This window comes from Actinokineospora sp. UV203, assembly GCF_056323665.1.
The window spans coordinates 1,142,483-1,200,153 of the sequence record NZ_CM150484.1 but is presented as its reverse complement, the minus strand read 5'-3'; the positions used below and the strand labels follow the sequence as shown (position 1 = coordinate 1,200,153).

The following is a 57,671-nucleotide window of genomic DNA, read 5'->3' as shown; positions in this document are numbered from 1 at the left end:
GCGGAGAGAAGGAGACACAGTGTCCACACGATTGGACCCGGCGTACCGCGCCGCGGCTCTGCGCGGCATCGAGGAGACCGAGTTCGACGTGCTCGTCATCGGCGGCGGTGTGGTGGGCGCCGGGGCGGCCCTCGACGCCGCGTCGCGCGGCCTGCGCGTCGCGCTGGTCGAGGCCAGGGACTGGGCGGCGGGCACGTCGAGCCGGTCGAGCAAGCTGATCCACGGTGGCCTGCGCTATCTGGAACAGCGGGACTTCAGCCTGGTCCGGGAGGCGCTCAAGGAACGGCGCCTGCTGCTTCACCGGCTGGCGCCACACCTTGTCCGCCCGGTGCCGTTCCTGTTCCCGCTGACGCGCGGGGCCTGGGAACGGGCCTACGTCGGGGCTGGTGTGCTGCTCTACGACACGATGGGCGGGGCGCGGGCGCTGCCGTGGCACAAGCACCTCTCGCGCAAGCAGGCACTCCGGCTGGCGCCGTCGCTGAAGCCGGAGGCGCTCAGCGGCGCCATCCGCTACTACGACGCCCAGGTCGACGACGCGCGCCACACCATGATGATCGCCCGCACGGCCGCGCGGCACGGAGCGACCGTTCTCAGCCGTGCCAAGGTGATCGGCCTGCTGCGCGACGGTCCGCGGGTCGTCGGCGCCCGGGTGCGCGACGTCGAGTCCGGGCGGGAGCACGAGATCCGCGCCCGCCGGGTGATCAGCGCCACCGGCGTGTGGACCGACGAACTGCACGCCATGACCGGTGTGCCCGCACCCTTCCAGGTGCGCATGTCCAAGGGCGTCCACCTGCTGGTGCCCCGGGACCGCATCGACCTCGACACCGGGCTGATCGCCCCCACGGAGAAGAGCGTCCTGTTCGTCATCCCGTGGGGCAGGCACTGGATCATCGGCACCACCGACACCGAATGGGAGCTCGACCGCGACCATCCGGCCGCCAGCCGGTCCGATGTGGACTACCTGCTGGAGCACGTGAACTCGGTGCTGCGGACACCGCTGACGGTCGAGGACGTCGACGGGGTGTACGCCGGGCTCCGGCCGCTGCTGGCGGGCGAGTCCAAGGAAACGGCGAAGCTGTCGCGCGAACACGCCGTCGCCGAACCCGTTCCGGGGCTGTTCGTGATCGCGGGCGGCAAGTACACCACTTACCGGGTGATGGCGGCCGACGTGGTGAACGCGGCCGTGTGCGGCATGGGCCGAGCCGTGCCGCCATCGCTGACCGAGCGGCTGCCGGTCGTCGGCGCCATCGGCTACCACGAGATGTGGGAGGACCGCGACGGTATCGCCCGGCGCACCGGGCTCTCCGTGTCCACTGTGGAGCATCTGTTGGGCAGGTACGGATCGGCGATCGACGACCTGATAGAGCTGATCAGGCGCGACCCGACGCTGGCCGAGCCGATCCACGGCGCCGAGGAATACCTGCGGGCCGAGGCCGTGTACGCGGTCACCCACGAGGGAGCACTGCACCTCGACGACATCCTCACCCGGCGGACCCGCATCTCGATCGAGACGCCGGACCGCGGTCTCGCCGCCGCCGCGGAGATCGCTCGGCTCGTCGCCGCGGACCTCGGGTGGGACTCGCCGACCGAACGCGAGGAGGTCCGCCTCTACCACGAAAGGGTGTGCGCTGAGCGCGCCGCGCAGGACTCCGTCGACGACCTGTCCGCCAACGCGGCCCGGATCGCCGCGCCGGAGCCTGCCTGCTGATCAGCGCGCTCGTGCCGCTGATCATGGACGAAGCCGCACCTCCGGATAGGGGTGCGGCTTCGTCCATCAGGCTCTCTGGCCCTCAGAGAGACACAAGGATGTCGTCGACCCGCTCCTTGGCGTCGCCGAACAGCATCGCCGAGTTCTCGCGGAAGAACAGCGGGTTCTGCACGCCGGCGTAGCCCGAGGCCATGGACCGCTTGAACACGATCACGTTGTCGGCTTCCCAGACCTTGAGCACGGGCATGCCCGCGATCGGGCTGGTCGGATCCTCCGCCGCGGACGGGTTGACCGTGTCGTTGGCGCCGATCACGAGGACGACGGCGGTGGCGTCGAAGTCGTCGTTGATCTCGTCCATCTCCAGGACGATGTCGTAGGGCACCTTGGCCTCAGCCAAAAGCACGTTCATGTGCCCGGGCAGCCTGCCCGCGACGGGGTGGATGCCGAACCGGACGTCGACGCCTTTCTCCCGCAGCTTGCGGGTCAGCTCCGCCACGCCGTACTGCGCCTGCGCCACGGCCATGCCGTAGCCGGGCGTGATGATCACGGTGTCGGCCGACGAGAGAATCTCGGCCACCCCCTGCGCGGTGATCTCGCGGTACTCGCCGTAGTCCTTGTCCTGGGCCGGACCCGCCTCGATTCCGAAGCCGCCCGCGATCACCGAGATGAACGACCGGTTCATGGCGCGGCACATGATGTAGGACAGGTACGCACCCGAGGAGCCGACGAGGGCGCCGGTGATGATCAGCAGGTCGTTCTCGAGCAGGAAGCCCGACGCGGCCGCGGCCCAGCCGGAGTAGCTGTTCAGCATCGACACCACGACCGGCATGTCGCCGCCGCCGATGGAGGCCACCAGGTGCCAGCCGAGCAACAGGGCGACCACGGTGACCGCGACCAGCAGCCACAGCCGCGGGTCGATCACGAACCAGGTGGTCAGGGCGGCGAACACGACCAGGGCGCCCAGGTTGAGGAAGTTCTTGCCGGGCAGCATCAGCGGGTTGGACTTGATCCGGGCGGACAGCTTGAGGTACGCCACGATCGAGCCGGTGAGGGTCACGGCGCCGATGAAGACACCGATGAAGACCTCGGCGTGGTGAATGCCCAGGGTGTCCGCGGCCGCCAGCGCCGCGGCCTCGGGGCCGTCAAGGTGGTGCTCGACGTGCAGGTAGCCGTTCCAGCCGACCAGCACCGCGGCCAGACCCACGAAGCTGTGCAGCAGGGCGATCAGCTCGGGCATCCCGGTCATCTCGACCTTGCGGGCCCGGTACAGCCCGATGGCCGCGCCGATCACCGTCGCGCCGATCAGCAGGGCGAGGCCGATGCCCTCGATGTCACGGTCGGCGGCCAGCGCGATCGTGGCCGCGAGCGCGACCACCATGCCCGCCATGCCGAACGAGTTGCCCGCCTTGGCGGTCTCGTGCTTGGACAGCCCGGCCAGGGCCAGGATGAAGAGCAGGGCGGCGACGATGTACGCGGCCTGCGCGGAGATCTCGATGGTCATCTGTCAGCCCCTCAGCTTCGCGAGAACATGGCGAGCATGCGACGAGTGACCGCGAAGCCACCGAAGACGTTGATGCTGGCGAACAGGATCGCCACGGCCGAGAGCACGGTGATCGCCGTGTCACCCTGCCCGATCTGCAGGAGGGCGCCGACCACGATGATTCCGGAGATCGCGTTGGTCACCGACATCAGCGGTGTGTGCAGCGCGTGGTGCACGTGCCCGATCACGTAGTAGCCGATCACGATCGCCAGCGCGAACACGGTGAGGTGGCCCTGCAGCGCCTGCGGCGAGAGAGCCGCGAGCAGGAACAGCAGGGCGGCGCCGATGCCGACGACCACGAAGCGGCGGCTCGCGGGCGCGGGCTGCTTGACGTGCGGCGCCTTCGCCGGGGCCGCGGGCGCGGCGGCCGGGGGAGCGGCGGACACCTGGACGGGCGGGGGCGGCCAGGCCAGCTCCCCGGACTTGACCACGGTCATCGAGCGCTGCACGACGTCGTCGAAGTCCAGGACGAGCTCGCCGTCCTGGCCGGGCGTCATCAGCTTCATCAGGTTGACCAGGTTGGTGCCGTAGAGCTGCGACGCCTGCGCGGGCAGCCGCCCCGCCAGGTCGGTGTAGCCGATGATCGTCACGCCGTTGTCGGTGACGGTGGCCTCCCCGGCCACGACACCCTCGACGTTGCCCCCGTTCGCGGCCGCCATGTCGACGATCACGCTGCCGGACTTCATCGAGGCCACCATCTCGGCGGTGATCAGCGTCGGCGCGGGCCGTCCCGGGATCAGCGCCGTGGTGATGATGATGTCGACGTCCTCGCACTGCGCCGCGTACAGCGCGGCGGCCCTGGTGTTGTAGTCGTCCGACATCTCCTTGGCGTACCCCGTCGCGGAGACCTCGACGTCGGGCGCCTCGACCGCGAGGTACTCGCCGCCCAGCGACTTGACCTGGTCGGCGACCTCGGGGCGCGGGTCGGTGGCGCGCACGATCGCGCCCAGGGAGCCCGCGGCGCCGATCGCGGCCAGTCCCGCGACACCGGCGCCGGCGACCAGCACCTTCGCCGGCGGGACCTTGCCCGCCGCGGTCACCTGGCCGGTGAAGAACCGGCCGAACACGTGCGCGGCCTCCACGACGGCCCGATAGCCGGCGATGTTCGCCATCGAGGACAGCACGTCGAGCGACTGCGCCCGCGAGATCCGGGGCACCGCGTCCATCGACAGCGCCGTGATCGGCCGCTTGGCCAGGTCCTCGACCAGGTCCGGGTTGAGTCCCGGGCTGAGCAGGCTGACCAGGGTCGCACCCGGCGTCAGACCGTCCAGCTGCTCGGTCGACGGCGCGTTCACACCGAAGATGACGTCCGCGGCGAGCGCGGTGCCGATCACCGCGCCCTGCTCGACGTACGCGTCATCGGAGAAGCTCGACGCGACACCGGCACCGGGTTCGATGACCACCTCGTACCCGAGCTTGCGCAGCTGCGTCACCGTCGCCGGTGTGGCCGCCACCCGCGTCTCACCGGGCCGAGCCTCTTTGAGAACACCTATCTTCATGCGTGAGTTCCTTCGACTTTGTCGTCAACGTCCACCGAGCGCATGGTTGGCAAGGGCAGCAGCGTACGGCGTACCGACTCGTCAAACGAGGATTCGGCCTGGTGATATTCATCGCTACTCACCAGTAGGTTGCTGGTGGTCGAGAGCATCATCGTGCCGGGCACCTCACCTGGGCAGCCCGCCCAACCTTGCTCGTCGGGGCGCTGAGTGCTCGGCCATCCGCGTCCGGGTGTGTGCGCCGGTCAGGGATCGAGTCGGTAGAAGCGCCAGAAGTCGTGTTCGATCGGGAGCACCGTCACGGCGCTGAAACCCGCCTCGCGCGCGTAGCGGCGCACCATCTCGGGTCGGATGACCGCACCGGTGCCCGCGGCGTCCGATTCGACCATGGCGACCGCGAGGCAGTGCACGGCGCTCCAGCCGTAGTTGAACCGGTCGAGATCCCCGCCGGGCGCGGTGAACTCCTCGGCGACCCGCTCGTCGCCGACCAGGACCGCGCCGCCGGGTGCGAGCATGCCCCTCGCGGCGGTCAGCACCTCGACGGGGTGCGCCATGTCGTGCAAGGTCTCGAACAGCGTCACCAGGTCGTAGCGTCCGGCCAACGCGGGATCAGCGGCGTCCCGCCGGAAGAAGGTGACCCGATCGGCGACACCCGCGTCGGCGGCGACGTGGCGCGCTGATTCGATCGACGCCTCATCGATGTCGATCCCGTCCACCCAGGCCCTCGGGTATCCGTTCGCGATGGCGACCGTCGACCAGCCGCTGCCGCAGCCGAGGTCGGCCACCCTGGCGGGTGGTTCGACCCCGTTGAGCCGGTCATGGATGTCGGGCATGGCCGGAATCCACTCCCGCGCGAGCTGATTGCGGAACATCGGCCGGTTGACCCGCTCGATGCCCTCGCGGGCATCGGCGCCGTAGGCCTTGAACGGGACCCCGCCCCCATTCAGGAAGGCGGCCATGACCTGGGGCAGGGTCTGGGCGATGCTCACCGACAGCTGCGCGAGCGGCGCCACGAAGTACAGGCTGTCCGGGTCGCACAGCACCTCGACCGCCGCGGCCGGGAGTCGGAATCGGCGGGCGTCGGGATCGGTGCTGTCCCGCACGAGGTCCAGCACGCCCGCGACCGCCTGCTGCTCCAGCCATTCGCGGGCATACCGCGGCGCGATGCCGGCCGCCGCCGCCAGCTCGGCGGGAGTCGCCGAGTCGAGTTCGGCGAGTGCGGTGTAGAGCCCGAGCCGGTCGCCGAGATAGATGTGCTGCAGTTCCTGGGCGCTCACGGTGGCCTTGAAGACCGCCTCGGCGAGCGCGTCACGGCGCTCGGTGTCCGAGCCCGTGGGAAAGGTCGCGGTCATGCTTACCGCCTCCTTGAATCCACCGGGGGCGGCCCGGCCGTCCGGCGAGCCGCGGTTCGGTAACCGTAGGCTCAGCGGGCCTGGCCTGCCATCCGTGGGCGCGCGGTCAGGTCGTGAGCCAGTCGGCCTCCAAAAGGTCGATCTCCTCCTGGGACAGGGCCACCAGCAGATCCGACGGTGTGTGGCCGCCCGCGTCCGGTGTGTCGCCCAGCCCGGCCAGGATGTCGAGTGCCCGGAACCAGGTTTGCGCCAGATCGCGGACATCCGCCTCGGTCAGCAGTCGTCGCGGCCAGGTCCAGGTGGCGACCAGCCGCGGCCCGTCCGGGTGGTCCTCGGTGTGCGCGTTGACTTCCAGGGTGTGGGTCGCGGGCATCTCAGCGTCGGCTCCGCTGCCGAGCGGTTCGGCTTCGGGTGCCGCGGACCAGTCTGCGGATTCGGGCGTGACGGGGAACCGGCCGAGGTAGTTGAACCCGAGCTGCGGTTCGGGCAGTTCGCCGAGCACCGGGGCAGTGTCGGGGTTGAGGTGGCGCAGCAGCCCGTAGCCGATGCCGTTGTCGGGAAGCGTGCGCAGCTGCTCCTTGATCTGCTTGAGCACCCGACCAAGTTCCTTGCCGCCGCGCCACAGGTCGGCCCAGTCCCGCACGCCGGGATCGAGCCGGGCCGGGTACAGGCTGGTGAACCAGCCGACCGTGCGCGAAAGGTCGGCCCCGGCAACGGATTCCTCACGACCGTGGCCCTCGAGGTCGACGAGCGTGGCGCCGTCGCCGCCGTGTGAGCGCCTGCGCCGCCAGTCCGCGACGGCGATGGCCAGTCCGGCGAGCAGCACGTCGTTGACCCCCGCGTGGTAGACGGCGGGGACCGTGGTGAGCAGGGGCGCGGTGCGCTCAGTCGGGAGCGTGACGGTGAGTTCCCGCACGGTGGAGATCACGTCCACGGCCACGTCGAGCTCGTGCGTGCCGAGCCGCGGATCCGGGCCGTCGAGTGTCCGCCTCCACAGGGGAAGCTCGCTCACCCGCTCCGCCGCGGCTATGGCGAGTAGGCGCGACCAGGTTTTCAGCGAGGTGCCGACCGGCTCCGGCGCGGGCGTGCGCCCCGCCGAGACAGCTTCCCACGCGGCCGCCAGGTCGGGTACCAGGATGCGCCAGGAAACCCCATCGACCACCAGGTGGTGCACGGTGATCAGCAGTCGTCCGGCCCGGTTCGCCCCGGCGTCGAACCACACGACCCGCACCAGTTCACCGGCCGTCGGGTCGAGCAGCGTGGGCTCCTGCTTGATGTGCTCGGTGATGACCGCGCGCAGACCGGCGTCATCGAGGTCCGCGACGTCGACCCGCCGCACCCGGTCCCGCGCCCGCACCGCACCGGGGGCGGGCACATCGAGCGTCCAGTCGGCATCGATCAGCTTGGCGCGCAACGCGTCGTGCTGGTCGAGGACGACCTGGACCGCCGCGACGAGGTGCTCCTCGCCGAGCGCGGCAGGCACCCGGAGCAGCATCGACTGGTTGAACCGGTCGATCGGGCCGCCGCGATCCCGAAGCCAACGCATGACCGGGGTGGGGGACACCAGCCCGACCCCGTCGTCGATCACCGCGGCGGAGGCATCGGCCCGGCGGGCGACCGAGGCGAGCAACTCGGGCGTCTTGTGCTCGAACACCTCGCGCGGGGTGAGCACCAAGCCCGCTTTGCGGGCGCGACTCACCAACTGGATGGAGACGATGCTGTCGCCGCCGAGATCGAAGAAGCTGTCGTCGACACCGACCCTGGGCAGGCCGAGCACCTCGGCGAACAGCGCGCACAGGGTCCGCTCCACCGGTGTCCTCGGCTCCCGGTGACTGGCCACAGTGGACAGATCCGGTGCGGGCAGGGCGGCGCGGTCCAGCTTGCCGTTGGGCGTCTTCGGCAGCTCGGCGAGCGTGACGAACGCGGCGGGAACCATGTAATCGGGCAGCGCTCCGGCGGCGTGCCCGCGCAGTTCGCCCACGTCGAGCGCGCCATCCCCGCCCGGAACCACGTAGGCGACGAGCTGCCGGACACCGGGTCGGTCCTCGCGGACGAGAGCGGCCACCTGGGCCACCCGTGCGTGCCGCGCCAGCACCGACTCGACCTCGCCGAGCTCGATGCGGAAGCCGCGGATCTTCACCTGGTGGTCGGCCCGGCCGTCGAAGACCAGGTCGCCGTCGGGGCCCGCGTGGACCAGGTCACCGGTCCGGTACATCCGGGCGCCCGCGGGCCCGAACGGGTTGGCGATGAACCGCTCGGCGCTCAGGCCCGGCCTGCCGAGGTAGCCGCGGGCCAGTCCGGCGCCCGCGATGTAGAGCTCACCCCGCACGCCCGGCGGGACCGGCAGCAGGTTGGCGTCGAGCACGTAGACCTGGGTGTTGGTGATCGGCTTGCCGATCGGCGGGGTGAGCGCGCCGGTCAGTGGGGCACTCATGGTGGCGCACACTGTCGACTCGGTCGGCCCGTACGCGTTGATCACCCGCCTGCCGCGTGACCACCTGGCGATGAGCTCGGTCGCGCTCGCCTCGCCCGCCACCACCAGCGTGCCGCCATCGAGCAGGTCGTTGTCGGCGGGCATCGCGGCCAGCGCCACCGGCGGGATGGTCGCGTGCGTGACCTGGTGCCCGCGCAGCACGGCCGCGAGCGGCTCACCGGGCAGCAACTCATCCGCGGACGCCACCACGAGGGCGGCGCCGGACAGCAGCGACATGCACAGCTCCCAGAACGCCGCGTCGAAGCTGGCCGAGGAGAATTGCAGCACCCGACTGCCGGGGCCGACCTCGAACCGCTCGACCTGGGTGGCCAGCAGGCTGGCGACACCCTCGTGCGACACCACGACGCCCTTGGGCCTGCCGGTCGAGCCGGAGGTGTAGATCAGGTAGGCGGGATGGCGGGGAAGGATCCGCGGCACGTCGACGGGCCGCCCGGCCTCGATCAGTTCGACGGTGGCCGCGTCGTCGAGCAGCAGGGTCTCGGTGTCGTCCGGCAGGCGGTCCGCGACGTCCGTGCGGGTGAGCACCAGGCTGGGCCGGGCGTCGTCGAGCATGTAGGCGATGCGGTCGCGCGGGTAGTCGGTGTCGACCGGGAGGTAGGCGGCCCCCGCCTTGAGCACCGCGAGCAGTGCGACCACCATCTCGATCGAGCGTGGGACCGCGACCGCGACGAACTGTTCCCGGCCGATGCCGCGCGCCACGAGCAGCCCCGCCAGCCTGCCTGCCCGCTCGTCGAGTTCAGCGTAGGACAGCACCTGGTCGGCGAACAGCAGCGCCGGTGCCGCGCCGTCGCGCCGGACCTGCGCGGCGAACAGCTCGGGCACGGTCGCGACGGCCACGTCGGCGGCGGTGTCGTTCCAGTGCTCCACCACCAGCCTGCGTTCGGCGGGCTCCAGCAGGTCGAGCGTGCCGACCAGCCGGTCCTGTTCCGCCACAACGGAATCGAGCAGTTTCACCAGGCTGTTCATGATCGCCTCGACCGCCGCCGCGTCGAAAACGTCGGCTCGGTAGTCCAGCCGCAGCCGCAGCCGCTCGCCCGGTGTCACCACGACCGCGATCGGGTAGTGGCTGGTGTCTCGGTCCACCACGCCCGAGATCCGCAGCCCGTCGTCCGCCACTTCGTCTGTCTCGAAGGGATAGTTCTCCACCATCGTGGTGGTGTCGAACAGTTCGCCCACGCCTGCCAGGCGCTGGATGTCGGTCAGGCCGAGGAACTGGTGCGGCATGAGGGTCGCCTGCTGGTCCTGGATCCGCACCAGCAGCTCGATCAGCGACTCGCGGGGGTCGAGGGTGACCCGGACCGGCAGGGTGTTGATGAACAGGCCCACCATGTTCTCGATGTCGGGCAGCTCGGGCGGCCTGCCGGACACGGTGGTGCCGAAGACGACATCGTCGCGGCCGGTGAGCCTGCCGAGCAGCAGACCCCAGATCCCCTGCAGGACCGTGTTGGTCGTCAAGCCGTGCCCGCGGGCCTGCTCGCGCAACCCGGCGGTCAGTTCGGCGGAGAGCTCGGTGGTCAGCTGTTCGGGCAGGACCGAGATTCGGCCGGGATCGGCGGGCGCGAGCCGGGTCGGCTCCTGCAGCCCGGCGAACGCCTGCCGCCACGCGTCCTCGGCCGCCTGGCGGTCCTGCTCGGCGAGCCAGGCAAGGTAATCCCGGTATGGGCGGGCAGGAGGGAGAGCAGCACCCTCGGGTGCGTAGAGAGCGAGCAGGTCCCTGGTGATCAGCGGGGTCGACCAGCCGTCCATCAGGATGTGGTGGCTGGTGATCAGCAGCTGGTGCCGCTCGGGCGCGAGGCGGATCAGTGTGCAGCGCACCAGCGGCGGTCGCGCCGGGTCGAAGCCGCCGCGCTGGTCCTCGGCCAGCAGCGCCGCGAGCGCGTCAGACCGGGCGGAGTCGTCCACAATGGACAGATCGACCTCGCGCCAGGGCAGGTCGACCTCGCGCGGGATGAACTGGACCGGCGAGGCGACGTCGGTGTGCCAGAAACCGGCCCGCAGGTTCGGGTGGCGTGCGAGCAGGTCCCGGCCCGCCGCCCGCAGGACGGGCGCGTCCAGCGGGCCGTCGAGGTCGACGATGGTCTGCCCGACATAGACGTCGAGCCCTCCTTCGTCATACAGCGTGTGGAACAGCAGGCCCTCCTGCAGCGGGGACAGCGGCAGGATGTCCTCGAGCGCGGGCAGCCGCGCTTCGAGCTGCTCGATCTCATTCTGGGACAGCGAGACCAGCGGAAGGTCCGACGGTGTGCGCCCGCCCGGACCGGCGTGTCGCACGAGCGCGTCCAGCGCGGTGAACCACGACTCGGCCAGGTCGGCGACGTCGGCTTCGGAGAGCGCCTCGCCCGCCCACGACCAGGTGGCGCTCAGCCGCGGCCCGTCCGCGTGGTCGCGGGTGAGCGCGTTGACCTCCAGCGCATAGGGCAGCGGGAGGTTCGCCGCCATGCCGCTGTCGAGGACGTCCTGCCCGCCGACCATCGTCCAGTCCGCGTCGGCGGCGATCGGGAACCGGCCGAGGTAGTTGAAACACACCTGAGGCGTGGCCGGTGCGGCCAGCTCGGCCCCCGTCACCGGGTTCAGATAGCGCAGCAGCCCGAAGCCGATTCCCTTGTCCGGCAGGGCATTGAGCTGTTCCTTGACCCGTTTGATCGCCTCGGCCGCGACCGCGCCCGCGCCGACCTCGGCCAAGTCCGCCGCACCGGCGTCCAGCCGGACCGGGAACACGCTGGTGAACCAGCCGATTGTGCGCGAAAGGTCCGCACCGGCGACGATCTCCTCGCGGCCGTGGCCTTCGAGGTCGATCAGGACCTCGCCGCTGTCGACGCCTCGGTGCCTGCGGCGCCAGTCCGCGACCGCGAGGGCGAACGCCGCGAGCAGCACGTCGTTGACACCCGCGTGGAACGCCGCGGGCAGAGTGGTCAGCAGCGGCGCGGTCTTCTCGGCGGGCAGCTCGACAGTCAGCGCCCGCAGGGTTCCCGCGACGTCGCGCGCCGGTTCCATCGGCCGTTCGGTCAGAACCGGATCGGGTCCCGCGAGGATGTCGGTCCAGATCGGCAGCTCCGCGACCCGGGCGGGCGAGGTCGCCTGCTCGGTCAAGCCCTCGGCCCAGCGGCGCAGCGAGGTGGGCACCGGCTCCAGCTCAGGCGGGCGGCCGGCGGCGACCGCCTGCCAGGCGGCGGTCAGGTCCGCGAGCAGGATTCGCCAGGACACGCCGTCGACGACGATGTGGTGGATCACCAGCAGCAGCCTGCCCGACCGGGTCGGCCCGGCGTCGAACCACACCGCTCGCACCATCGCGCCCGCCGCCGGGTCCAGGCTTCGCTCGGCCGGCCTTGTGTGCTCGGCGACAGCCGCGTCGAGCCGCTCGTCGTCCAGCCCGGTCACGTCGACTCGGAGCACGCGGTCCGCGGCGTCGCGCGGCCCGGCGGGCGGGATCTCGGCGGAGAGCGTGCCCTCGCCGGGCGCGTGCACCATCCGCATGCGCAACGCGTCGTGCTTGTCGAGCAGTGCCTGGGTGGCGGCGACGAGGTGGTCGAGGCCGAGTTCGGCGGGGACCCGCACCAGGATCGACTGGTTGTATTCCTTGCTGGAGGCCGTCCACTCGCGCAGCCAGTGCATGATCGGGGTCGGCGCGACGGTCCCGATGCCCGCGCCCGCACTCTCCGCGACCGGCCGGCCCATCGTCGTGGCGACCACGGCGAGCGCCTCGACGGTCTTGCGCTGGAACACGTCCCGCGAGCTGAACCGCACCCCGGCCCGACGGGCTCGGCTCACCAGCTGGATCGCCACGATGCTGTCGCCGCCGAGATCGAAGAAGTTGTCGTCCACGCCCACCCGGGGCAGGCCGAGCACCTCGGCGAACAGGGCGCAGAGGGTCTTCTCCCGCGCCGTTCGCGGCTGCGCCGAGCTCGCCGAGTCCGCGATATCGGGCGCGGGCAGGGCCTTGCGGTCGAGCTTTCCGTTGGGGTTCAGTGGAAGCGTGTCGAGAGCGACGACCGCGGCAGGCACCATGTAGTCGGGCAGCTGCCCGCTGACGTGCTTGCGCAGCACCGACATGTCCGGCAGGTCCCGGCCGGTCTCGGCGGTCACGTACGCCACGAGTTGCTTGGTTCCCGGACGGTCCTCGCGCACGATCACGGCGGTGTGGGCGACGTCGGGATGGGCGGCGAGCACGTTCTCGATCTCGCCGAGCTCGATGCGGTACCCGCGGATCTTCACCTGGTCGTCGACCCGGCCGACGAAGTCGATGGTGCCTTCCTCGGTCCAGCTCACCAGGTCGCCGGTCCGGTACATCCGTGACCCGGGCGGGCCGAACGGGTCGGCGACGAAGCGCTCGGCGCTCAGCGCGGGCCTGTTCAGGTAGCCGCGCGCGAGGCCGGCGCCAGCGACGTACAGCTCGCCGGTGGCACCAGGCGGGACCACCCGCAGCTGGGCGTCGAGCACGTAGAGCCGCGCGTTGCGGATCGGCCGCCCGATCAGCGGCCGGTCGCTGTCGGCGATCCGCCAGAACAGCGCGTCGACAGTGCACTCTGTCGGGCCGTAGGTGTTGAAGCCGGTCAGGTCGTCCCGGTGGGCCAGTTCGGTCCACAGTGCCTGGGGGACCGCCTCCCCGCCGAGATTGATCGCGCACGGCACGTGCCTGCCCGGGTCGACCAGGCCGACCGCGGCGAGCTGCTGAAAGTACGTCGGCGTGAGGTCCAGGTAGTCGATGCGCTCGCGGGCCACGTAGTCGGCGACGGCGTCCGCGTCCCTGCGCGTGTCGTCGTCGAGCAGGTGCAGCTCGTGTCCGGCGGCCATGCCCGCGATCGGGCCGAGCGACGCGTCGAAGGAGAACGACGCGGAATGCAGCAGCCGCAGCCGCAGGCCATGGCTGGTCGGGTCGAAGATGTTGACCTGGTAGTTGTGGAAAAGGTTGGTCAGTCCGCCGTGGCAGACCACGACGCCCTTCGGCTTCCCGGTGGAACCGGAGGTGTAGATGACGTAGGCGGGATGCAGCGCCGATAGGCGGCCCCTGCCGTCGGCAGCGGTGAGGTCGGAGTCCGGCAGGCCCGCCACCGCGTCGGCGACCTCCGGATCGTCGACGACGATCGATCGACCTGACGTGTCGGCGAGATCGGGCAGTGCGTCGGCGACCGCGGTCGTGGTCAGCAACCGCGTCGGCCGCGCGTCGGCGAGCAGGTAGGTGATCCGCTCGGCCGGATAGCCGATGTCGACGGGGAGGTAGGCGGCTCCCGCCTTGAGCACCGCGAGCAGGCTGACCACCAGGTCGATCGACCGGGGCAGCACCAGCGCGACGAGCTGTTCCGGGCCGACTCCACGCTCGACCAGAGCGCGCGCGAGCTGGTTGGCTCGCGCGTTGAGCTCCGCGAAGGACACCCGTCGCCCCTCGAAGACGACGGCTACCTCGTCCGGGGTCCTGGCCGCCTGCCGCTCGAACAGCTCGGGCAGCGTCGCGGCGGGCGCGGGGTCATCGGTGTCGTTCCATTCGAGCAGGATCTTCAAGCGTTGAGCGGGCGTGAGGAGTTCGACCGACGCGGCAGGCCAAGGCGCTTGGTCGCTGAGGTTCGGGATCACGGGCGCGGCTTCAGGCATGGTTGTCCACCCTCGAACTTTGCCTCGTCCGGCGAGGCGGAGACGTCGGTCGTTCGACGCGGTCAAGGTCCGATTATGTTGCGGGGGAGCCGAAGCCGGTGGACCACTGCAACAAGCTGCACGGACCGGCGGATCATCGCTCCACATCGGACGGTTCGCCTGCCGCCCGTGGACTGACTGTCCGCGCGCGATCCTTGGCGTGCCGGCCGCGGGGCGAAGGTGGGTGGGTGTTCCACCGACCCAACCCCTTCTCCTCCGCCCAGGGCTGCCTGATCCTGCATCCGCTGTTGTGTGGATCCCGCCGGCTAGGTTAGACCTGGGTCATGACACCAGTAAACATTGCCGCGCACCGTCGGCGGCCGACGGCCCACACGATCGTCAACGCCCTGGTCGCGGCAGCATTAGCCCTGGCCGCGGCCGGTTTCGCCACGCATCTCCCGGCCGGGCAGCCCCCCGCCGTCGGCACCGCGTCAGCAGGCCATCCCCTCGGCGGCCCCGATGACTGGCCGTGGCGGCCCCTGCCGAGAACCGGCCAAGGTTCCGAATACTGATCTTGGCAGGTCGGAGAGACAGAGAGACGGAGGGACGGAGGGACGGAGGGACGGAGGCTCGACCGGTGGCGAGAGGGGCGGTCCGGTGTCGGGCCGCCCTTCTTCTTTTGTGCGGTTTCCGAGTAAAACGGTGTCCGCGGTGCCGCTCACCAGGAGGAATCCGACTCTAGTTATGCTAATGTTGACTCTCTGGCAAACATGTTGACTGGAGACAGCTGTTGACTGGGCAACCAGTCATGAGACTAGAGGATCGATTGCGTGAGCATCGTCGGGGTTCGTCAGCCGGAGTTCGGCCAGCGGTTGCGTCAGCTGCGCCAGGAGCGTGGACTGTCGCAACGGGATGTGGCGGGCGACGTGGTGAATCCGAGCTACATCTCGCTGCTCGAGACCGGAGCCCGGGTCCCCACGCTGGAAGTGGTCCTGCAGATCGCGCAGGCACTCGACGTCAACCTCGAAGCCCTGGTGGCCGACGCCACGCTGCCGATCAAGGCCGCTGACGAGAACCCGCCGGCGGGCCGCACCCTCGTCCTCGACATCCTCGCCAGGAGCGCACTCGACTTCGGCGATCTGGACGACGCGGGGGAGCGCTACCAGCAGGCCTATGACTCGGCGATCCGCGACGGCGGGCCCTCCTGGGTGCTGGAGCGCGGCATCGCCTTGCAGGACATCCTGATCCTGCGTGCGGACCACCATTCGCGATACGCGCTGCTCAACGACCTGGTCACCGTCGCCGAGCAGGTCGGAGTGCCGGAACTCATCGTCAAACTGCGCCTGGACAAGGCGGCGGCGGCCCGCGACTGCGGACACATGGTCGAGGCGCTGAAGCTCACCGAGAGCGCGATGGAGATCCTGCCCGACACCGAGCTGGCGAACACCGGCGAGCACGTCCGCGCCCTGGGGGTGCTGATCTCGGTCAAGGTCGATTCCGGCGACACCGGCGACATCGCGCCGCTGGTCGACCGTATGTTGGCCTGCGCGGAACAACTGGGCAGCCGGACCGTGCTCGGTCGCTCGCACTGGGCCGCGTCGGTCGCCTACGCCCGCCTCGGCGTCGGTGAGCTGGTCGAACGCCACGTCCGGCAGGCCAAGGACATGCTCGCCCAACCGGGCACGTCGATTCGCGAATGGGGCCGGTTCGCCAGGTCCGCCGCGTCGGCGCTGCTCGACGCCGATGCCGAGCTGTCAGAAGTGGATCAGTACGTGAGCTGGATGCGGGCCGCCCTCGAGCTGGTCGACTCGCCCGCCGACCACGCCAAGATGGTCAGCATCGAGGCGCGCTACGCGCTCGCGCGCGGCGAGCTCGAGCGGGCGCTGGAGCTGTCCGTGAACGAGCCGGACGGGCTGCCGACCGCGGAACTGGTGCGGCTGCGACGCGCGCGCGGACGCGCACTGCACCGCCTTGGGCGCATCGACGAGGCTGTCGGCGCGCTGCGCTCGGCCGCCCACCTCTGCGAGGAGTTGGCCGCCTACCGGGTGGCCGCGCAGGTCTGGCGCGAGATCGACGACATGCGGTCGGCCTGACGAAGGCCGATCACCTGCGGGCAGCACACTTCAACCACCGCGACATGAACCTGCCGCAAAGGCTCGCGGGCCGGCGCGCAACTTACTCCTCCCTTACCTGAGTAATGTTCGGGTTGTGCCCCGAGCGCTGTCACCTAACTCGCCGTGGCCTGACGCGTGACACCGTCGAACCCCTATTGCGCCCCTAATACCTGCGCTTATCGGCGACTACCCAGGTCAGGGCTTACCAGTAGTCATTGACATCATGACTAGCCAGACATACCGTCATGACAGTTGTAATGCGGTGGAGGCCGCAGCCACGGAGGGGGTCGAGATGAGTCACCACTCGGAATTAGGAACCGGTGGCGGGAGTCGTGAGATCGGATGACCGCGCCCGCCATCGGACTCGAAGCGAACGCCGACTTGCTCTACCGGACCATGCTCGGCCGACGCCACTGGACCACGACCGAACTGGTCGGACGGCTGGGCTGGTCCGCCGACCGGCTCAGCGCGGTGATCGACGACCTCAGCCGTGAGGGACTGGTCGCCGAGTCCGCCGAACAGGCGGGCGCGCTGCGGGCCGTCGAACCCTGTCTCGCCCTGCCTGCCATGGTGGCGCGCAGGTTCCGGGGTCCGGCCCGCGACGGTCTGCCGCCCGCCGACGAGGTCGCCCGCTTCGTCGCGATGAACCAGCCCCCGGCGGGCCGGGGCGGTGAGTGGTCGCGGTTCGACGGGCTCGACGACGTGGCCTCGTTCGTCGAGCGGATGGCCGCGACCGTCCGGGGCGAGGTCGTACAGCTGGTCCCCACGTTCGTGCCCGGCTCGTTCGAGTTCTCCCGCCAGGTCGCCGAGGCGGTCCTGCGGCGCGGCGCGACACTGCGCGTCGTGTGGAGCTCGAAGGTGCTGGAGGAGCCCGCCGCCGCCGAGCACGCGAAGTGGCTCGCGGTCCGGTGGTCGGCGCCGCGGGTGGTCGACCACGTGCCGATGCGCGTGACCCTGGTGGACGGCGCCACCGCGGTCGTCCACGACGACGAGGGCCAGGCCGGGGTCATCCAGAGCACCCGGGCGCTGGACTCACTGAGCCTGATCGCCGATCGGTTGTGGCGCAACGGTGTCGAGGTCGGCAGCGCCCATGTCCATGACGACATGCGGTCCAGCGGCGCCCGCAATGAGATGGTCCTGCGGCTGCTGGCCGATGGCCTGACCGACGACGCCATCGCGCGCCGGATCGGGGTCAGCGTGCGCACCGTGCGCAACGACGTCGCCGGGGCGATGGCCGGACTCCAGGCCCGCAGCAGGTTCCAGGCGGGCGTGCGCGCGGTCCAATTGGGACTCGTCTGAGTCGGTTCCGCCGATACGCCTCACCGGCCTCACGGGCCGCGGTAGACAAGCCGATACGCGTCAGCGGCCCGATGGGCCTCAGTGGACAAACTGCGCGGAGAAGCCGCCACCGGTCATGCCGTGGCGGCTTCGTGCTGTCCTCAATGGACTCCGCAATTCGGCGAAACTGTCGCGACGCAAGTGTTTGCAGCATTGTGCAGCGCCCTTGAACGCGTCGGCCGATCGCGGTGAAGTAGGTGTCGACAGAGACGGCATCGCGAAGATCGGACGGGCGGAGAACGTCATGACTTCAGGTTTGTCCCCGGCGGGGCACCCGAGTGGACCGCCTCGGCGCAGGGTGGTGGTCACCGGTCTCGGTGTGTTCTCCAGCATCGGCACCGGTGCGGTGGAGTTCGTCGACGGTCTGCGCGCGGGCCGCAGCGGCGCTCGGCCGATCTCCGTGTTCGACACAGCGGGCTATGCGCACGCCAACGGCTGCGAGGTAGCGGATTTCGTGCCCGGCAACTGGATCCACACGCTGGACCCGGCCACGCTCGGTCGCGCGACCCAGTTCTCCGTCGCCGCGGCGGGCATGGCGGTGCGCGATGCCGGACTCGACCCGGAACACCTGCGGGCCAGGCATGGAGTCATCTCGGTGGGCACCACCGACGGCGAGTCACGTGACCTCGACCAGCTCGTGGAGACCGAGGTCCGCCGCGGTCCGGAGCACATGGACCCGGTGCAGACCAGCCGGGTGCCCGCGGGCAGGCTCTCCGCGGCCATCGCCCAGGAGCTGGGTCTGTCCGATGTGGAGGCGGTCACGTTGCCCACCGCCTGCGCGGCGGGCAACTACGCCATCGGCTACGGATTCGACGCGGTCCGCTCCGGCGAGGCGGAGTTCGCCCTCTGCGGCGGCGCGGACGCGATGTGCCGCAAGACTTTCACCGGTTTCTACCGACTCGGCACGATAGCGCCGGAGCGCTGCCAGCCATTCGATGTCGACCGCAAGGGCATCCTCACCGGTGAGGGCGCCGGGATTCTCCTGCTGGAGAGCCTCGAATCGGCGCTGGCCCGTGGCGCGCGCATCTACGCCGAGGTGCTCGGCTATGGGCTCAACTGCGACGCCTACCACCAGGTCGCCCCCAACCAGGACAGCGTCGCGGAGTGCATGCGCCGGGCCTTGGAGAACGCGGGCGTCAAGCCGGGCGAGGTCGACCTGGTTTCCGCGCACGGCACCGGGACCAAGGCCAACGACGTGACCGAGTCGCGGGCGATCCGGCATGTGTTCGGCGACGAGCCGCCGCGCACCATCTCCATCAAGTCGATGATCGGGCACACCATGGGCGCCGCCAGCGCGCTCGCCGCGATCGCCTGTGCGCTGGCCATCACCGAAGGCTTCATCCCGCCGACGATCAACCACACCGAGACCGACCCGGAGTGCGACGTCGACTGCGTGCCGAATCACGCGGTGCCCGCCGACCTGAAGATCGTGCAGAACAACGGTCTCGCGTTCGGCGGGAACAACTCGGTGGTCATTCTCGGCAAGTACGAGGAGCGCATCTCATGAGCTGGTACATCACCGGCTCCGGCGCGGTAGCCAGCGTCGGACGCGGGGTCGAGCAACTGTTCACCAACCTGTGCCTGGGCCAGACCGGGCTCGCGCCGCTGCGCGGGTTCGACCACGAGCCGTACCGGGCGCGCAGCGCCTACGAGATCGACAACCGGCCGGAGCCGGGCCGGGACGTGCCCGGTCGGGCGACCGGCGTGCTGGTCGAGGCGATCACCGAAGCGGCCCGCGGCGCGGGCATTGAGGACCTGACCGACGTGCCGATCCTGGTCGGCACCGGACTGCGCGAGCTGCGTTCGCTCGAACTGTGGTGGCGCGACGGCGTGGACTTCAGCGCCGACCGGCTGCATTTCGGCACCGCGCTGCGCGAGCGTCTCGGCGCGGAGATCACCTACACCTTTTCCAACGCGTGCTCGGCTTCGCTCTACGCGCTGGCCATGGGCAGCGACCTGCTTGCCCTCGACGCCGCGGACACCGTGATCGTGGCGGGCGTCGACGTGCTGACCGAGAGCATGCACGGACTGCTGGAGCGGGTGCACGCCACGCCGCCGGACCGGGTCCGGCCGTTCGACCGCAACCGAACCGGCGTGCTGATGGGCGACGGCGCGGCGGCGGTCGTGCTGCGCCGCGAACCAGGCGCCCGGCCGCATGGGCTGCTGCGTTCGGTCTCGGTCAACTGCGACGCCTTCCACGTCACCGCACCGGACCCGGCGGGCATCGCGAGCGCGATGCGCGCCTCGCACGACCTGGCGGGCGTCAAGCCCGAGGACATCGACCTGGTGCTGCTGCACGGCACCGGAACGCTGCTCAACGACGAGGCCGAGGCCACGGCCATGGCCGAGGTGTTCGGCGAGCACGCGGGCGGGCCGCTGATGACGGCCATCAAGTCGATGACCGGCCACACCTCGGGCGCCTCCGGGCTGATGAACCTGGTGGTGGGCTTGGAATCGCTGAGTTCGGGCGTGGTCCCGCCGGTGGTCGGGCTGAGCGACCCGGTCGACGAGGCGGCGGATTTCCGGTTCGTGCTCGGCGAAGCCGCCACCGCGGATGTGTCGGTGGCGCAGCTCAACGCATTCGGCTTCGGGGGCATCAATGCTGTCGCGATCGTGGAGGCTGTTCGATGAAGGTTGTCGTCACTGGGGTCGGTGTCACGCTCCCGCGGGCAAGCTCGGCACAGAGCCTGCTCACGGCGGTGGCGCGGACAGCTGAGCCGGTGAATCCGGCGACGCGGGTCGGCAAGAAGGGCCTGCGCTACAAAGACCGGGCCACCCAACTCGGCTACTGCGCGGCCGACGCGGCCCTGCGCGACGCGGGCCTGCTGTCGGAGACCGGGCTGGCCGTCGCGGACAGCACGGTCGGCGTGGTCGCCAGCTCGAACCTCGGCAACGTCGACACGGTGACCGGCGCCCTCGACACCATCGCCGCCGAGACCACCATGGGCACCAGCCCGATGCAGCTGCCGAACGCGTCGAGCAATGTGATCGCGACGTCGGTGGCGATCCGCTTCGGGCTGCGTGGACCGAACCTGATGGTGTGCAACGGCGCCACGTCCGGGCTGGACGCGGTGTTCTGGGCGGCGAACATGATCTCGGCGGGCCGGGTGGCCCGGGTCCTCGTGCTCGGTGTCGAGCCGGACAACGAGGCGGTGCGCAAGCTTCTCGGCGGTCGCCGGGCCGTCGACGGCGCGGTCGGTCTGGTGCTTGAGGACGCCGACGCCGCGGCCGAGCGCGGTGCCCGGGTGCACGCCGAGATCGGCCGCTACGTGCGGGCGGGCGGGGTGCGCAAGTGCGTCGACCGACTGTCCGATATGGACGGCGGGGTGCCCGCGCTGCTGCAGCTGCCCGAGACCGGTGGCGCGGTTGTGCCGTCGGAGATCCTCGACGGCGTGCCCCGCTACGACCTGGCCAAGACGTGGGGCGTGACCTCGGGAGCGCTCGGCGTCATGCAGTGCGCCGCGACGATCGGCTGGTTCGCGGGTCGCGGGGCCGGTCCGGTCTACGTGCTCGCGGGCAGCGACGACGACGACGCCACCGCCGGTCTGGTATTGCAGCGGGCCGAGGCGCCCTGATGAGCCTGGCGACCGAGGTCGAGCGGCCGGTGGTGCTGCGCAGGCACACCACCGGCGACCGCGCCCGGCTTCTGCTGCTGCACGGCCTGGCCAACAGCGCCACGGTGTGGCACGGCTTCGTCGAGCGGGCCGATCCCGACTTGGACATCTGGTCGGCCGACCTGCCGTGGCGCGGCGAGGGCGTCCCGGGCTGGAGTGGCCGCGGCGACCTGCCGGGCTGGGTCGCCGAGGCCCTGCGCGAGGTTCCCGGCGGCGCGGGCGTGGTCGTGGCCCACTCCTTCTCGGCGAACCTGCTGCTCGCCCTGCTCGACCGCGAGCTGGCCGCGGGCCTCGACCCGTTCGAACGCTATGGCATCCACGGCCTGGTGCTGGTCTCGCCGTTCTACCGGGCCGACCCCGAGGCGTTCGAGTGGGCCGACATCTCGCGGTACCTCAACGACTTCCACCTGATCATGGAGGACGGCATCCGGGTGCACGCGGCGGGCCGGATCAGCGACCGGCTGTGCCGGGACATGGCCTACCGGGTGCGCGACCAGGTCGGCCCGTATGGCTGGACCCGCTTCTTCCAGACCTATTTGGACACACCGTGGCTGCGCACCGACGCGATGCGGGTGCCTTGTCTGGTGCTGTCGGGGGAAAACGACTTCGCCGCGCTGCCGGGCGAGGCGGTCGAACTGGCCGCCAGGCTGCCCGAAGCCCGTGCCAGGGTGCTGCCCGGCTGCGGCCACTTCCTGATGTCCGAACAGCCCGCGAGCTTCGCCGCAGCCGTCGCGGAGTTCGCCACCGCACTACCGACCGGAGGCCGACCGGCGTCCGGGTCCCGACCAGTAGGGGAGCACATCCGATGACCGCGGTCGCCGAGTCCATCACCCACGCGCTGTTGACCACCCCCACCACGGTGGCGCTGCGGCCGAGGTACGAGGGCAACAACATCTGCACGTGGATCGGCTTCAAGCACGTCAACTACCTCGTCGAGGAAGCCGTGCTGGAGCACTTCCGCGCCGCCGGGCTGGCCAGCAGGCGGCTCTACGAGGAGTTCGGCCTCGGGCTCGACATCGTCGCGATCGACACCCGCATCCTCAACGCGTTCCACCTCGACGACATCGGTGTCGCCACGGTGCGCCCGACCGTCGTGGACGGCTCGGACAAGCTGACCTTCGCGGTCACCATCGTCAAGGACGGCGGCGAGACCAAGGACGTCACCGCAAAGGTGACCGTCGCGCTGCGCAAGGACTCCTACATCGAGCCGACCGACGACTACCCGGCCGACCTCGACAGGTTCGTGGTGGCCAGGATCGCCACCGCCGAACCGGGCGCGCAGGTCGCCGTCGCGGACAACACCGCGCTCGGCGCCGGGCGCGGCACCAGCGCGGGCGATGACCCGGTGCTGGCGCACCTGACCGCGGGCCGCAACGCCTTCGGCTGGAAGTGGCGCATCCCCTACCCGTACTGCCACAACAACGAGCGCCTGCAGATGTCGGGCTACCTGCGGCAGATGGAGGAGGTCGTCGACCTGTTCCTCGCCGACCGCGGGATCTCCATCAAGACGCTGCTCGACGACCGCCGGTGGATCCCCGTCGTGCCGCACTCGAAGATCGAGTTTCTCGACGAGGCGCTGATGGAGGAGGACCTCTACACCGTCTACACCGTCGAGGAGATCTTCAAGGACTTCACCTACCGGTCCAGGATGGACACCTACGTGGTGCGCGAGGGCAGGCTGGTGCAGACCTCGACCGGCACCATCACGCACGGCTACGCGGTGATCGAGAACCGGCGCGACTGGAAGCTGGTGCCCTTCGACCAGCGCGTGCTCGACGCGTTCCGGCGGGTGAACCCGGCGTGAGCGCGAGCGGGGTGACCGACACCGCGCCCGGCCACCTGCTGGTGGCCTCGCGCGGACCGTGGTCCGGGCCGGGCGCGGCCCGGTTCCTGTCCGACGCCGCGGCACTGGCCGAGACCGGTGTCCCGGTCACGGTCGTGCTGATCGGCGACGGGACACCGCTCGCCGCGGCGGGCGGCACGGTCGAGTTGGTCACCCTGCTCGACGCGGGCGGCGAGGTGTGGGTGGACCGGTTCAGCGCGGCGCAGCGCGGTATCGCGGCCATGGCTCTGCCCGCGGGCACGCGGTGGGTCGACATGGACGACGTCGCCGCGCGGCTGCTCGACCCGGACGTGCGGGCGGTGTGGCACTGATGGGCAGGCCGATCCCGCCGACCGACGTGCTCATCACCCTGATGGGCGCGCCGCATGCCGACGACACCGCCACCAGCGCGCTGCGGCTGGTGCAGGCGATGCTCAAGCAGGGCGCCCGGGTCCAGGTGTGGACCTGCGGCTACGCCACGATGCTCACCCAACGCACGCTCGGCGAGAGCAAGCCGCGCAACCTCGCCGACTGGTCGGTGGACTACCCGTCGACGACGGCTCTGGTGGCGGAGCTGCTCAACGCCTTTCCCGACAGTCTGTTCTGGTACGGCTGTCGGTTCTGCAGTGACGACCGGGGCGCCGCCGACCATCTCCCAGGGGTGGTGCTGCGGGCCCCGGCGAAGTACGCGGACAACGTCGCCGCGGCGGGCAAGACCCTGTTGCTGGGGGTGATCTGAGATGGCCGAGACCCTGGCGATCATGGAACGCGCCTACCGGGGCGCCGTGGAGAAGCAGTTCTTCGACGCCCTGTACCTCGCCGCCGAGCTGCACCGCCAGCTCGGCGGGATGGACCTGTTGCTGCGCGGGCCGGCGGTGAGCTACGCGGTGGCCGCCGCCGAGGTCGGCTCGATCGAGGTGGGCGGTCGGTTGGTCGACACCCTCACCGATCCGCGCCGCGACCTCATCCGGCTCCAGGACTCCGGTGTGGGCGTCTGGGTGGAGGAGGTCGACCTCGCTCCGTTCGGAGTGGACGGTCCGGCCGCGCTGCTTCCCGGTGTCCGCACGGCCGCCCCCGGCGAGTTGGCCAGACGCTGGCCCGACTACCGCACGGTGTGTTTCCTGTGACCGCGTTCATCCACGCACGAGAAGGAGTGAGTCTGCCGTGAACACCACGACGGTCGCGAGCAACCCGGTGATCACCGCATGGTCCGCGGTCTCCCCGTTCGGAATCGGCCGCGACGCCTTCGTCGACGGCCTGCACGCCGGGCGGGTGACGACCCGGGCACTGGACAAGCAGCAGTGGGCGGGCCCGGATGCCGAGGCCTGCCTGGTCCCCGACTTCACCGCGGCGGGTGCGCTGGGCAAGAAGGGCACCCGGTCGATGGACCGGGCCACCGGCCTTGCCGTGGCCACCGTCGGGCGGATGCTCGACGACCAGCCTCGCGGCCGTGAGATCGCGACCGGCGACCACGCCGCGCTCGTCCTCGGCACCACCACCGGCAGCGCGCAGAGCATGATGGACTTCACCCGCGACTCGATCACCGGTGAGAAGCCGTTCTTCGTCGACCCGGCCAGGTTCCCGAACACCGTGATGAACTGCGCGGCCGGGCAGTGCGCCATCTGGCACAAGCTGCGTGGTCCGAACGCGACTGTCGCGGGCGGAAGGGTGGCCGGGCTGCACGCGCTGAACTACGCGCGCAGGCTGCTGACCTCCGGCCGGGCGAACACCGCGCTGTGCGGCGCCGTCGAGGAGTACTCGGCGGCCCGGTCCTGGCTGGACCGCACCAGCAGGCAGGGCGACGCGCCCGTGCTCGGCGAGGGGTGCGCCATCCTGCAGGTCGAGCACGCCGATGACGAGTCCGTCGCCCGGCGGGCACTGGCCGAAGTCCTCGCTGTCGAGTTCGGCGCCTACACCGACGACTGCGCACCCGCCCTCGCCGCCTGCGTGCGCCGCGCACTGGAGCGCTCGGCCACCCCGGTCGCCGACTTGTGGGCGCTGGCGCCGTGCGGCACGGCCGGACCGGGCGAGCGCGACGCGCTGCGCGAGGTCCTCGGCGACACCGCCGGTGTCCGCACCCCCGACCTCACGTTGATCGGCGACACCGCCGGGGCCGCCTCGGCCATGCAGGTCACCGCGATCCTGGCGCTGGCCGAACGCGACCCGTCGGCCGCGGGTCGGACCGCGCTGATCACCGCGGTCGACGAAGGCGTGGTCGGCTGCGCGGTGCTACGCCTCGCGGGCCCCGCCGCCATCCCGAGCCAGGAGCGGCGGTGACCGCCGTCGTTCCGCGCTGGGAAGCGGAACTGCCTGACATCGACCTGGACTCGCGGGATCCCGAGGTTCGGCTCGCGCGGTTGCTCGACCCCGGCTCGCCGCGGCCCCTGAAGGCCGCGGACGCGAGCGGGGTGCACGCCGCCGTCGGCCGGATCGACGGCGTCAAGGTGGTCGCCTACTGCACCGACGCCACCCGGATGGGCGGGGCGATGGGTGTCGAGGGCTGTGCGCACATCGTGGCGGCGATCGACCTCGCGGTCCGCGAGCGTTGCCCGGTCCTCGGCGTGTGGCACTCGGGCGGCGCCCGACTGGCCGAGGGAGTCGAGGCCCTGCACGCCGTGGGCCAGGTGTTCGCGGCGATGATCAGGGCGTCGGGGAAGGTGCCCCAGGTCTCGGTGGTCCTCGGCCCGGCGGCGGGTGGCGCGGCGTACGGCCCGGCGCTCACCGACGTGGTGATCATGTCCCCGGCCGGGCGGGTGTTCGTCACCGGGCCGGAGGTTGTCCGCGGCGTCACCGGCGAGACCATCGACCAGGAAGGGCTTGGCGGCGCCGACGCGCACGGCCGCCGCTCCGGTGTGGTCCACGTGCTCGCCGACGACGAGGCCGACGCCTACGCCCGAGCCCGGCGGATCACCGGGCTCTTCGCCCGCCCCGGACTGTTCGACCTGGGCAGCGTGCAGGACTCGCGCGATCTGTCCACTCTGCTGCCCGAGCGGCCCCAGCGTGCCTATGACGTGAAGCCGGTGGTGCGCGGCGTGCTCGACGTCGACTCCCGCGGCCTGCCCGTGTTCGAGGAGCTGCAGGCGAAGTGGGCGCCGAACATCGTGGTCGGTCTCGGGCGGCTCGGCGGCCGCTCGGTCGGCGTGATCGCCAACAACCCTTTGCGCAAGGGCGGCTGCCTTGACTCGCTCTCGGCGGAGAAGGCGGCCCGTTTCGTCCGGATGTGCGACAGCTTCGGCGTGCCGCTGCTGGTGTTGGTCGACGTCCCCGGCTACCTGCCCGGCGTCAGCCAGGAGTGGGGCGGGGTCGTGCGCCGCGGCGCGAAGCTGCTCCACGCCTTCGCGGAGGCCGTCGTGCCGCGGGTGACGCTGGTGCTGCGCAAGTCCTACGGCGGCGCGTACATCGCGATGAACGGCCGCTCGCTTGGCGCCACGACGGTGTTCGCCTGGCCCGGCGCCGAGGTCGCCGTCATGGGCGCGAAGGCCGCCGTCGGGATCCTGCACCGAAAGAAGCTCGCCGCGGCGCCGGAGCACGAGCGCGACGCGCTGCTCGCGGACCTGGTCGCCGAACACGAGCGCGTCGCGGGCGGCGTCGAGCGCGCCATCGCGATCGGCGTGGTGGACGAGGTGATCGACCCAGCCCAGACCCGGCGCAGGCTCGCCGAAGCCCTCGCGGCCGCCCCCGCGGGCCGCGGCCACCACGGCAACATCCCACTGTAGTAAGTCCACTGTAGACAGTCCGTTGTAGGCAGTTCACAAGAGGAGAGTCCGATGACCCGGATCGCTGCACCCATGCTGGACAAGGAAGACCTGCGGCGCACCGTCGCGGCGGTGCTCGACGTCGATGTCGACGACGTCACCGACGACGCCTCGTTCGTCGACGACCTTGAGGTCGACTCGCTGATGGCCCTCGAGGTCGTCGTGGTGCTGGAGAAGAAGTACGGTGTCCGGCTGCGCGAGTCGGAGCTCAAGCAGGTCAGCTGCCTGACCAACGCCTACCAGCTCATGCACGACAAGCTGACGGCAGGCTGAGCATGGCCACCATCTGCTCCCCGGTCCGCGAGGGGATTCGCATCGACGAGCCGTGCGGCGAGCGGCTCCGGTCGAGCACCACGATCACCATCGACGAGGCGAACCCGATCTTCGCCGGGCACTACCCGGGCTTCCCGATCTTCCCCGGGGTCGGACTTGTCGAATGTGTGCACCGCAGCGCCCTGGCCACCGCGCCGGACAACCGCGATCTCGACCTGGTCGCCATCGAGTCGACCCGGTTCGTCGGGCCGACCTTTCCCGGGGACGAGCTGACCACGCACATCGAGTGGAAGCCCGCCGACGGCGGATGGACGTGCCTCGCGGTCATCTCCTCGCCGCGTGGCGAGGCCGCCAAGGTCCGGCTCCGCTACCGCGAGGGAGGACGGCCGTGATCACCGCCGCCGACATCCGCCGGGTGCTTCCGCACCGCTACCCGATGCTGCTGGTCGACGCCGTCACCGAACTCGTGCCCGGCGAGCGGCTGACCGCCCGCAAGGCCGTCACCGTCAACGAGCCGTGGTATGCCGGGCTGCCCGATGACCTGCGGGCCGAGCAGCTCGCCTACCCGGAGCTGCTGCTCCTCGAATCCTGGTGCCAGGCCGCGGGTCTGCTCGCCACCTGGGCCGAGCCGAACCCGGATGTGCTGGCGGGCAAGGTGATGCTCTTCGGCGGCATGTCCGACGTCCGGTATCTGCACCCGGTGCTGCCCGGCGACGTGGTCGAACACCGGGTGACCGTCCAGCGTGCGCTGTCGGACACCGTGATGTTCGAGGGGGAGTGCGCGGTCGACGGCGTGGCCGTGATGACCGTGTCCCGCATGGTGATGGCGTTTCGGCCCGCCGAGGTGCTTCGACCCGCTTCCCAGGATTCCTGACCGACACGACATGAGGAGACACCGATGACCGACGACACTGGGCGGGTGGCGCTGGTGAGCGGCGGCTCGCGCGGGATCGGCCGGGCCGCCGTGCTGCGGCTCGCGGCCGATGGCTACGACGTGGGATTCTGCTACCAGTCCAATGAGGACGCCGCGCGCGAGTTGGAGAAAACGGCCGGTGAACTCGGCGTCCGGGTCCACGCGGTTCGCGCCGACGTGTCCGACGCGGATTCCGTGCGCGGGCTGCTCGCCGAGATCAACGCCGAACTCGGCCCGCCGGACACCGTGGTCACCGCGGCGGGCATCACCAAGGACAACCCGCTGCTGATGATGCGCGACGAGGAGTGGAACAGCGTCATCGACGTCAACCTCACCGGCGTCTACAACGTCTGCCGCGCCGCGGTGTTCGAGATGATGAAGCGCAAGCGCGGAACCATCGTCAACATCTCCTCGGTGGCCGGTGTGTACGGCAATCCGACGCAGACCAACTACTCCGCCTCCAAGGCCGGGATCATCGGATTCTCCCGCGCGCTGGCCAAGGAGGTCGGGCGCTACGGCATCCGGGTCAACGTGGTCGCGCCCGGGTTCATCGACACCGACATGACCTCGGTGCTCTCGGCCAAGGTCAAGGACAACGCGATCGCCTCGATCCCGCTGGGCAGGCTCGGCACCGCCGACGAGGTGGCGGACCTGGTCGGCTACCTCGCGTCGGACCGGGCCGCCTACATCACCGGCGCCGTCTTCCAGATCGACGGCGGCATCACCATCTAGTGCCCCGCGGCACATCAGAACGGAGACGGCAGCCCATGGCCAAGAGACCACCTCGCTGGTACTTCTCGTTCCGCAGCCCGTACTCCTGGCTGGCATACCGGGACCTGATCGACACCTATCCCGACGTCGCCGCCGAGATCGAGTGGCGCCCGTTTTGGGAGCCGGAGCCGCGGCTGCGCGATCGGCTCGAGGCGGCGGGCGGCGGGTTCCCGTACGTCCCGATGTCGCGGGAGAAGCACCACTACATCCTGCAGGACGTCCGCAGGCTCGCCGTCGAGCGCGGGCTGTCGTTCTCCTGGCCGGTGGACCGCGAGCCGCGCTGGGAGGTCGCCCACCTCGGCTACCTGGTCGCCGCTGACCGCGGCCTCGGCCGGGAGTACATCGCCCAGGTGTACCGGGCCCGCTGGGAACTCGGCCTGGACATCTCCGACCCGCTCACGATCACCTCGATCGCCAGCGACCTCGGTACCGACCCGCGCGGGCTGGCCGACGCCGAGCGGTTCCCGGAGATTCAGGAGCGCGGTGTCGCCGCACTGCTGAACGTCAGCACCGACGGCGTGTTCGGCGTGCCGTTCTTCGCCCGCGGCTTCGACAAATTCTGGGGCCTGGACCGGCTTCCGGGCTTCGTCGCGGCGATGCGCGGGGCCGCGGCGGACGCCAAGTCGAGCGCGGTCGCCGAGATCACCAACGCCCCGGCCCTGGCTTCCACCGGCGACTTCGGTCACGCCGGCGGGTGCGGCTGAGACCTGACCGACCAGCACACCACACGAGGATGGATCGCCATGCCTGACTCCGGGTCGGGCCGTTTCCCGTTGACGGCCGCACAGTCGGGAATCTGGTACGCACAGCAACTGGATCCCGAGAATCCCATCTACAACGCGGGGGAGTACCTGGAGATCCAGGGCACCGTGGACGAGGCCCTGCTCGAGGAGGCGCTGCGACAGGTCGTCGCGGAAGCACAGACCCTGCGCGTGCGGATCGTCGCCGACCACGACGGGCCGTGGCAGGTGCTCGACCGCGAACCGCGCTGGTCGCTCGATATCGTCGACGTCAGCGCCGAGCCGGACCCCCGGGCCGCCGCTGTCGCGGCCATGCGGTCGGATTTGGGCAGGCCGGTCGACCCCGCACACGGGCCGCTGTTCCACTTCGCACTGTTTCGTGTGGACGGTGAACAGGATCTCCTCTACTACCGTTACCACCACGTCGTGGTCGACGGCTACGCCGTGGCGATGATCGCCCAGCGGATCGGCGAGGTCTACACCGCGCTGGCCGACGGCATCCCGGCGCGGGTCTCGCCATTCGCGCCGCTGTCGACGCTGGTCGCGCTCGACGCCGACTACCGGGCCTCGGAGAAGTTCGCCGCGGACAAGGAGTTCTGGCGGGAGGCGCTGGCGGGAGGCGCCGAGCCGGTGAGCCTGGCCGCGCGCAAGCCGACCATGGCGCACGGCCTGGTCCGGCACACCGAGTACCTCGCCGAGCCGATCGCCGACGCGCTGCGCGACCTCGCCAGGGAGGTCGGCGTCACCTGGCCGTCGGTGCTGATGGCGGCCGTGGGCGCGTATCTGCAGCGGTTCACCTCGGCGCCCGAGGTCGTGCTCGGGTTGCCGGTCACCACCCGCCTTGGCAAGTCCGCCAGGTCGGCGCCCGGCATGGTGTCCAACGTCGTGCCGCTGCGCCTGGCGGTCACGCCGGGCGACAGCGTCGCGGATCTGCTGGCGCACACGTCGGAACAGCTTCGGTCGGCGATGCGCCACCAGCGCTACCGCTACGAGGACCTGCGCCGCGACCGCGGGCTGCTCGGCGACGAGCGGCGCCTGGTCGGGCCCGAGGTCAACGTGATGATGTTCGACTACGACCTCAAGTTCGGCACGCACCGCGCGCTCGTGCACAACCTGTCGATCGGCCCGTCCGACGACCTCTCGGTCAACGTCTACGACCGGGGCGACGGCCGGGGGCTGCAGATCGACTTCGACGCGAACCCGGAGCTCTACGCCGACGAGGAGATCGCCGCGCACCAGCGCCGGTTCGCCGCGTTCCTGGCGAACCTCGCCGCGGCCGGGCCGCGGCGGTCGGTCGGCACCGTGGCGGCACTGCTGCCCGGGGAGCATGACCTGGTCGTCACCGCGTTCAACGACACCTCGGCGCCGGTCGCCGCCGACACCCTGACCGAACTGCTGCGGCGGCAGGCGGAGCGCTCGCCCGAGAGCACGGCCGTGGTGTTCGAGGGGTCGGCGATCACCTACGCCGAACTGCACGCCAGGGCGAACCGGCTCGCGCACGTCCTGGTCGCGAGCGGCGCGGGTCCCGAGCGGGTGGTCGCACTGGCCCTGCCGCGTTCGGTGGACCTGATCGTCGCGCTGCTCGCCACCCTCAAGTCCGGCGCGGCCTACCTGCCCATCGACCCGGACTACCCGGCCGACCGGATCGCGTTCACCCTGGCGGACGCGCGGCCCGCGCTGCTGCTGGCGACCACGGCCACGGTGGCGGTCCTGCCCGCCGACCTCGACGTCGAGGTCCTGGTGGTGGACGGGCCGGACGCAAGCCGGATCACCGACCGGCAGGCGCACCCGCCCGCGGTGTCGGTGGATCCGGCGAACCCGGCGTACATGATCTACACCTCCGGATCGACCGGGCGGCCCAAGGGCGTGCTGGTGCCGCACGAGGGGATCGTCAACCGGCTCAGGTGGATGCAGCACCGGTACCAGCTGACCGCGCGGGACCGGGTGCTGCAGAAGACCCCGTCCGGATTCGACGTGTCGGTGTGGGAGTTCTTCTGGCCGCTCATCGAGGGCGCCACGCTGGTGCTCGCCCGGCCGGAGGGCCACCGCGAGCCCGCCTACCTGGCCGAGCTGATCCGCGACGCGCGGGTGAGCACGCTGCACTTCGTGCCGTCGATGCTGCAGGTCTTCCTGGCCGAACCGACCGCGGCCGAGTGCACCGGGCTGCGCCAGGTCATGTGCAGCGGCGAGGCGCTGCCCGAGGAGGTGGCGGCCCAATTCCACCAGACCCTGCCGGGCGTCGCGCTGCACAACCTCTACGGGCCGACCGAGGCGTCGGTCGACGTCACGTCGTGGGAGTGCGCCGACGCGCCGGGTCCGGTGCCGATCGGCGCGCCGGTGTGGAACACGAGCACCTATGTGCTCGACGCCGCGCTGAACCCGCTGCCCGTCGGCGTCGTCGGCGAGCTCTACCTGGCGGGCGTGCAGCTCGCCCGCGGCTACCACGACCGGTGGGCGCTCACCGCGGAGCGTTTCGTCGCGAACCCGCTGGGGCCGCCGGGATCGCGGATGTACCGCACCGGCGACCTGGCCCGCTGGGACGCCACCGGCAACCTGCACTACGCCGGACGGGCCGACCACCAGGTGAAGATCCGCGGGCTGCGTATCGAGCTCGGCGAGATCGAGACCGTGCTGGCCAGGCAGGACGGCGTCGCGACGGCCGCGGTGATCGTGCGTGAGGACCGGCCGGGGGACAAGCGCCTGGTCGGCTACCTGGTCCCGGACGACGGCCGCGCTCCCGATCTCGACCAGGTGCGCGCGGCCCTGGCCGGTGCGCTGCCCGATTACATGGTGCCCTCGGCGTTCCTCGTGCTCCCCGCGCTTCCACTGAGTTCCAACGGGAAGCTGGACCGCAAAGCACTGCCCGCGCCCGATATCGCGTCCACTGTGTCAGCCCGGGGGCCGCGCACCCCGCAGGAGGAGATCCTCGCCGGGCTGTTCGCGGAGGTGCTCGGCCTGCCGAGGGTCGGGGTCGACGACAACTTCTTCGACCTCGGCGGGCACTCGCTGCTGGCCACCAAACTGATCAACAAGATCAGGTCCGCGTTCGGCGTCACGCTGACGATCCGCACGGTGTTCGAAGCCCCGACCGTGGCGATGATGGTCGGGAAGCTGGACTCCGACGCGCGGGCCTCCGACGCGCTCGACGTGCTGCTTCCGTTGCGGCCGCACGGTGATCGGCCCGCGGTGTTCTGCGTCCACCCGGCGGGCGGGCTGTCCTGGTGCTACGCCGGGCTGATCAAGTACCTGGAGGGCGGGTATCCGATCTACGGCCTGCAGGCGCGCGGACTCGACGGCGATGAGCGACTGCCGGGCAGCTTCGCCGAGACCGCCGCCGACTATCTGCGGCTGATCCGCGAGGTCCAGCCGACTGGTCCCTACCATTTCGTCGGCTATTCCTCGGGGGGAATCCTGGCGCAGGTCATGGCCGCGCAACTGGAGGCGGCGGGCGAACAGGTCGGCCTGGTGGCGATCCTGGACACCTATCCCGGGCAGACACTCGCCGAGCTCGGCGAGCAGGACGTGCTCGCCGACCTGCTCAGCTGGGTCGGCTACGACCGGCGCCACCTGGGCCGCAAGCCGCTGACCCACCAGAAGGTCACCGACACGCTGCGCAAGCTGGGCAGTTCCCTGGCGAGTCTTGAGCAGCGGCACATCGAGGCGATCGGGCGGATCTACGCCAACAACCGAAACCTCGTCCACGAGAGCGTCCCCTCGTTCTACAACGGCGACGTGGTCGTCATCGCCGCGACTCTCGACAAGATCGACATCTCGCCGACCCCGGAAACGTGGCGGCCCTATGTCGGCGGCCGGATCAAGACCCGCCGGGTCGACCGCAAGCACACCGATCTGATGAAGCCAGGACCGCTGGCGGAAATCGGCGGAATTCTCGCGGAAGAACTGCGAGAAATCCACGGAGAATAATTCGAGAATCGAGGAGGCTCGACATGACAAACCCGTTCGAGAATACCGAGGGCACGTTTCTCGTGCTGGTGAACGACGAGAACCAGCACTCGCTGTGGCCCGCGTTCATCGACGTGCCCGCGGGCTGGCGCACGGTCCACGGCGAGGCGAACAGGGATTCGTGCCTCGCCTACGTCGAGGAGAACTGGACCGACATGCGCCCAGCAAGTCTGGTAGGGGCTGATCGCTGACATATCGAGCATAAACGCTCGGTCGCGGTGACGTTTCGGGGGTCCCACACGAACACGCCATCGAAGTTGGCAGTGTTCGTGTGGGACCCCCGAAACGTCACCATCAAGGCGACCGAGCCGCGCCGCCGAAGGCGGCGCCAAATTACTGCAGCAATAGGAAGAGCGGCTTCCGTGGTTGTGCGGGGGGTGTCAGGATTGTTTCGAAGATGGGATCGGCGCCGCTGGAGCCCGATTCTCGTCGCTTCCACCGAAAGGAAACTTGAGATGACTGCCGCCGTCGACGAGCGCATGGACCAGATCAAGGACATTGTCTGCGAGATCCTCGAGATCGACGCCGACGAGGTCTCCCAGGAGAGCCTGTTCAAGGAGGACCACGGCGCGGACTCGCTGCGCGCCATCGAGATCCTGGCCTCGCTGGAGAAGCAGTTCTCCACCGTCATCGACCAGACCGAGCTGGGCCGCATGGTCAACCTGCGGGGTGTCTACCAGGTCGTCGGCGAGTCCGCGGGCTGGTAAGGCGCGGACCGACCCGATCCGGGCCGGCTCAGGCCCCCTCCTGAGCCGGCCCGCCCCGCGCCCGTTCGTCACCTTCCTGACCCGGCGCCACCGAACGAGATCGACCTGCACGAAGCTGACTGGAGGCTGTGAAAGATGACCAAGCCTGGCATCGCGGACGTGCTGCCGCTCTCGCCGCTGCAGGAAGGTCTGCTGTTCCATTCGCTCTACGACGAGCAGGGTGTCGACGTCTACACGGTGCAGTTGCTGTTCGACCTCGACGGCGCCCTGGACGTCACCGCGCTGCGCGCCGCGACCCGTGCGCTGCTGCGCAGGCACCCGAATCTGCGGGCCGCGTTCCGGCACGAGAAGCTGAACCAGCCGGTGCAGGTCATCCCGCGCGAGATCGACCCGCCGTGGTCGGAAATCGATTTGTCCGAAATGGACGGTGAGGCGCGGGCGGCCGAACTTGACCGGATGATCGCCGCGGACCGGGCCACCCGGTTCGACCTGGCCCGCCCGCCGCTGCTTCGGTTCACCCTGTTCCGCCTCGGCCCCGACCGCCACCGGCTCGTGCTGACCAACCACCACATCCTGATGGACGGCTGGTCGATGCCGATCCTGGTGAGCGAGCTCTTCGAGCTCTACGCCCGCCACGGCGACGAGTCCGGCCTGCCGCCGGTGACCCCGTTCAAGCAGTACCTCGCGTGGCTGGCGGGCCAGGACCGCGCGGGCGCCGAGTCCGCGTGGGCGGCCGCGCTCGACGGGCTGGCCGAACCCACGCTGATCGCCCCGGACGCCGTCGAGAACAGCGGGATCGCGCCGGAGCACCACACCGTCACCCTCGACGCCGATGCCACCCGACGGATCGCCGAGCAGGCCCGCGGCAACGGCTTGACCATGAACACCGTCGTGCAGGGTGCCTGGGCGCTGCTGCTGGCCCGGCACGTGGGCCGCGAGGACGTCGTCTTCGGCGCCACGGTGTCCGGCCGCCCCCCGGAGATCCCCGGCATCGAGTCGATGGTCGGCCTGTTCATCAACACCCTGCCGGTCCGGGTCCGGCTGGGCGCCGCCGAGTCCTTCGCGGACGTGCTGCGCGGCGTGCAGGACGAGCAGTCGCGGCTGATGGCGCACCAGCACCTCGGGCTTACCGAGGTGCAGCGGGTCGCGGGCCACGCCACGCTGTTCGACACCATCGCGGTGTACGAGAACTACCCGATGGACCCAGCCGCGCTGCGGGCGACCGCGGGGGACATCCAGGTCGCCGCGGTCAGCGCGATCGACGCGACGCACTACCCGATCGGCCTGATCGCCGGGATCGAGGACGGCTGCCTCGTCCTGCGCCTGGACTACCGGCCCGAGGTGCTGGCCGCCGACACCGTGCGCCGCCTCGCCGACCGGCTCGTCCACCTTTTCCGGACACTGTCCGCGGGCCTGGACCAGACGGTCGGCCGCATCGACGTGCTCACCGCGCCCGAGGTGCACCAGGTCGTCGAGCTGTGGAACGACGGCGCCGACGCGCGGCCCTCGGCGCACGCCTCGATCGTCGAGGCATTCGACCGGCAGGCCGCGCTGACCCCGGACGCCACCGCCGTGGTGTTCGAGGAAACCCGGTTGTCCTACCGGGAACTGGACGCGCGGGCGAACCGGCTGGCGCACCTGCTGGTGGCCCGCGGCGCCGGACCGGAGCGTTTCGTCGCCCTGGCGGTGCCGCGCTCGGCGGAGCTGGTGGTCGCGGTGTTGGCGGTGCTCAAGTCCGGCGCCGCGTACGTGCCGCTCGACCCGGACTACCCGCCGGAGCGCCTCGCCTACATGATCGCCGACGCGGAGCCGGCGCTGATCGTGGGAACGCGAGCCGGTGTCACCGCGCTCGGGCCCGACGTCGACGCGGTCGTGCTGGACGACGACGAGACCCTGGCCGCGCTCGCATCGCTGCCTGCCGGATCGCCCGCGGTCGAGCTGTGTCCCGAGCGGCCCGCGTACGTGATCTACACCTCGGGTTCGACAGGACGCCCCAAGGGCGTGGTGATCCCGCACGGCAACGTGCTGCGCCTGCTGTCGTCGACGGAGCACTGGTTCGGCTTCGGACCGGACGACGCGTGGACCCTGTTCCACTCCTACGCTTTCGACTTCTCGGTCTGGGAACTGTGGGGCCCGCTACTCAACGGCGGCAAGCTCGTCGTGGTCCCGCACTCGGTGACCCGGTCGCCCGAGGAGTTCCTGCGCCTGCTCGCCCGTGAGCGGGTCACCGTGCTCAACCAGACCCCGTCCGCGTTTTACCAGCTCATGCAAGCCGACCGGGAGAACCCGGCGGTCGGCCGCGAGCTGGCGCTGCGCTACGTGGTGTTCGGCGGCGAGGCGCTGGACCTGTGGCGGATGGCGGACTGGTACTCCCGGCACGGCGACGATGCCCCGGTGCTGGTCAACATGTACGGCATCACCGAGACGACGGTGCACGTCAGCTACCTGGCCCTCGACGAGCCCACCGCCGCGGTCAGCCCGGGCAGCATGATCGGGCGCGCGATCCCGGACCTGCGCGTCTACGTGCTCGACAGCGGTCTGCGCCCCGCCCCGCCCGGTGTGGCGGGGGAGATGTACGTCGCGGGCTCCGGCTTGGCCCGCGGCTACCACGGCCAGTCCGGCCTGACCTCCCACCGCTTCGTCGCCGACCCGTTCGGTGCCCCCGGAACGCGCATGTACCGCACGGGCGATGTCGCGCGCTGGGCCGAGGACGCCAACCTGGAGTTCGTCGGCCGCGCCGACGAGCAGGTGAAGATCCGCGGGTTCCGGATCGAGCTGGGCGAGATCGAGTCGATCCTCGGCGCGCACGACAGCACCGGCGACGTCGCGGTGCTGGTGCGCGAGGACCAGCCGGGCGACCGCAGGCTGGTGGCCTACCTGGTGCCCGCGGCGGGCGGCGCACTGGACACCGCGACCCTGCGCGCCCACGCGTCAGGTCTGCTCCCGGACTACATGGTTCCCTCCGCGTTCGTGGTGCTCGACGCGCTTCCCTTGACCCCCAACGGAAAGCTCGACCGCAAGGCGCTGCCCGCGCCCGAGTTCGCCTGCGCCGCCGGCGGTCGCGCGCCCCGCACACCAGTCGAGGAACTGTTGTGTGGGCTGTTCGCCGACGTTCTCGGCGTCGCCTCGGTCGGCGTGGAGGACAGCTTCTTCGACCTGGGCGGGCATTCGCTGCTGGCGACCCGGCTGGTCAGCCGGGTGCGCTCGACGCTCGGCGTCGAACTGTCGATCCGCACCCTCTTCGAGGCGCCCACCGTGGCCGCGCTGGCGGGCAGGCTCGCCGGGGCGGACGGCGCGCGGCCCGCCGTGCGCCCGGCGGTACGCCCGGACGTGATCCCGCTGTCGTTCGGCCAGCGGCGGCTGTGGTTCCTCAACCGGTTCGAGAACCAGTCCGCGACCTACAACATGCCGCTGACCATGGACATCGACGGCGACCTGGACGTCGACGCGCTGCGCCACGCGCTCGCCGACGTCCTCACCCGGCACGAGCCGCTGCGCACCCGGTTCCCCGACACCGACGGCACGCCGCGCCAGGAAATCGTCGGCGACGCCCGGCTGCCACTGTCCGTCGCGGACGTCAGTGAGTCCGAAGTGGACAACGCGGTGGCGCGGGCCGCCGCCCGCGGCTTCGACCTGGCGACCGAGTTGCCCGTTCGCGCGCACCTGTTCGCCGTCAGTGCCGACCGGCATGTCCTGGTCCTGGTGATCCACCACATCGCGGCCGACGGCTGGTCGATGGCGCCGCTCGCCCGGGACATCTCCACCGCGTACGGGGCCAGGCGCGCGGGCGGGGAGCCGCGCTGGGAGCCGCTGCCGGTGAAGTACGCGGACTATGCGCTGTGGCAGCGCGACATGCTGGGCGACGAGCACGACCCCGACAGTGTGCAGGCACGCCAGCTCGCCTTCTGGAAGGACACCCTGGCGGGCATTCCGGAGCAGTTGGAGCTGCCGACCGACCGGGCCCGGCCCGCGGTGGCGGGCCACCGCGGCGGATCGGTCGAGTTCGAACTCGACGCCACCCTGCACCGCGGCCTGCTCGGGCTCGTCCGCGGCAGCCGCGTCAGCCTCTTCATGACGCTGCAGGCCGCGCTCGCCGCGCTGCTGACCCGGCTCGGCGCGGGCACGGACGTGCCGATCGGCAGCGCCATCGCGGGCCGGACTGACGAGGCGCTCGATGACCTCGTCGGCTTCTTCCTCAACACCCTGGTGCTGCGCACGGACACCTCCGGCGACCCGACGTTCCGTGAACTGCTCGGGCGGGTGCGGGAGGCCGACCTGGCCGCGTTCGCCAACCAGGATGTGCCGTTCGAGCGGCTGGTCGACGCGCTCAGCCCGGACCGGTCGCTGTCGCGGCACCCGCTGTTCCAGGTCATGCTGACCGTCGAGAACAACCCGGCCCCCGAGTTCGACCTGCCCGGCCTGACCTGCGCTCCGCGCGACGCGGGCCTCGAGGTGTCGAAGTTCGACCTGTCGTTCGGCTTCGAGGAACGCACGGGCGGCGACGGCGCGCCCGCGGGCATCCACGGCGCGATCGACTTCAGCTTCGACCTGTTCGACGAGCAGACCGTCGCCGCGCTCGGCAGGCGCATGGTCCGCGTGCTGGAGGCGATGGTCGCCGACCCGGGCGCCCGCGTCAGCGAGGTCGAACTGCTCGACGCCGCCGAACGCGAGCGCGTGCTCGTCGAATGGAACGGCGCGCGCCGCGATGTCCCCGTCGTCGCGCTTCCGGAGCGGCTGCGGGCCACGGTGGCCGCCCACCCGTCGGCGATCGCGCTGATCCACGGTTCGCAGCGCGTCGACTACGCCGAACTCGACGCCCGAGCCAACCGGCTCGCGCGGACGCTGATCGAGCGCGGTGTCGGACCGGAGCGCTACGTCGCGATCGCCCTGCCGCGCTCGGTGGAACTCGTGGTCGCCTTGCTCGCCGTGGTGAAGACCGGCGCGGCCTACCTGCCCGTCGATCCGCAGTACCCAGCCGAGCGGATCCGGTTCATGCTCGACGACACCGCTCCCGTGCTGCTGCTGACTGCCGCGGACACCACCCTTCCCGAACTGTCCACAGAGGTCACCCGGCTGAGCCTGGACGACCCCGCCGTGGTCTCGCACATCGCGTCCCGGCGCTCCGATGAGGTGACCGACGCCGACCGGGTCGCGCCGCTGCGGCCCGAGAACCCGGCGTACGTGATCTACACCTCCGGCTCCACCGGCAGGCCGAAGGGCGTGGTCATCGGGCACGCCGCGCTGTCGGCCTACCTGGCGTGGACGTCGGCGAAGTACCCGAGCACCGGTGGGCTCACCGTGCTGCACTCGCCGATCTCGTTTGACCTGACGGTGACCGGCCTTTACACGCCGCTGGTCGCGGGCGGCACGGTGCTGCTCTCCGCGCTGGAGGACGACGAAGGGGTGCGCGCCGCGCTCGCCGAGCGCGAGTGCACCTTCCTCAAGGCGACACCGAGTCACCTCGCGCTGCTCGCCGCGCTGCCGCGGGAGTACTCACCGAGCGGGCACCTGCTGCTGGGCGGCGAGATGCTGCTCGGCGAGGCGCTCACCGATCTGCGCACCCGCAAGCCCGACTGCACGGTCCTCAACGTCTACGGCCAGACCGAGACGACAGTGAACTGCGCGGAGTACCGGATCAAGCCGGGTGCCGAGGTCGCGGCGGGACCGCTCGCCGTGGGCAGGCCGTTCGACAACATCGACGTCTACATCCTCGACGCCGCTTTGCGCCCGGTGCCGCCCGGCGTGACCGGCGACGTGTACGTGGCGGGCAGCCAGACCGCGCGCGGCTACCTGAACAGGTTCGCCCTCACCGCGGAACGCTTCGTGGCCAACCCGTTCGGCCCGCCGGGGTCGCGGATGTACCGCAGCGGCGACCTGGCCAAGCGGCGCAACAACGGTGACCTGGTGTTCATCGGCCGGGTCGACGACCAGGTCAAGGTCCGCGGCTTCCGGATCGAACTCGGCGAGATCGAGTCGGTCGTGGTCGGCCACCCCGGCGTCGCGACCGCGTCGGTGATCGTCCGTGAGGACCGTCCCGGTGACCGACGCCTGGTCGCCTACCTGGTCCCCAATGGCACTCCGGTGGACCCAGTGGAGGTCCGCGCCCACGCCGAGGCCGCGCTGCCGGACTACATGGTGCCGTCGGCGTTCGTCGTGCTCGACGCCCTGCCGCTGACCCCGAACGGCAAGCTCGACCGCTCGGCGCTGCCAGCGCCGGACCTGACCCCGGTGTCCACCGGGCGCGGCCCGCGCGACGCCGCCGAGGAAGTCCTGTGTGGACTGTTCGGCGAGGTGCTCGGCGTGCCGACCGTCGGCATCGACGACAACTTCTTCGAACTCGGCGGCGACAGCATCATCTCCATCCAACTGGTGAGCCGGGCCCGCAGGGCGGGGCTGGTGATCACCCCGCGCAACGTGTTCGAGTGCAAAACCGTCGCCGCGCTCGCCGCGGTCGCGGGCACCCTCGACAGCGTTGTCAGCGCGGGCCCCGACCAAGGCACCGGGACCGTCGCGCTGACCCCGGCGCTGCACCGCTTCCGCGAGCGCGGCGGGCCGATCGGCCGGTTCAACCAGTCGACGATGCTGCACGCCCCCGCCGACCTCGACCTCGACGGGCTGGTCAAGGTTGTGCAGGCGGTGCTCGACCGGCACGACGCGCTGCGGATGCGCCTCGACCGCGACGACACCGGGTCTGAGTGGAAGCTGGAGATCCCCGAGCCGGGCGCGGTTCCCGCCGCGGAGTGCGTGCGCCGGGTCGACGTCGCCGGGCTCGCGGGCTCCGCGCTGCACGAGTCGGTCGCCGCGCACGGCGACGAGGCATGGGACCGCACCGAGCCCGGCGCGGGCCGCATGGTGCAGGTCGTCTGGTTCGACGCGGGACCGGGCGAGGCGGGCCGGGTGCTCGTCGTCGCGCACCACCTCGTGGTCGACGGCGTGTCCTGGCGGATCGTCACCGAGGACCTCGCCGCGGCGTGGGCGGCGGTGACCGCGGGCCGCGAGCCCGCGCTGCAAGAGGTCGGCACGTCGTTTCGCCGCTGGTCGGAGCACCTCACCGCGCAGGCGCACGACGCGAAGCGGATCGCGGAACTGCCGATGTGGACCGAGATCCAGGACGAGTACGACCCGCTGCTGGGCGACCGGCCGTTCGACCCCACCCAGGACACGATGGGCTCGGTCGGGTTCGTCACGCAGACACTGCCCGCGGAGCTGACCGCGCCGCTGCTGTCCGTGGTTCCCGCCGTCTACCGCTCGGGTGTCAACGACGTGCTGCTCACCGGCCTCGCGCTGGCGGTGGCGCGGTGGCGGGCGAGCCGCGACGAGGACGAGACCTCCGTCGTGCTCGTGGACTTGGAGGGCCACGGCCGCGAAGAGTCCAGTGTGGACGCGCTGGTGGACCTGTCGCGCACGGTCGGCTGGTTCACCAGCCGCTATCCGGTGCGGCTCGATCCCGGCGAGATCGACTGGACCGAGCTGGCCGAGGGCGGCCCCGCCGTCGGCGACGCGCTCAAGCGGGTGAAGGAGCAGCTGCGCAGGCTGCCGGACAGCGGAATCGGCTACGGCCTGCTGCGCTTCCTCAACCACGACACCAGGGCGGAGCTGGCCGACCTGCTCGACCCGCAGCTCAGCTTCAACTACCTGGGCAGGCACACCGTCGGGACCGCGGCCAAGCCGACGCCGTGGGCGTCGGTGACCGACGCGGGAACCGTCGGCGGGGTGGATCTGCACGGCCCCAGGCCGGATCCGGCGACCCCGCTCACGCACAGCCTGTCGGTCAACGCGATCACCGAGGACCACGCCGACGGGCCTCGCCTGGTGGTCGTCTGGTCCTGGCCGCGGACCCTGCTCACCGAGCCGGACGTCCGCGAGCTGATGGACTGCTTCGCCGACGCGCTGCGCGGCCTGGTCGCGCACGCCGAACGCGGCGACGTCGGCGGGCTCACCCCGTCCGACACCGGGCTGGTCGCCATCACCCAGGACCAGCTCGACCGGTTCGAGTCGCGGCTGGACACCCCGGGCGACGGTGCCGACGACGCGGACGAGTTCAGTGACGAGTGGGAGATGGCGCAGTGAAACAGTCCAGGGTCGAAGACGTCCTGCCGCTGTCCCCGATGCAGGAGGGGCTGCTCTTCCAGACGCTGCTGGATTCCTCCGGCGAGGACATCTACCTTTCCCAGCTCCTGCTCGACATCGAGGGGCCGCTGGACGTGCGCGCGCTGCGCGTGGCGGCCAACGCCCTGCTGAACCGCCACGCCAACCTGCGCGCCGGGTTCCAGCACGAGGACGTCGAGCGCCCGGTCCAGGTCATCCCGCGCAAGTTCACCGTGCCGTGGCGCCAAATCGACCTGTCCACAATGGACTCGACGGCGCAGGCGGCGGAACTGGCCGCGCGGCACGCCGCCGACCGGGCGGAGCGGTTCGACCTCACCGCCCCGCCGCTCATGCGGTTCAGCGTGTACCGGCTCGCCCCGGGCCGGTTCCGGCTGGCGCTGAGCAAGCACCACCTGCTGCTCGACGGCTGGTCCATGCCCATCGTGGTGCGCGAGCTGTTCCAGCTCTACGCGGCCAAGGGCGAGGACAGCGGCCTGCCGCCGGTCACGCCGTACAAGAACTACCTGTCCTGGATCGCCCGACAGGACCGGGCGGCCGCGAACGAGGCCTGGCGCGCGGCCATGGCCGGGCTCGACGAGCCGACCCTGGTGCTGCCCACCGACCCCGGCGCCGCACCCGGGCGGCCGGTCACGGTGACCCGCGTGGTGCCCTCGGACATCGCCGAGGCGGTGCACGGCTGCGCCCGGACGCGGAGCCTGACCCTCAACACGATCGTGCAGGGAACCTGGGGCTTGGTGCTCGGCACCCTCACCGGGCGCTGCGACGTGGTGTTCGGCAGCACGGTGTCCGGCAGGCCGCCGGAGGTCGCGGGCGTCGAGTCGATGGTGGGGCTGTTCATCAACACCCTGCCGGTGCGGGTGCGCTGGAGCCCGGGGGAGCCGGTCGTCGACCTGCTCGACCGGCTGCAGGTCCAGCAGTCCGAGCTGATGCCGCACCAGTACGTCGGTCTGGCCGAGGTCCAGGCGATGGCGGGCTACCAGCGGCTGTTCGACACGGTCACCGTGTTCCAGAACTATCCCGTCGAGTACGACGATGACACCGCCACCATCGGCGGGCTGCTGATCCGCGGTGTGCCCACAAAGGACGGAACGCACTACCCGCTGAGCTTCGCGGCGGGCGTCTCGGGACGCGAGATGCAGCTGCGGCTGTCCTACCGCACGGACGTTTTCGACGCCGAGCAGGTCGAGTCCATCATGGACAAGCTCATCGGCACACTCGCCGCTGTCGCGGCGAACCCGGAGCGGCCGGTCGGTCGGATCGACACGATGTCGGCGGCCGAGCGGGAACGGGTGCTCGTCGACTGGAACGACACCGCCGCCGACCTGCCGCGGGCGACCATCTCCGAGCTTTTCGAGGCCCAGGTCGACCGCACACCGGACGCACCCGCCCTCATCCATGGCGACACCACCCTGACCTACGCCGAGTTGGACGTGCGGGCGAACCGGTTGGCGCACCTGCTCATCGCCCGCGGCATCGGGCCGGAGCAGCTCGTGGCGGTCGCGGGCGCACGCTCGGTCGACCAGATGGTCTCCGTGCTGGCCGTCGGCAAGGCGGGCGCGGCCTATCTGCCGGTGGACCCCGAGTACCCCGCCGACCGGATCGCCTACATGCTCGACGACGCCCGTCCCACGCTGGCACTGGTCGACTCCGCCGCCGACGAGATCATCGCCAAGGCGTCCGCCGACCTGCCCCGGCTGGCCGTCGACGGGCCGGACGCGGACGGGGAGCGCACGACCCGCCCGACCGACGACGACCGGATCGCGCCGCATGTCGCGGCCAACCCCGCCTACGTCATCTACACCTCAGGATCCACCGGACGGCCCAAGGGCGTCGTGGTGTCCCATGCGGGCGTCGCGAGCCTGGTGCACACCCACACCAGCAGGCTCGGTGTCGGCCCGGGCACCCGCACGCTGCAGTTCGCCTCACCCAGCTTCGACGCCGCGTTCTGGGAATACGTCATGGGTCTGCTCTGCGGCGGCGCCCTGGTGCTGGCGAGCCGAGAGCAGATGATGCCGGGTGAGCCGCTGGCCTCGGTGCTGCGCGAGCAGCGGATCACCCACGCCACCCTCCCGCCGGTCGCGCTGGCGAACATGACCGCCGAGGCCGACCTCCTGCCCGGTGGCGTCCTGGTCACCGCGGGCGAGGCGTGCTCGGCTGAACTGGTCCGGCGCTGGTCCGCGGGCCGCACGATGATCAACGGCTACGGTCCGACCGAGACCACCGTGGCTTCCGCGATCAGCGGGCCGCTGGCCCCCGGCGCCGTCCCGCCCATCGGCACGCCGGTGGCGAACCTGCGCTGCTACGTCCTGGACTCGGCCTTGCGGCCGGTGTCACCCGGCGTGTCCGGCGAGCTGTATGTCGCAGGCTTGGGACTCGCGCGGGGCTACCTCAACCAGGCCGCGCTGACCGCGCACCGGTTCGTCGCCAACCCGTTCGAGGCGGGCGGCGCCCGGATGTACCGCACCGGTGACGTGGTCCGCTGGACCCCGGCGGGCGAACTGGAGTTCGTCGGCCGGGCCGACGAGCAGGTGAAGATCCGCGGCTTCCGGGTCGAACTCGGCGAGATCGAGGCCGTGCTGGCCGCGGACCCCGCGGTGGCCCAGGCCCGCGTGTTCGTTCGCGAGGACCGACCGGGCGACCGGCGTCTGGTCGGCTATCTCGTGCCCGTGTCCGCTGCCGACGCCGCCATCGACACCGCCGCCCTGCGCGAGCGCGCGGCCGAGACGCTGCCGGAGTACATGGTGCCCGCCGCGCTCGTCGTGCTCGACGACTTCCCGGTGACCCCCAACGGAAAAGTCGACCACAAGTCCCTGCCCGCCCCCGACTTGGTCGCCACCGCCGGGCGGGAGCCCGCGACCCGTGAGGAACAGACGCTTCGCGACCTGTTCGCGGAGGTGCTGGGCATCGACGGGATCGGTGTCGAGCAGAGCTTCTTCGACCTCGGCGGGCACTCGCTGCTGGCGACCAGACTGGTCAGCCGGGTTCGATCGGCGCTGGGCGTGGAACTGGCCATCCGCACGCTGTTCGAGGCGCCGACCGTCGCCGCGCTCGCCCGCAGGCTCGACGGCGACTCCCGGGCCAGGAACGCCCTCGTGGCCCGGCCGCGACCCGATGTCGTGCCGCTGTCCTTCGCGCAGCGCAGGCTGTGGTTCCTCAACCGAATGGGCGGCCAGGCAGGCGCGTACGCGCTGCCCGTGGCCATCAGGCTGACCGGCGATCTCGACCGCGCCGCGATGCGCCGGGCGCTGTCGGACGTGGTCGGCAGGCACGAGTCGCTGCGCACGGTCTTCCCGGAGGGCGACGGCGGCGTGCCGCACCAGGTCGTGCTGGACGCGCACGAGGTCGAGCTGTCCATCGCCGACATCGCGCCGGACGCGGTGGACGGCGCGATCGAGGCGGCGGCCGCGTCCGGGTTCGACCTGACCGCGCAACCGCCGCTGCGCGCGCACCTGTTCGCCACCGGCGAGCGCGAGCACGTGCTGGTCCTGCTGCTGCACCACATCGCCGCCGACGGCTGGTCGATGGCGCCGCTGGCACGCGACCTGTCGCTGGCCTACACCGCGCGGGTCGCCGCAGAAGCTCCACAGTGGACACCACTGGCCGTGCAGTACGCCGACTACGCGCTGTGGCACCACGAACTCCTCGGCAGCGAGGACGACCCGGACAGTGTCATCGCCCGACAGCTCGGCTACTGGTCCGAGCAACTGGCCGGGATCCCCGACGAGCTGAGTCTGCCCGTCGACCGGCCGCGCCCCGCGACGAGCGACTACCGCGGCGGCCGGGTGCCGGTGCGGGTGGACGCGCCCACCCACGCGCGGCTCACCGAACTGGCCAGGGCGGGTGCGGCGAGCCCCTTCATGGTGCTGCAGGCCGCGTTCGCGACCCTGCTCAGCAGGCTCGGCGCGGGTGACGACATCCCCATCGGCACGCCGATCGCGGGCCGGACCGACGACGCGCTCGACGACGTGGTCGGGTTCTTCGTCAACACGCTGGTGCTGCGCACCGACACCTCCGGCGACCCGACCTTCCGGGAGCTGCTGCGGCGAGTCGGCGAGACCGACCTCGCCGCGTACTCCCACCAGGACGTGCCGTTCGAGCGGCTGGTGGAGGTGCTCAACCCGCGGCGCTCACTGGCCCGGCACCCGCTGTTCCAGGTGATGCTGACCCTGCAGAACAACTCCGAGGCGAGCCTGCCGCTGCCCGGCCTCGAAGCGACCGCGCACCCGGCCTCCGGCGGCGGCGTCAAGTTCGACCTGTCGATGAGCATGGTCGAGCGGCACACCGAATCCGGTGCGCCGGACGGTTTCGACGGGATGCTGGCCTACCGCGCCGACCTGTTCGACGAGGCGACGGCGCGGCGGATCGCCGACCGGTTCGCCCGCATCCTGGCCGCGGCCATGGCCGATCCGGACACGCCGATCGGCGCGTTGGAGGTTCTCGACGCGGCGGAGCGACACCGGGCACTGGTCGAGTGGAACAGCGCGGCACACGACGTGCCGATCGTGCCGGTCGCCGAGCTGATCGAGGCCCAAGTCGCCCGCACGCCCGACGCCACGGCGGTGACCGGCGCCGGGAACACCCTGTCCTACCGGGAACTGGACGAACGCGCGAACGCGCTGGCCCACCTGCTGATCGCGCACGGCGCCGGGCCCGGCGCGACCGTCGCACTGGCGCTGCCGCGGTCGGTCGAGCTGGTCGTGGCGCTGCTCGCGGTGCTCAAGTCCGGCGCCGCGTACGTGCCGCTGGACCCCGAGCACCCGGCCGACCGCATCCAGTACGTCCTCCAGGACTCCGCTCCCGCCTTGCTGATCAGCACCGCTGCGGTGTCCGATCGGCTGCCGCGCGGCGATCTCCCCTTGCTGCTGCTGGAGAACGCCGACCTCGCCGCGCACCCGGTCACCGCGCCGACCGACGCCGACCGGCACACGCCGCTGCGGCCGCGGCACCCCGCGTACGTCATCTACACCTCGGGATCCACCGGCAGGCCCAAGGGCGTCGTGGTCGAGCACCGGTCCGTCGCCGACTACCTCGGCTGGACCGCCGCGGCCTACCCGAGCGCGGCGGGCGCCGCGCTGCTGCACTCGCCGGTGTCGTTCGACCTCACCGTGACCGCGCTCTACACCCCGCTCGTCGCGGGCGGCTGCGTCCATGTCGCGGCGCTGGAGGAGTCCGATGACACCGCCGCCGCACTCGCCGCGCGGCCGTGCACCTTCCTCAAGGCGACGCCCAGCCACCTGCCGCTGCTGACCGCGCTGCCCGAGCCGTACTCGCCGAGCGGTGAGCTGCTGCTCGGCGGCGAGGCCCTGCTCAGCGAGGCGGTCGAACCGTGGCGCATGGCGCATCCCGACGCGGACGTGGTCAACGTCTACGGGCCGACCGAGGCGACGGTGAACTGCACGCAGTACCGCGTCCCCGCGGGCGCCGCGCTGCCGGCGGGCCCGGTGCCGATCGGCAAGCCGTTCGCCGGGACCCGCGCCTACGTGCTCGACGCGCGGCTGCGCCCGGTGCCGCCCGGTGTCCCCGGCGAGCTCTACATCGCCGGCGCGTCGCTGGCGCGCGGCTACCTCAACCAGGCCGGGCTGACCTCGCTGCGGTTCACCGCCGACCCGCACGGCCCGGCGGGCTCGCTGATGTACCGCACCGGTGACCTGGCCCGCGCGCTGCCTAGCGGTGACCTCGTGTACCTGGGCCGGGCCGACGATCAGGTGAAGCTGCGCGGGCACCGCGTCGAGCTCGGCGAGATCGAATCCGTGCTGCGCGGTGTGGACGGCGTCGCCGAGGCGACGGTGCTGGTCCGCGCGGACCGGCTGATCGCCTACGTGGTCGGCACGGTGCCGCCGGAGGAACTGCGCGCCCGGCTGTCGCGACAGCTGCCGGACTCCATGATGCCCGCGGCGATCGTCGCGCTCGACGCGCTTCCGCTCACCGGCAACGGAAAGCTCGACCGCTCGGCGCTGCCCGACCCGGACTTCGCCGAGCGGGCCATGGGTCGGGCGCCGCGCACCCCGGCGGAGCGCGCGGTCTGCGAGCTGTTCGGTGAGGTGCTCGGCGTGGCGGGGGTCGGCATCGACGACAACTTCTTCGACCTCGGTGGGCATTCGCTGCTCACCACCCGCCTGGTCGGGCTGGTCCGCGACCGGCTCCACGTCCGGATCGGAGTCGCGGCGGTGTTCCACGCGCCCACGCCCGCTGAGCTGGCGGCGGTGGTCGACACCGGCGCGGCGACCGTCGCGCGGTCGGCCGAGGCGGCGTTCGAATCACTGATCACCCTGCGCGCCACGGGATCCCGGCCGCCGCTGTTCTGCGTGCACCCCGGCCTCGGCATCGGCTGGGTCTACTCCGGACTGCTCCGGGTCCTGCCTGCCGACCAGCCGGTGTACGCGCTGCAGGCCCGCGGACTGACCGGTTCCGCCGAGCTGCCGCCGTCGATCGAGGCGATGGCCGAGGACTACCTCGCGCAAATCCGCGCGGTGGCACCGGATGGCCCCTACCGCCTGCTGGGCTGGTCCTTCGGCGGCCTGGTCGCCCACGCTGTCGCCACCCGTTTGCGGCGTGCGGGCGCCGAGGTCGAACTGACCATGATGGACGCCTACGTCGGCTTGCGGCGCGCGGAAAGCAGCCGCGAGGACTTTCTGCGGAGCCTGCTGGCCGCCGCGGGCGTGGACCCGACGAGCCACGAACTCACCCACGAGCGGGTGGCGGCCGCGCTGGCCGAGTCCGGCAGCGTGTTCGGCGCCCTCGACGCGGACCGGCTCGCCCGGGTCGAGCGCGTGGCCGCCAACAACGCCCGCCTCGCCGACGCGTTCGTCCCGCAGGTCTACGCCGGCGACGTCCGCTACTTCCAGGCGACCGCCGGTCGCGGTCCAGGCGCTCCCGAGGTGTCCGGCTGGGAGTCCGCTGTGGACGGACGAATCGAGGTGCACCCGATCGACTGCTCGCACGACGAGATGACGCAACCGGGACCGCTGGCCCGGATCGCCGAGTTCCTGGCAGACCAGCGCAGCACTGCCTACCTATCCGAGAGGTGAGAGATGGAATTCGCGATCCAGGCGGAGGAGCTCCGCAAGCGATACGGGGACACCGAGGCGGTGGCCGGGGTGAGCCTGGCCGTGCCCGCCGGAACGATCATGGGCGTGCTCGGCCCGAACGGCGCGGGCAAGACCACCACCGTCCGCATGCTGGCCACGCTGTTGCGGCCGGACAGCGGCCGGGCGACGGTCTGCGGCCTCGACGTCGTCAGCCAGGCCCGCGAGGTACGCGGCAAAATCGGTCTCACCGGCCAGTACGCGGCGGTCGACGAGCGGCTGACCGGCCGGGAGAACCTGCATCTCATCGGCGTCCTGCACCGGCTCGGCAAGCGCGGCGCGAAGGCCCGGGCGACCGAGTTGCTGGAACGGTTCGATTTGGTCGAAGCCGCCGACCGACTCAGCCGCACCTACTCCGGCGGCATGCGCAGGCGGCTCGACCTCGCGGCCAGTCTGCTCGCCGACCCCACCGTGCTGTTCCTCGACGAGCCCACCACCGGCCTCGACCCGGTCAGCAGGCGGGACCTGTGGACGATGATCCGGGCCGAGGTCGACCGCGGCCTTACCGTGCTGTTGACCACCCAGTACCTGGAAGAGGCGGACCGGCTCGCCGACCGCATCGCCGTGGTCGACAAGGGCCTCGTCATCGCCGAGGGCACCCCGGAGGAACTCAAGCGCAAGGTCGGGCAGGAACGGCTCGACATCACCGTGGCCGACGCCGCAGACGCGACCGTCGTCGCCGGCGCGCTGGCCCGCGCGACCACGTCCGTGCCCACCGTCTCCGACGACGGCTACACGGTGTCGCTGACCCTCGCGGGCGGCGTCCTCGGCATCTCCACCGCACTGTCCGCACTCAACGACGCCCGAGTCGAACTGGTGGATCTCGCTGTGCGCAGGCCCACCCTCGACGACGTCTTCATCTCCCTCACCGGCCCCCAGCGGGGCGCGGAGCAGGACCGCGCGCTCGAAAGGAGCACGGCATGAACGAGGTACTCACCGACTGGCGCGCGCTGATCTGGCGCCACCTGCTGCACCTCAAGCGCATGCCGGACAAGCTGATCAGCGCGACGCTGCTCCCGATGGTGTTCGTGGTGCTCTTCGGCGTGCTGTTCGGCAGCGCGATCACCATCCCGAACGGGGGCTACCAGGAGTTCATCATGGCGGGGATCTTCACCCAGGTGATGATCACCGCGGTTCCCAACACCGCGATCGGCACCATCGAAGACCTGAACAACGGCCTGGTGGACCGGTTCCGCTCGCTGCCGATGTCGCCGTCGGCGGTGCTGGTCGGGCGCACCGTGGGCGACACCGCGCTGCGCGCGGTCACCTGCGTGGCCATGACGGCGGTCGGGTACGCGATCGGCTGGCGGCTGCACGGCGGCGTGCTCGAGGCGATCGCCGGTTTCGGGCTGCTGCTGCTGTTCGGCTTCACGATGGCGTGGGTCGGCGCGCTGTTGGGCATGCGGGTGCGCAGCCCGGAAGCGGCGTCGTCGCTGCCGTCGGTCCTGCTGATGCCGCTGATGTTCACCTCCAGCGCCTACATCCCGCTCGGCGGTCTGCCCGGCTGGCTGCGGGCGATCGCCGAGTGGAACCCACTGAGCGCGGTGGCCGGCGCCTGCAGGCAGCTGTGGGGCAACCCGGCGGCGGCGGGGGACAGCTTCGCCGCCCGCAACCCGGTTCCCATGGCCCTGCTGTGGCTGGCGCTGATCCTCGTGCTGGTCGTGCCCGCGGCGGTCCGCAGGTACCGCTCGGTGGTTCCGGCCTGAGCGGACTCGCGGCCGAGTCTTCGACGCGGTGCCTTCGCGAGCGGAGCCACCGAACTTGTGAGGTGGCCGCACGAACCGGGTGGGCGCGGGGGCATCCGCCCGCGCCCGCCCCCGGTTCCCGCTTCACCTCGCCCCTCTCCTGGAAGGAAAGCCATGCATCCGCACGTCCGCCGCCACCTTTTCGGTGATCTCCGTCGGGTGCTGCTCAGCAGTGTCTCCTCCGACGCGCACACCTGGAACCTGGTGTATCTGCAACTCCTGATCGAGGAGATGGGCCCCGAGGTCGTCAACCTCGGGGCGTGCGTCCCCGACGCGCTGCTGATCTCCGAGGCGGTACGGGTCAAGCCTGATCTGATCGTGCTGTCCACGGTGAACGGCCACGGGTACAGCGACGGCAAACGGGTGATCACGGCGCTGCGCGCCCACCACGAGCTGCGCGAGCTGCCAGTGGTGATCGGCGGCAAGCTCGGCGTCGGCGGGCCGATCTCGCCCACCCAGACCGATGACCTGCTCCTGGCGGGATTCGATGCCGTCTTCGGCGACGACGCCGCACCAGAGTCGTTCCGGCGCTTCCTCGACCGGCTGATCCCGAGTCCGGCCGGCGGCGAGTGCGTCCCGTGACCGCCGCGTCGGGCATAGACGACTTTCTTGCCGAGTCGCGCAAACGAGCCGCGCTGGTCGTGCAGCCGAGGATGGGGTTCAGCGACCCCAACCAGATGCTGCGCGGTCTGCTTGCCGTGACCGGCGCCAACGCCTGCACCATCGCTACCATCACGCTCGACAGCTACACCAGGGTCGGCGACTACGCGGCGGTGGCCGAGGCGATGCGCGCCGGCATCCCGCTCAACGGCTACCCGCTGGTGAACCTCGACCCCGCGGTCACCAGGGAACTCGTGGCGGCCATCGCGCACACCGGCACGCCGGTCCAAATCCGGCACGGATCCGGGCTGCCGCTGGACATCTTCCGAGCCATGGCGGGCTCGGGCCTCGCCGTGACCGAGGGCGGGCCGGTGTCGTACTGCCTGCCCTACAGCCGGGTTCCGCTGCCCCTCGCGGTGGACGACTGGGCACGGTCGTGTGAACTGTTGGCGAACCTCGCCGACGGGGGAGCGCGGCCGCACCTGGAGAGCTTCGGCGGCTGCATGCTCGGCCAGTTGTGCCCGCCCAGCCTGCTGGTGGCGATCTCGGTGCTGGAGGGACTGTTCTTCCGCCAGCACGGGCTGCGCAGCATCTCGCTGAGCTACGCGCAGCAGACCGACCGCAGGCAGGACCTGGAGGCGCTGCGCGCCATGCACCGCCTCGCGGGCGACCTGCTCGGCGACATGGACTGGCACATCGTGCTCTACGCCTACATGGGCGTGTACCCGCGCACCCGCTCGGGTGCGCTCGACCTGCTCGGCGACGCGGCCGAGCTCGCGGTGCACGGCGGCGCCGCGCGGCTGATCGTCAAGACCCCCGCGGAGGCGTTCCGGATCCCGACCATCGAGGAGAACGTGGCGGCGCTGGAGTACGCCGCGGCCGTGGCCGAAGAGGTCGCGCGCGGGGAACCGGTCACCGAGCGGCTCGTCGACAGCGGAATCCACAGCGAGGCCAGGACCCTGGTCGACGCCGTCCTGGACCTGCACCCCGACGTCGGGCAGGCACTGTGCCGCGCGTTCGCGACCGGTGTGCTCGACGTGCCGTACTGCCTGCATCCCGACAACGCGGGACGCTCCCGCAGCTACGTCGACGCCTCGGGTTGGCTGCGGTGGTCGCGGGTGGGCGGGATGCCGCTGCCCCGCCCGGCCCCGGACAGCCTCCGCCGGGCGTCCGGCAGCGCCAGCACGGACCTGCTCACCGCGTTGTCCTACGTGGAACGCAGATACGACCGAGCCGATGAGTCCGCCCGAGCGCCGTCGCGGGACTGACCGCCGGGGCCGGACCGCGTCTGAGTTGAGACACGTGCGCCCGGACCGCATGTACGCCAGGGTGGGCCTATGACTTCGCGCATCGAGCATGGGCCGGGCCGCCGATGAGTCCGGTGGTGTCCGCCGTGCTGTTCGTCGTCGGCACCCTGGCGGCCGTGGCGGTGCTCGCCGCGTTGGCCCGCAAACTGCTCGGACTGAACGTGGGCGTGACGCGCACGCTGGTCGCGGGCGGGCTCGGACTGGTCGGCCAGACGCTCTTCGGGCTCGCCGTGCGGCCGACCGGCCAGCCGGTGTTGGTGAGCATCCAGTTCGGGGTGGCGCTGCTGGTGGCCATCACCTTCCTGGTGATCGCCGAGGCGGTGGTGCCCACCGGGTCGCTCGGCTGGCCGGTCGACTGGGTCAGGGCGATGCGCAGGCGGCTGGCCCGGACCCGCCGCTACTCCCAGATCACCGCGATCGCCGTGCGGCACGGGCTCGGCCCCTACCTGTGGGGCAGGCGCCGCGCCCGGTCGGACTCCGAGTCGGGGCCGCACCGGCTGGCCCGGTCGCTGCGCCTGGCGCTGGAGGAAGGCGGCGTCACGTTCGTCAAGCTGGGCCAGCTCATGGCCACCCGGGGCGACCTGCTGCCGGTCGAGTTCGTCGAGGAGCTCTCGCGCCTGCACAGCGCGGTCACCCCGGTGCCATGGCCGCTGCTGCGCGAGGTGCTCGTCGTCGAGCTGGGCACGCCGATCGACGAGGTGTTCGCCGAGTTCGACGAGTGTCCGCTGGCCGCCGCCGCGGTCGCCCAGGTGCACCGGGCACGGCTGCGGGACGGCACCGACGTGGTGGTGAAGATCCAGCGGCCGGGCATCCGCACCGAGGTGACCCGCGATCTCGACATCCTGTCCCGGCTCGCGCGGACCCTGGAGGCCCGCACGCGGTGGGGCGCCACGATGGGCGTGCGGGAGTTGACGGCCGGGTTCGCCGCGGCACTGCGCGAGGAACTGGACTTCCGCGTCGAGCTGCGCAACACGCTCACCGTCACCGCGGGCGGCCACAGCGACCCGGGTGTCGTGCTGCCCACCGTCCACGAGGGACTGTCGAGCGCGCGCGTGATGGTGCTCGACCGGCTCGACGGCAGGCCGCTGGGGGCGGCGACCGAGCTGCGCGAGCTGGGTGAGGCCGAACGGGCGGCGCTCGCGCGGGCCCTGTTGGACTGCGTGCTGCGGCAAATCGTGGTCGACGGGGTGTTCCACGCCGACCCGCACCCAGGCAACGTCCTGATGCTGGCCGACGGTCGGCTCGCCCTGCTCGACTACGGCTCCGTCGGCAGGCTCGACGCGACCCTGCGGGCGGCCCTGCAGCGGTTGCTGCACGCCGCCGACCTCGGCGATCCGGCCGCGATGCGCGACGCGCTGCTGGAACTCGTGGGGTCGTCGGACGAGCTCGACGAGCACCGGCTCGAACGCGCGCTCGGCCAGTTCATGGCTGTGCACCTCGCCACCGGCGGCACCGGGCCGGACCTGGAGATGTTCACCGCGCTGCTGCGGCTCACCGCGCGGTTCGGGCTGAGCGTGCCCCCCGAGGTCGCCGCCGTGTTCCGCTCACTGATCACCCTCGAGGGCACGCTCAAGGTCGTCTCGCCGGGATTCGACCTGATGACCGAGGCTCGCGCGTCCGCGACCGTCATCATGGCCGACCGGTTCACCTATGACTCGCTGCGCCGGTCGGTGACCGACGAGCTGCTGGCGCTGTTGCCGATGGTGCGCAGGCTGCCCCGCCGCCTCGACCGGATCACCGGCGCGCTCGAACGCGGCCAGCTCTCGATGCGGATCAGGCTGCTGTCCGACGACGGCGACCGTCGAGCCGTGACCACGATGCTCGATCAGGTGATCACCGCGTTCCTCGGCGGCACGACCGGCGTCATGGCGGTGCTGCTGATGGGCACCAGCGGCGGCCCGGTGGTCACCGCCGGCCTGTCGCTCTACCAGGTGATCGGTTACAACCTGCTCGTGCTGAGCGCTGTTCTTGTGCTGAGGACGCTTTTTGTGATGCTGCGCAGAGGCCGCTGACGGGTGGCTGCAGCTACTTGCAGACCGAGCCGGAGCCGGGTCGCCGCCCCTTACCCTGAGAGTGATGGCCGCCGGCGTCGGGACCGGTGGGCGACGAAGGGATCTTGATGCTCGATCGTCCGGCAGACACCACCGAGAATTCGAGCATCACCGGCAATCCGCTGTTCGGGTACGCGACCGCGGTCTGGGCGTTCGCGTTCGCGCTGCTGCACGTGTATTGGGCCTTCGGCGGCGGTTTCGGATTGCCCGAGGGGTTCTCCGTGCCCGACAACACCGCGCTGTTGGTGATCGACATCATCGCCGTCCCGCTCTGCGTCGGCGGCGGCCTGCTCGGTCTGGCCCTCGTGCGGCCGTGGGGCCTGCGGTACCCCCGCAAACTGCGCCTGACCGCGGCGTGGGCGATGTGCGCGCTGTGCCTGGTGCATTCCGTGCCGACCGTGGTCCAGGCGGGCATCGTGCTCGCCCGCGGCGAGCAGGACACCTTGTCCGTGCCGGAGCGATTCAGCTTCTTCGGGTACGAGCCCTACTGGTTCGCGGGCGGTGTCTTCGTCGGTGTCGCGGCGCTGCTGCACCAGCGGGCGACCCGGGGCGGGCGAGAGGCGTGAGATGACCACCAGTCTGCTCGACGAGGTGCTGCCGCAGTGGCAGTTCGATGAGCGCCACGAGCTTTCTGTCGCCGGTGGCGCGGACCTGCTCGACGCGGTCGAACAGGTGACCTGGAGCGAGGTTCCGCTCTTTCGGGGCCTGCTGTTCGCCGCCTCCTTCGGCCGCACCCGGATGCCGCCCGACCGGCCGTTCCTGACCGACCTCACCAGCGGCGGATTCACCGTGCTCGGCCGCGACGCGAACGAGGTGGTCATCGGCTCGGTCGTGCGCATGGCGCCCCCCGCGGGCGCGGTGGCACTCGGCGACGTACCCGCTGAGGCGGCCGACCGGTTCCGGGCTGAAGTCGGTCCCGGGCACTACAAGGTGGCATTCAACTTCCGCCTGTCGGGCGCGACGGTACGCACCGAGACGCGGGTGCTCACCACCGACGAGGACACCCGGCGCAAATTCACCCGCTACTGGCTGCTGATCCGGTTGCCCAGCGGCCTGATCAGGGCGGAATGGCTGCGCGCCGCGCGCAGGCGTGCCAAGCGGGGCACGCCGTGACCGTCTCCGCCACTCGGGACCTGACCTGGCTGCGGCCGATCACCAAGCCTGCGTCGCCCGCCGTGCGGCTGGTGTGTTTCCCGCACGCGGGCGGAACCGCGGGCGTCTTCCACGGGTGGGGAGCCCGGTTCCCCGACGACGTCGAGGTCCTGGCCGTGCGCTACCCAGGTCGCCAGGACCGGCTCGGCGAGCCGTTCATCGAGACGATGGCGCCGCTCGCGGACGCGATCACCGCCGCCTTATCGGCTTGGCGGGACATTCCGCTGGTGCTGTTCGGGCACAGCATGGGCGCGTCCGTGGCCCACGAGGTCACCCGGCGGCTCGCGCCCGCTCCCGCCCTGCTCGTCGTCTCCGCCCGGCGTCCGCCGCACCTGCTCCGCCCCCGGGCCGCCCACTCCGGCGACGACGACATGATCATCGCCGACGTCAAGCGCCTCGGGGCCGAAAGCGCGGACGTCCTGGACCATCCCGAACTCCGCGAGCTGGTGCTGCCCGCGATCCGCGCTGACTACCGCCTCACCGGGAGCTACCAGCCGGGCGCGCTGCCCGGCGTGGATGTGCCGATCGTGGCCTACATCGGCGCCGACGACCCGAACACCTCCGCCGCCGACATGGGCGAGTGGTCGGCGTCGAGCACGCGCGGGTTCGACCTGGAGGTGTTCCCCGGCGGGCATTTCTACCTGGCCGAACACGAATCGGCCGTCGTCGCCGACCTCGTCGCCCGCCTGGCCGACCACCGGTAGGGCCCAGCGCCGGTTCATTCCACGGTCGCCGGCGCCGCGGTGAGATCGACTTCGATGAGGTGGCCGGGGAAGCCGAGTCGCGTGACCCCGAGCAAGGCGCTCGCGGTGGTGAACGCGGCTCACGCCGACCTGAGCCCGATCCAGGATCAGGCGGTCGCGGTGACCAGCCAGCAGGCCGCGATGAAGCGGACCTCGTCGCCATGCACGTACGGGGTGAAGGCGGGACGGACGGCGGTCGCGACCGCCTCGCGCGTCGGCGCGTCCGCGGTGCTCAGCGCCAACCCCACCGGACCCAGCCGGGTGAAGTAGCCGACCAGTTCGGGCTCCGGGAACACGCACTCGACGTCCACCGCCCGCAAGTCCGTGTCGCGCCAACCTGCCTCGGACAGGACGCGTTCGACCTTGCCGGGGTCGGCGAAGGCGAACTGCCCGGGTCCGTCCGGGTCGCGGCCGGGCAGGTCGGGCAGCAGCGGCGCCGCCGCGGTCTCGGCGACGGTCATGAACGGGTTCTCCGCGATGTCGCGCCACACGATCATCCGCAGCGCGGCCCCGTCGGCCGCGGCCCGCCGCAGGGTGGTGAACGCCGCGGTCGGATCGGCGAAGAACATCACGCCGAAGCGCGACACCACGGCGTCGAAGGCGCCCGGCTCGAACTCATGCGACCCAGCGTCGGCGGTGAGGAACCGCGCGCCGACACCCGCGCGTTCGGCCCGCACCTGAGCGGCGGCGACCATGGTCGCGGAGATGTCGACC

The 57,671-nt window shown here is 71.2% G+C and carries 37 protein-coding genes (1 of these 37 cut by a window edge); 31 read left to right on the top strand and 6 right to left on the bottom strand.

All coding sequences use genetic code 11. The features are described 5' to 3' along the window. The first annotated feature begins 19 nt into the window (after positions 1 to 19). A complete protein-coding gene (locus ACUZ2Y_RS05355; protein ID WP_476327486.1) occupies positions 20 to 1,708 on the top strand; it encodes a glycerol-3-phosphate dehydrogenase/oxidase in 1,689 nt (562 codons plus the stop codon). Between the two features lie 82 nt (positions 1,709 to 1,790). On the opposite strand, the gene pntB is transcribed toward ACUZ2Y_RS05355, so the two are convergent. From pntB to ACUZ2Y_RS05330, 5 genes are all read right to left on the bottom strand, one after another. Then, complete coding sequence (gene pntB / locus ACUZ2Y_RS05350; protein WP_476327484.1) at positions 1,791 to 3,209, bottom strand: Re/Si-specific NAD(P)(+) transhydrogenase subunit beta; 1,419 nt, start codon at positions 3,207 to 3,209, stop codon at positions 1,791 to 1,793. Positions 3,210 to 3,220: 11 nt separating this feature from the next. Continuing rightward, entirely contained in the window at positions 3,221 to 4,747 is a 1,527-nt protein-coding gene (locus ACUZ2Y_RS05345) for a Re/Si-specific NAD(P)(+) transhydrogenase subunit alpha (RefSeq protein ID WP_476327482.1), read from the bottom strand. Then, positions 4,744 to 4,911: a hypothetical protein gene (locus ACUZ2Y_RS05340; protein ID WP_476327480.1), complete on the bottom strand. Its 168-nt coding sequence runs from the start codon at positions 4,909 to 4,911 to the stop codon at positions 4,744 to 4,746. The genes ACUZ2Y_RS05345 and ACUZ2Y_RS05340 overlap by 4 nt, the downstream gene beginning before the upstream one ends. 78 nt (positions 4,912 to 4,989) lie before the next feature. Beyond that, positions 4,990 to 6,096, bottom strand: a complete 1,107-nt coding sequence (locus tag ACUZ2Y_RS05335) for a class I SAM-dependent methyltransferase (RefSeq protein ID WP_476327478.1) — start codon at positions 6,094 to 6,096, stop codon at positions 4,990 to 4,992. 106 nt (positions 6,097 to 6,202) lie between these two features. Then, positions 6,203 to 14,176 carry an amino acid adenylation domain-containing protein gene (locus ACUZ2Y_RS05330; protein ID WP_476327477.1) on the bottom strand — a complete coding sequence of 2,658 codons (7,974 nt, stop codon included), beginning with the start codon at positions 14,174 to 14,176 and terminating at the stop codon, positions 6,203 to 6,205. A gap of 809 nt (positions 14,177 to 14,985) precedes the next feature. On the opposite strand from ACUZ2Y_RS05330, the gene ACUZ2Y_RS05325 reads away from it, so the two are divergent. The 30 genes from ACUZ2Y_RS05325 (at position 14,986) to ACUZ2Y_RS05180 (ending at position 56,918) form a co-directional block, all read left to right on the top strand. Next, positions 14,986 to 16,248: a helix-turn-helix domain-containing protein gene (locus tag ACUZ2Y_RS05325; protein WP_476327475.1), complete on the top strand. Its 1,263-nt coding sequence runs from the start codon at positions 14,986 to 14,988 to the stop codon at positions 16,246 to 16,248. Positions 16,249 to 16,611: 363 nt separating this feature from the next. Next, a complete protein-coding gene (locus ACUZ2Y_RS05320; protein ID WP_476327473.1) occupies positions 16,612 to 17,568 on the top strand; it encodes a LuxR C-terminal-related transcriptional regulator in 957 nt (318 codons plus the stop codon). Positions 17,569 to 17,851: 283 nt separating this feature from the next. Continuing rightward, positions 17,852 to 19,114 carry a beta-ketoacyl-[acyl-carrier-protein] synthase family protein gene (locus ACUZ2Y_RS05315; RefSeq protein WP_476327471.1) on the top strand — a complete coding sequence of 421 codons (1,263 nt, stop codon included), beginning with the start codon at positions 17,852 to 17,854 and terminating at the stop codon, positions 19,112 to 19,114. After that, positions 19,111 to 20,238: a beta-ketoacyl synthase N-terminal-like domain-containing protein gene (locus ACUZ2Y_RS05310; protein ID WP_476327469.1), complete on the top strand. Its 1,128-nt coding sequence runs from the start codon at positions 19,111 to 19,113 to the stop codon at positions 20,236 to 20,238. The genes ACUZ2Y_RS05315 and ACUZ2Y_RS05310 overlap by 4 nt, the downstream gene beginning before the upstream one ends. Then, positions 20,235 to 21,182, top strand: coding sequence for a beta-ketoacyl synthase N-terminal-like domain-containing protein (locus ACUZ2Y_RS05305; protein WP_476327468.1), 948 nt, complete (start codon positions 20,235 to 20,237; stop codon positions 21,180 to 21,182). Before ACUZ2Y_RS05310 ends, ACUZ2Y_RS05305 begins: the two co-directional genes overlap by 4 nt. Further along, positions 21,182 to 22,030 (top strand): alpha/beta fold hydrolase, encoded by an 849-nt coding sequence (locus ACUZ2Y_RS05300; protein WP_476327466.1) that lies wholly within the window; start codon positions 21,182 to 21,184, stop codon positions 22,028 to 22,030. The genes ACUZ2Y_RS05305 and ACUZ2Y_RS05300 overlap by 1 nt, the downstream gene beginning before the upstream one ends. Continuing rightward, on the top strand, positions 22,027 to 23,025 hold the full coding sequence (locus ACUZ2Y_RS05295; RefSeq protein WP_476327464.1) for a thioesterase family protein: 999 nt from the start codon (positions 22,027 to 22,029) through the stop codon (positions 23,023 to 23,025). The genes ACUZ2Y_RS05300 and ACUZ2Y_RS05295 overlap by 4 nt, the downstream gene beginning before the upstream one ends. Next, positions 23,022 to 23,375: a hypothetical protein gene (locus tag ACUZ2Y_RS05290; protein ID WP_476327462.1), complete on the top strand. Its 354-nt coding sequence runs from the start codon at positions 23,022 to 23,024 to the stop codon at positions 23,373 to 23,375. Before ACUZ2Y_RS05295 ends, ACUZ2Y_RS05290 begins: the two co-directional genes overlap by 4 nt. Continuing rightward, on the top strand, positions 23,375 to 23,782 hold the full coding sequence (locus tag ACUZ2Y_RS05285; protein WP_476327460.1) for a hypothetical protein: 408 nt from the start codon (positions 23,375 to 23,377) through the stop codon (positions 23,780 to 23,782). Before ACUZ2Y_RS05290 ends, ACUZ2Y_RS05285 begins: the two co-directional genes overlap by 1 nt. Before the next feature lies 1 nt (position 23,783). Next, a complete protein-coding gene (locus ACUZ2Y_RS05280) occupies positions 23,784 to 24,170 on the top strand; it encodes a hypothetical protein (protein ID WP_476327458.1) in 387 nt (128 codons plus the stop codon). Between the two features lie 37 nt (positions 24,171 to 24,207). Next, on the top strand, positions 24,208 to 25,320 hold the full coding sequence (locus ACUZ2Y_RS05275; protein WP_476327456.1) for a beta-ketoacyl synthase N-terminal-like domain-containing protein: 1,113 nt from the start codon (positions 24,208 to 24,210) through the stop codon (positions 25,318 to 25,320). Next, positions 25,317 to 26,759 (top strand): acyl-CoA carboxylase subunit beta, encoded by a 1,443-nt coding sequence (locus ACUZ2Y_RS05270; protein WP_476327454.1) that lies wholly within the window; start codon positions 25,317 to 25,319, stop codon positions 26,757 to 26,759. Before ACUZ2Y_RS05275 ends, ACUZ2Y_RS05270 begins: the two co-directional genes overlap by 4 nt. A gap of 51 nt (positions 26,760 to 26,810) precedes the next feature. After that, positions 26,811 to 27,071 (top strand): phosphopantetheine-binding protein, encoded by a 261-nt coding sequence (locus tag ACUZ2Y_RS05265; protein ID WP_476327452.1) that lies wholly within the window; start codon positions 26,811 to 26,813, stop codon positions 27,069 to 27,071. 2 nt (positions 27,072 to 27,073) lie between these two features. Further along, the gene (locus ACUZ2Y_RS05260) at positions 27,074 to 27,463 is read left to right on the top strand and encodes a 3-hydroxyacyl-ACP dehydratase FabZ family protein (RefSeq protein ID WP_476327450.1); all 390 of its coding nucleotides are present in this window, start codon (positions 27,074 to 27,076) and stop codon (positions 27,461 to 27,463) included. After that, complete coding sequence (locus ACUZ2Y_RS05255; RefSeq protein WP_476327448.1) at positions 27,460 to 27,945, top strand: 3-hydroxyacyl-ACP dehydratase FabZ family protein; 486 nt, start codon at positions 27,460 to 27,462, stop codon at positions 27,943 to 27,945. The genes ACUZ2Y_RS05260 and ACUZ2Y_RS05255 overlap by 4 nt, the downstream gene beginning before the upstream one ends. A gap of 24 nt (positions 27,946 to 27,969) precedes the next feature. Further along, on the top strand, positions 27,970 to 28,716 hold the full coding sequence (gene fabG, locus ACUZ2Y_RS05250) for a 3-oxoacyl-[acyl-carrier-protein] reductase (RefSeq protein ID WP_476327446.1): 747 nt from the start codon (positions 27,970 to 27,972) through the stop codon (positions 28,714 to 28,716). 35 nt (positions 28,717 to 28,751) lie between these two features. Continuing rightward, positions 28,752 to 29,459, top strand: coding sequence for a DsbA family protein (locus tag ACUZ2Y_RS05245; protein WP_476327444.1), 708 nt, complete (start codon positions 28,752 to 28,754; stop codon positions 29,457 to 29,459). Between the two features lie 39 nt (positions 29,460 to 29,498). Further along, a complete protein-coding gene (locus tag ACUZ2Y_RS05240) occupies positions 29,499 to 33,419 on the top strand; it encodes an amino acid adenylation domain-containing protein (RefSeq protein WP_476327442.1) in 3,921 nt (1,306 codons plus the stop codon). Positions 33,420 to 33,442: 23 nt separating this feature from the next. Continuing rightward, on the top strand, positions 33,443 to 33,649 hold the full coding sequence (locus ACUZ2Y_RS05235; protein ID WP_476327440.1) for an MbtH family protein: 207 nt from the start codon (positions 33,443 to 33,445) through the stop codon (positions 33,647 to 33,649). A 264-nt stretch (positions 33,650 to 33,913) separates the two neighbouring features. Next, positions 33,914 to 34,165 carry an acyl carrier protein gene (locus tag ACUZ2Y_RS05230; protein ID WP_476327438.1) on the top strand — a complete coding sequence of 84 codons (252 nt, stop codon included), beginning with the start codon at positions 33,914 to 33,916 and terminating at the stop codon, positions 34,163 to 34,165. Between the two features lie 135 nt (positions 34,166 to 34,300). Next, positions 34,301 to 42,235: an amino acid adenylation domain-containing protein gene (locus ACUZ2Y_RS05225; protein ID WP_476327436.1), complete on the top strand. Its 7,935-nt coding sequence runs from the start codon at positions 34,301 to 34,303 to the stop codon at positions 42,233 to 42,235. After that, a complete protein-coding gene (locus ACUZ2Y_RS05220) occupies positions 42,232 to 49,302 on the top strand; it encodes an amino acid adenylation domain-containing protein (protein WP_476327434.1) in 7,071 nt (2,356 codons plus the stop codon). Before ACUZ2Y_RS05225 ends, ACUZ2Y_RS05220 begins: the two co-directional genes overlap by 4 nt. A 3-nt stretch (positions 49,303 to 49,305) precedes the next feature. Then, positions 49,306 to 50,283: an ATP-binding cassette domain-containing protein gene (locus tag ACUZ2Y_RS05215; RefSeq protein ID WP_476327432.1), complete on the top strand. Its 978-nt coding sequence runs from the start codon at positions 49,306 to 49,308 to the stop codon at positions 50,281 to 50,283. Continuing rightward, a complete protein-coding gene (locus ACUZ2Y_RS05210; protein WP_476327430.1) occupies positions 50,280 to 51,065 on the top strand; it encodes an ABC transporter permease in 786 nt (261 codons plus the stop codon). Before ACUZ2Y_RS05215 ends, ACUZ2Y_RS05210 begins: the two co-directional genes overlap by 4 nt. Positions 51,066 to 51,218: 153 nt before the next feature. Next, positions 51,219 to 51,686: a cobalamin B12-binding domain-containing protein gene (locus tag ACUZ2Y_RS05205; RefSeq protein ID WP_476327428.1), complete on the top strand. Its 468-nt coding sequence runs from the start codon at positions 51,219 to 51,221 to the stop codon at positions 51,684 to 51,686. Then, on the top strand, positions 51,683 to 52,972 hold the full coding sequence (locus ACUZ2Y_RS05200; RefSeq protein ID WP_476327426.1) for a methylaspartate mutase: 1,290 nt from the start codon (positions 51,683 to 51,685) through the stop codon (positions 52,970 to 52,972). Before ACUZ2Y_RS05205 ends, ACUZ2Y_RS05200 begins: the two co-directional genes overlap by 4 nt. Positions 52,973 to 53,088: 116 nt before the next feature. Beyond that, positions 53,089 to 55,023, top strand: a complete 1,935-nt coding sequence (locus tag ACUZ2Y_RS05195) for an ABC1 kinase family protein (RefSeq protein WP_476327424.1) — start codon at positions 53,089 to 53,091, stop codon at positions 55,021 to 55,023. Between the two features lie 107 nt (positions 55,024 to 55,130). Beyond that, positions 55,131 to 55,628, top strand: coding sequence for a DUF3995 domain-containing protein (locus tag ACUZ2Y_RS05190; RefSeq protein WP_476327422.1), 498 nt, complete (start codon positions 55,131 to 55,133; stop codon positions 55,626 to 55,628). 1 nt (position 55,629) lies between these two features. Further along, positions 55,630 to 56,175, top strand: coding sequence for a hypothetical protein (locus ACUZ2Y_RS05185; RefSeq protein ID WP_476327420.1), 546 nt, complete (start codon positions 55,630 to 55,632; stop codon positions 56,173 to 56,175). Then, positions 56,172 to 56,918, top strand: a complete 747-nt coding sequence (locus ACUZ2Y_RS05180) for a thioesterase II family protein (protein WP_476327418.1) — start codon at positions 56,172 to 56,174, stop codon at positions 56,916 to 56,918. The genes ACUZ2Y_RS05185 and ACUZ2Y_RS05180 overlap by 4 nt, the downstream gene beginning before the upstream one ends. 146 nt (positions 56,919 to 57,064) lie before the next feature. Here the strand turns inward: ACUZ2Y_RS05180 and ACUZ2Y_RS05175 are convergent, their stop codons facing one another. Further along, a protein-coding gene (locus ACUZ2Y_RS05175) for a class I SAM-dependent methyltransferase (protein ID WP_476327416.1) crosses the window boundary here: on the bottom strand, positions 57,065 to 57,671 show its 3' portion. Its footprint extends 209 nt past the window's final position; 607 of the gene's 816 nt are visible here — the last part of the coding sequence; the start codon falls outside the window, past its right edge; its stop codon occupies positions 57,065 to 57,067.

Excerpts from the sequence above, each read along its gene's own strand:
- pntB (WP_476327484.1), bottom strand. The coding sequence starts at position 3,209 with ATGACCATCGAGATCTCCGCGCAGGCCGCGTACATCGTCGCCGCCCTG.
- ACUZ2Y_RS05345 (WP_476327482.1), bottom strand. The coding sequence starts at position 4,747 with ATGAAGATAGGTGTTCTCAAAGAGGCTCGGCCCGGTGAGACGCGGGTG.
- ACUZ2Y_RS05335 (WP_476327478.1), bottom strand. The coding sequence starts at position 6,096 with ATGACCGCGACCTTTCCCACGGGCTCGGACACCGAGCGCCGTGACGCG.
- ACUZ2Y_RS05330 (WP_476327477.1), bottom strand. The coding sequence starts at position 14,176 with ATGCCTGAAGCCGCGCCCGTGATCCCGAACCTCAGCGACCAAGCGCCT.
- ACUZ2Y_RS05320 (WP_476327473.1), top strand. The coding sequence starts at position 16,612 with ATGACCGCGCCCGCCATCGGACTCGAAGCGAACGCCGACTTGCTCTAC.
- ACUZ2Y_RS05315 (WP_476327471.1), top strand. The coding sequence starts at position 17,852 with ATGACTTCAGGTTTGTCCCCGGCGGGGCACCCGAGTGGACCGCCTCGG.
- ACUZ2Y_RS05310 (WP_476327469.1), top strand. The coding sequence starts at position 19,111 with ATGAGCTGGTACATCACCGGCTCCGGCGCGGTAGCCAGCGTCGGACGC.
- ACUZ2Y_RS05305 (WP_476327468.1), top strand. The coding sequence starts at position 20,235 with ATGAAGGTTGTCGTCACTGGGGTCGGTGTCACGCTCCCGCGGGCAAGC.
- ACUZ2Y_RS05300 (WP_476327466.1), top strand. The coding sequence starts at position 21,182 with ATGAGCCTGGCGACCGAGGTCGAGCGGCCGGTGGTGCTGCGCAGGCAC.
- ACUZ2Y_RS05295 (WP_476327464.1), top strand. The coding sequence starts at position 22,027 with ATGACCGCGGTCGCCGAGTCCATCACCCACGCGCTGTTGACCACCCCC.
- ACUZ2Y_RS05285 (WP_476327460.1), top strand. The coding sequence starts at position 23,375 with ATGGGCAGGCCGATCCCGCCGACCGACGTGCTCATCACCCTGATGGGC.
- ACUZ2Y_RS05280 (WP_476327458.1), top strand. The coding sequence starts at position 23,784 with ATGGCCGAGACCCTGGCGATCATGGAACGCGCCTACCGGGGCGCCGTG.
- ACUZ2Y_RS05265 (WP_476327452.1), top strand. The coding sequence starts at position 26,811 with ATGACCCGGATCGCTGCACCCATGCTGGACAAGGAAGACCTGCGGCGC.
- ACUZ2Y_RS05260 (WP_476327450.1), top strand. The coding sequence starts at position 27,074 with ATGGCCACCATCTGCTCCCCGGTCCGCGAGGGGATTCGCATCGACGAG.
- fabG (WP_476327446.1), top strand. The coding sequence starts at position 27,970 with ATGACCGACGACACTGGGCGGGTGGCGCTGGTGAGCGGCGGCTCGCGC.
- ACUZ2Y_RS05245 (WP_476327444.1), top strand. The coding sequence starts at position 28,752 with ATGGCCAAGAGACCACCTCGCTGGTACTTCTCGTTCCGCAGCCCGTAC.
- ACUZ2Y_RS05240 (WP_476327442.1), top strand. The coding sequence starts at position 29,499 with ATGCCTGACTCCGGGTCGGGCCGTTTCCCGTTGACGGCCGCACAGTCG.
- ACUZ2Y_RS05235 (WP_476327440.1), top strand. The coding sequence starts at position 33,443 with ATGACAAACCCGTTCGAGAATACCGAGGGCACGTTTCTCGTGCTGGTG.
- ACUZ2Y_RS05230 (WP_476327438.1), top strand. The coding sequence starts at position 33,914 with ATGACTGCCGCCGTCGACGAGCGCATGGACCAGATCAAGGACATTGTC.
- ACUZ2Y_RS05225 (WP_476327436.1), top strand. The coding sequence starts at position 34,301 with ATGACCAAGCCTGGCATCGCGGACGTGCTGCCGCTCTCGCCGCTGCAG.
- ACUZ2Y_RS05215 (WP_476327432.1), top strand. The coding sequence starts at position 49,306 with ATGGAATTCGCGATCCAGGCGGAGGAGCTCCGCAAGCGATACGGGGAC.
- ACUZ2Y_RS05210 (WP_476327430.1), top strand. The coding sequence starts at position 50,280 with ATGAACGAGGTACTCACCGACTGGCGCGCGCTGATCTGGCGCCACCTG.
- ACUZ2Y_RS05205 (WP_476327428.1), top strand. The coding sequence starts at position 51,219 with ATGCATCCGCACGTCCGCCGCCACCTTTTCGGTGATCTCCGTCGGGTG.
- ACUZ2Y_RS05190 (WP_476327422.1), top strand. The coding sequence starts at position 55,131 with ATGCTCGATCGTCCGGCAGACACCACCGAGAATTCGAGCATCACCGGC.
- ACUZ2Y_RS05185 (WP_476327420.1), top strand. The coding sequence starts at position 55,630 with ATGACCACCAGTCTGCTCGACGAGGTGCTGCCGCAGTGGCAGTTCGAT.